Here is a 57671-nt window from a genome sequence, read left to right on the forward strand (position 1 = left end):
TCAGTTTAAATCAAGAACACCGGAATAAGGTGTTCTGTAAATCTAGCTCAAAGCATTAAACAACTTTAAATAAAAACATATAAATGAATTCACATATGGTCGCTGCTTTGATAAAGCTTTTGTGCTTCATCTCAACAAGCGCCCACACGAATTATCTGATCAATCTGTTAAAGAGCGTTGCTTAAGTGACTCAAACCGTTGCCGGCGTGTCTCTCAAGCGAGGTGCGTATTCTACTCAACACCCTGATGAAGTCAACCGTTTTATTTAAGAATTTGTAATAAATTTTCAAACAAACTGTTGTGCTTCGTGATTCGTTTAGCCTATCTAAAAAGCGTTGCTTTTCAAGTAGTTAAAAGAACCACCTCAACCTGTGTCAGTGACCGTTTCCGGTGGCTGTCTCAAGCGAGGAAGCGCATTCTACACTGGGGGCGCTGGGAGTCAACAGGGAGGCACGAAAATAGTGGAATTTTTATGAAAAAGTCCGAATTTCGAGGTGGCTCGCCGCCAAACGCGACTTATCGCTTGCAGAGCCTTCTATATAGCTATGTGAAAGCGCACTTCGTATGCGCATTAACTACGAGCACTTTCTCTTTAAACAATAAAACCGCCTGACGGCGGTTTTATTGTGTATGCTTTCTTTTACTGTAAATAAGTAACCTGATTACGCTAACAGGTAAGCATAACTTAACATCCCAATAAGCTCGATTGCAGGGGGCTAATCTATTAACCCTGCTTCTTTAAAGTATTTGGTTGCACCCGGATGCATTGGTACATCCAGATTAACATTCGCCATATTCTGTTTATTCAGGTCAGCAAACGCCGGGTGAAGTTTTCTAAAGATATCAAAGTTATCAAACACCGATTTAACTACGGTATAAGCCGTCTCTTCAGAGACATCGGTAGAAGATACAATAATGGCTCCAACACCAAAGGTATTAGTCGCGCTATCGTTACCACGATAAATGCCTCCAGGTATTAACGCCTTCTGATAGTAGCTATTCTCTGACACTAACTTATCAACAGCTTTGCCAGCCACATTAACCAATACGCTATCACAAGATGTTGTTACTTCTTTAATTGCACCACTTGGATGACCGATGGTATAGATCATCACATCAATCTTATCTGCACAGAGTGCACTGGCCTGCTCTGACGCTTTAAGCTCTGAAGCCATAGCAAAATCTGATTTTTTCCAGCCTTTAGCGCGCATTAGTACTTCCATCGTACCGCGCTGACCTGAGCCTTCATCACCTATATTGACCCGCAGACCTTTCAGATCGTCAAAATCTTTAATCGCTTTGTCTGCCCGGGCAACTACAGTGAAGGGCTCCGGATGCATTGCAAACAATACTCTCAGTTTTTTATCCGCTCCTTCCGTACTGAACTCACTAGTACCTTTGTAAGCATGATGGACCCAATCAGACTGCGCAACACCAAACTGCAGATCACCCGAGTTTACATTCTCAAGATTGTACATCGCCCCAGAAGTGCTTTCAGTGGAACAACGGATACCATGATCTGAACGGCTTTTATTAACCAATCGGCAAATAGCCCCACCAGTAGGATAATAAACACCTGTTACCCCTCCGGTGCCGATATTTACTGTTTCCTTAACCGGCTCTGCCGCTATAGCCCCAACATTAAACAGACCCAGCGTCAGTGACACTAACATTGAGGTAACGTTAATTCGCAAAGCCATTCTTAACTCCTTCCCACTATTAAAAGGGATACGCACAGATATACTATGTTGCATATTTGCGACTTATTTAATCCATTGTTTTGACTAAGAAAGCTTACAATACTACACCAATAGCAGTTACTAGGAACTCTTTTAGTCACGCAGATATTGATCTGTATTTCTGTTTCTTATTCTTGTTTTACGGGGCACGAGGAAAACGCACTATTCTGCGGTAGGGATACAGATCTAACAGTGCGCCTGAAGCCACTTTCTGCTGGATATTTATCCACCAGCTAAGCGTTAACAGATCACCATGCAATTCATTAAAGATGATACGAATACGACTATCGCAAGCGGTTAGAATCTTAAACTCTTCAGGAAACACATCTTGCTCAGCAACTGAGTACCAGGGCTCACTCGCCAATTCTTGTTCTGGATACATAGGCTCTGGAATATCCCTGAAGTTACAGTCAGTCAAATAGAGTATTTCGTCATAATCATAAAACACCACTCTATTATGTCGGGTCACGCCAAAGTTCTTAAACAACATATCACCGGCAAAGATATTAGCAGCAGCTAACTCTTTAATACATTTACCAAATTCATTGATAGCCAGATACACCGATTCTTCATCACTCTTGCTTAACATTTCATTCAGGTAAATATTGAGCGGAATCATGCGCCGCTCGGTCCACAAGTGACTAATAGTCAAATCATCTTCAGACAAAGTAATAGATGAACAAGCCACGCTCATTAGTTCGCACAATAACTCTGCCGAAAGTCGCTTTCGTGGCAGAACCAGATTAACGAATTCCTGTGTATCCGCCATCCGTCCAGCCCGGTCATGCCTTTTCACTAGCTGATACTTATTAATCACTCCACTTCGGGTGATATTTTTTGATGATGAGAATCGGTCTTTAATCACTTTAAACACGACCGGATAGGAGGGTAATGTAAATACTGTCATTACCATTCCCTTGGTTCCTTCCGCTACTTCAAACTGATCAGTCGAAGCATCTAGATGATCCATGAAGTCCCTATAGAACTCAGCCTTACCCTGTTTATAAAAACCTAAAGAGTTATAGAGTTCGGCGATTGATTTCATTGGAATCAAAGAGTGCAGAAAGCGGATAAATTCTGCGGGGATATCCACATCGACCAAAAAATATGCCCGGGTAAAACTAAAGACTACCGATACATCATTTTCATCACTCAGAGCCGTATCAATATAAACACCCGCTCCTTCTGTGTTCAGTACCGGCAACACAAACGGAACTGATTGATGATCAAATTGCACCCGGCCGACGATATAAGCCGCTTTATTACGATAGAAAACACTTCGTATTACCTCGATGACAGTACCCTCCCCCGCCACCACATCATCCGGTATTGTATTGCGTATATAACGCATAAGGTTTCTAGAATCCCTACGCTTATTCTCCCAGGGAATAGAAAAGCCGTAGTCTTCAAACAACTTCTTCAAAAACGACGGCACCCCCTCATTCAGCGCATAACGGCGAAAGATCTGTTCACCTCTATATGCTTCAACCTTTGGCTTTTTTGATTGGATAAACATATGCCGGTCAGAAATATTAGAGTGCTGCATCAACTTACAATATATTGAGTTGTAAAAGGTTTCGCCTAACTCCGCATCACTTCGCTGATTCAGCACTTCTGTGTAGCACTCTTTTATTAACAACCAAAGCTCAGGTTTTGGAATACCATCATTCGACAGGCTAACTATTTTTTCGCTGATTCCATCGATCATTTCTTCGTAACGATCAATTCTTTCAACTGATAAGCACTGCAGTGCATGCCAGTCAGCGGCTGCAAAATAGCCGGGCGCCTGTCGGGTAATAGCCTTAAATTGCTGACGATAGTCTATAAAACCTTCCAGTATTAACCGGGCGATTAAATTTGCATCACGTGCCCTCATTGCTTGCCCCTGCAAATACATACGATGTAATAGGGTGTAGCAGTTAACTTATCAGGATACCAACATCTGAATTTAATAAAGCCTTAAAAAAGATTGTCTAATATTGTTAAGCGCTTAATATTAAAGAATATATCTTTCATTGGGGTTTAGTTATGTATCGTCTGCCAGAGCTTGAAAAAACCGCCAACATCCGCGCTATCGCCTTATTAACCAGCGGTGGTGACTCACCGGGTATGAACCCAGCGGTACGTAGTATCACCCGTGCCGCATTGAATCAGGGCATTAAAGTATTTGGTATCAACCGGGGATACAGCGGACTCATTATCGGCGACATTACCGAACTTCATTCGTCTGATGTAACGAATATTGTGCAACGTGGCGGCACTATTTTAAAAAGTGATCGCTGCGAAGCGTTTAAAGATCCTGTGGTCAGAAATCAGGCCGCTGAGATTTTACGAGAGCATGGTATTGATGGTTTGATCGTGATTGGTGGTGACGGATCGCTGAGCGGAGCGCATTTGCTAACCCAGGAAACGGGTATACCTGTTATTGGTCTGCCTGGCACTATAGATAATGATGTCTATGGCACCGATGACACTATCGGTTTTGATACGGCGGTCAATACCGCTTTGGAAGCGATTGATAAAATACGTGACACCGCTATATCTCACGAAAGAATATTCTTAGTTGAAGTCATGGGCCGAAACTCAGGCCACATCGCGTCACAGGTAGGTATAGCTTGCGGTGCTGAAATGATTGTGGTGCCCGAATACGAGTTCAACCTTGAATCCCTCTGTTTTTCTCTGGCAACCCAACGTGCACGAGGTGAAGGCAGTAGCGGTATTATCATCGTTGCTGAAGGCCCCAGACCCGGCTTAACCAGTCGGCTGGCAACTCAGTTAGAAGAGCACGGTGAAAAACCCGGCGTCTGTATTCTTGGTCATATTCAACGGGGCGGCCGGCCAACCGGTCATGACCGGGTACTGGCTTCCTGCCTCGGTGCCGCCGCTGTTAACTACATGTTAGCAGGCTTCAGCGATATGATGATCGGTATGGTTAACAATGAAATAGTTGCCACTAACTTGCAGGACATCATAGAGAAGAAGAAAGTGCTAAATCCTCAACTGGTTGAACTGGCTCAGCTCTTACATAAATAACTTTATGACAAAACCCGGAAGTCATCCGGTAGCTGTTCATGGAATGCCTGAATTATTTCAGGTAGTAATACATCTTCAGCTCTACCGGATAAGCTTTGTGCATCAGAATTAAGTGCTTCTAGCTGCACACCCTGTTCTGGGTTATCGACGACGATAGAACTCAGCTGCTGCCAGTCACAAGGATACAAATGTAGCCCGCTGACCAAAACCACCCCTTTCTTCTTTCTAATTTGCGCTAAACCAACCAGTTTCCGGCCATCTTCACTGACTACTTCACCATGGGACAGTGACGCATAACAGGCCCATTTCAGATTCTGAGACTCACTTACCTCTTTAGAATGGTCAATAAGCGCTTTATCTACCCCCTTACAGGGAACATTGCACTTCTCTAATGCAGCAATCCAGATTTGTTCCAGCCAGCCAAAGATCTGAATAATATTCTGTTGAGCGATTAAATGCTCCGTCGGTATAAACACACTGATACTCAGCATCCAGGGGCCGGCTAAAACAGCACCGCCACCAGAGTTACGACGCATAATTGGCAACCCAGCAGCCATAGAACGTGCAGACTGTTGTTCGTCGGGCCTTTGTGAACATCCCATGATGATTGCAGCCTGATCATACTGCCAGAACAGCACCCCCGGGTACTCAACCCCGGCATCTAGCCGTTCAGTAATTTGGTTCTGCTCAGCGGGCATAGAACCTGTCACCAGATAATTGATACGATCACTCATGTTGGTTTCCAAAATTGCGAGCCGGAAAGATTACCCTATCCCTGAACAAGGTAAAACTATTATCATGCAGGGATAATTAAACAGGCTCCTTTTTGGATGATTAACCGGGTCTGACTATTAAACTCTCTACAGAAGACTAAACCGATGCCTGACAGCTTTGTTGAAATCTATCACAGAACAATAAAAGCAAATCATTATCAGGATGACCCTTGTCAGGCTGAACTGGCACAGCAACTTGATCCTGTTTTTCGTCACAGCGCCCCCCTGACTACTTCTCTACAGGCGCCTTCCCCAAAAGCTATCACTCAAGGCATCTATATCTGGGGTCCGGTAGGCCGGGGGAAGACATTTATTATGGATCTGCTATTTAAGCATATGCCAGAGAAAACAACTCTCAGACTCCATTTTCACCGATTCATGGCCAATATCCATGAACAGATGAGAGAGTTACAAGGCCGGAAAGATCCCCTAAAACTCATAGCAACAAAACTTTCAAAGCAATACCAGCTCATCTGTTTTGACGAGTTTTATCTTAACGACGTGGCTGATGCTATGATACTTAGTCGTCTTCTGAGTGAACTGTTTAAAAACGGTACTCTGCTTATAACAACGTCCAATCGCCCTCCGGAACAACTGTGTAAAGATCCTCTATTTGAAGACCGGGTCAAGCCAATCATCGCAACCATTCATCAGCAGATGTCAGTCTTTAACCTTGCCGGAGGCACCGATCACCGCTTACGACAGCTTACTCAAGCGCCCTCTGTTTTTCACACTGGGGAAACGAAACAGCTACAACGTATATTCAATTCCTGCAGCCCCCATAATAAAGAGCCTGCCAATGCCGAGATGATATCCATACTTGGTAGGGATATTCCTGTCAGAGGGTTTAATACCCACTGCGCCTGGTTTGACTTTGAACATATCTGTATGGGGCCCCGTAGCCAGCTCGATTACATCGATCTGGCCAACCGTTTTAACAACATCATTGTTAGTAATGTTCCACAATTAGGTGGCCACACCCAGGAGCAGATTAAAGCGAGAGGAACAGAAGACGGTAGTCGTGCAGTTAAGGCCGGTGAAAGGCAAGTTTTGCTTGGTAAGATGGACGACCCTGCCCGCCGTTTTATCAGCCTGGTTGACGAACTTTATGATCGTGGGGTTAATCTGTTTCTTAGTGTAGAAGTGCCACTGGAGCAGATCTATACGGAAGGTAGTCTGACATTTGAATTCGCCAGGACTTATAGCCGCTTAACAGAGATGCAATCGGAACAATATCAATTTGCGAACTGAACAAGGTAAATGCGAGCTATTTAAGAACAACTTCCCGGGCAAATTTAAGCAAATATCCGACTAATAAATAACCGACTAATCAAAGGCCAGTGCAATCGTCCGATTTTTTTAACGCAGCAATCAAAAAGAAGCGAAAGGCGAATAACCATTCCACCTTAATGAAGATCAGCATCAATCACCAATTTACCTAATTCAAAACACTGCTTGATCGCTTCCTCTTCGGTATTGGCCATCACCTGATTCTCAGGTACCTGCTCCAGCTCTCCTGCATTATGGAAAATCGTATCTTTAAGGTCCTTATGATAGATTTTAGGCACAAGCAGCCAACGATTACGACCTACGGGCCTGACCATGGCAGTGATTCGATAGTCACCATAACTAATCTGATGCATTGATCTACTCCCACTTATTATCGCATGGGGTAATTATAGCTAAAACACCCGTCGTTACTGGGTTTCAACAGGAATTATATTCATGAAGACTGTTTTACGTTTTTTCTTTCAGGGACTTTTGATCCTGTTGCCATTCGTTCTGACTATCTATCTGGTCTTTCTGATTTTTACCGCTCTGGATGAAACCCTGTTTTCCGCAGTAGGCTCAGCACTAACCTACTTCATACCCGGACTGAAACCCGGCCTTACGGAAACGTTACTGGGCATTCTGATTACTATCGGTGTCATTATATTAACGGGGATTGCTGGCTCTCTTTATCTGACCCGCATCCTAATGCAGGCGATTGGTAGTCTGATGGAACGAATCCCTCTGGTTAAACTACTATATAACTCGTTACGGGATCTGTTTAATGCACTTTTGGGAGAGAAGAAAAGCTTTGATCAGCCGGTGCTTGTCTGCCTGAATAGTGACAGAACAATTAAAGCGATGGGATTTATGACCTGTAGCGACCTGCAGAGTTTCGGTCTGACCGATGAAGTTGCAGTATACCTGCCTCAGTCTTATAACTTTGCCGGCAACCTGATTATCGTCGCCAGTGATCTCATTGAACCGATGAACGCTGAAGCGGGACAGGTTACTACCTTTGTTGTCAGCGGTGGCGTATCAACCACCGCAGAGTCATCAACTAATAAGAAGTCGTCAACTAATTAGAAGCCCTCAACTAATTAGAAGCCATCAACTACTTAGAAGTCATCAACCACAAAAAAGACGGACAGCATTAACCCCGAGAGTCACTGACAAAAGGGTTAGTTCTGCGTTCCTGCCCAAAGGTGGACATAGGACCATGCCCGGGAATAAAGGCGATCTCATCACCCAACGGAAATAGCTTTTCGCGGATTGAGCTGATCAGTGTTGCATGATCTCCCTGGGGGAAATCTGTCCGACCAATAGAGCCCTGGAATAATACATCACCCACCTGCGCTAACTGACTCTCAGGACTGTAAAATACAACGTGACCAGGCGTATGGCCGGGGCAATGCAATACCTGCAAAATTTCCTTACCCAGCGAGACAGTGTCGCCATCTTCCAGCCAACGATCCGGATCGAACATCTCGACATTAGGAAAGCCAAACATCTGACTCTGCTGTGCCAGCCCATCGATCCAGAATTTATCGCCAATATGTGGCCCTTCAATTGGAATACCTGCCTTTTGAGCCAGCTCTGCAGTGCCCCCGGCATGGTCGATATGCGCATGGGTCAGGAGTATTTTCTCCAGCTCAAGACCTAACTCTTCGGCCTTGGCTATCACCTGTGCAATGTCACCGCCCGGATCAATAACGGCTGCTTTCTTGGTTTCTTCACACCAAAATAAGGTGCAATTTTGCTGAAACGGGGTAACTGGAATAATACTGTATTTCATATTGATGCCGCGGTGATTGAAAACTGGTCCCGAAGTATACCCTATTTGTGAACTATCCTTCGATATGTGAAGGTATTTTCGACTGATAACAGTAACGAAAATACAGACTCCAAGACAGGCAGTGCACACTGTCAGGAGGATTGAAAAATGTCTGTTTCACCTACATTGCAAAACTTCCTTAATCGGGGAGATATCCCTTATCGCCTGATTCGCCACCCCTACGCGGAAACATCACTGAGTTCAGCAATTGCTGCCCATGTTCCTGCTCGTCGCATGGCTAAAGGCGTTGTTCTCAGGGATGACGAAGGCTTCATGATGGCAGTAGTACCTTCAGACCGACGGGTCGATCTACATGCAATCAATCGCCAAATGGGTCGGGTATTTTCACCTGCCGCACAACGGGACGTAAAAATTCTGTTTAACGACTGCGCTAAAGGTGCGGTCCCACCCTTAGCACAAGCCTACAATATGAAGATGATCTGGGATGATCACCTGGCGGAAGAACCCGACTGCTATATGGAAGCGGGAGATCATCAGGATCTTCTGTGCCTTTCCCAGTCAACATTTAAAAAAGTTATGACAGACTCCCCCCACGGTCTGATTAGCCACTAAATCCGCTGTTTCAGACAGAAGCGATCCGGGACAGACACTCTGTCCTGGTCTCTTTTGTATTTTCGTTATTCCCCTGATCCACTTCCCTGTATTTAAGCCCTTTACCCGACTCTATGCCCTATGCCATAGTTGGCACAATTATCACTATCTTAGAATGCTGATGGAGTACCCCTTGAAGAAACTGAAACACGAAACAGAACTGGTGAAAGAAGCGATCCGAGTGGGTGCTGTATATATGCAGAAACGGGGCGCAGGTCAGATAGAAGCAACAGACAGTGCCGGCAATAAAATCACCGCAATTTATCGTTTATTAGTATTGGACAAACTAATTCAGCCTCTGGCAAAAGGTGAAGATAACGAACCGAATATGAGACACAAACTGGCACTATGGATAAGTCGTCAGCTACCTGCAGGTCATCCCTTGTTAGAAGATTAGTTAGGTGAGTAATCAGCAAAACCGTTCGATCTACCTGGCCGGGCCTGATGTATTCTGGCCCAACGCGGTCGAACTGGGAGCGGCAAAAAAAGCGCTATGCCTGCGCTACGGTTTTAGCGGCCATTTCCCTCTGGATACTGAGCTGGATATTGAAGGTCTGCAGCCATTCCCGGCTGGTATAGCTATCTACCAGGCTAATATCAATATAATGGATTGCTGCGATATCATCATCGCAAATATGACGCCGTTTCGCGGCCCTAGTATGGATGTCGGCACTGCATTTGAAATGGGCTATATGGCGGCACAGCAGAAAATCATCTGGGGCTACAGCCTCGATGGTCAGCTTTATAGCAACCGTATTGAAGGTACGGCAACAGATCAGGATGGCTATACGATCGAATCATTCGATATGGCCGATAATCTGATGATGATCGGTGCCACCGAAAACAGTGGTGGCGTTTTGACAGAATCACTCCCCCAAACGTTGGAAAATCATCTCCGCGTATTTGAAAAAGTACTGCAACAACTTTAAGAATCGATCGCAAGCCCTAATGCTAGAATTCCGATCGCTTTAAAACATCGAAGTCCGATCGTTTCACTTGTCCGAACACTACGTTTGTCCGATGCGGCTTCGCCGCGTCCGAAAAACCCCAAAAGATAAGAGCGGAAAAACAAAAATGATTTACCACGGAGGGCACAGAGGACACTGAGAAAAGATTAAACATAAAGTTTTTTCGCTCTTCGTCTGTGTCCTTCGTGTTCTCTGTGGTGAAAACGCCTTTGAACTTAATCAATTCCGGACAAGTTGCGCAGCAACGTTCGGACAAACGTAGTGCTCGGACGCGGCGGAGCCGCATCGAACAAGCAACGCGTTCGGTTTTTTAGATCTTATGATAGATCTCAGCGCCGGTTTCTTTAAACTCTTCAGATTTCTCCTGCATGCCTTTCTCCGCCGCCGCTTGCATCGCTGCCACTTCGGTCGAATCCAGATTACGTACTTCCTGTGAAATCTTCATCGAGCAGAATTTAGGGCCGCACATAGAGCAGAAGTGCGCCACTTTAGCGGATTCTTTCGGCAGGGTTTCATCGTGGTACGCACGGGCAGTATCCGGGTCCAGACCGATATTGAACTGATCTTCCCAGCGGAATTCAAAACGTGCTTTAGACATCGCATTGTCACGGATCTGAGCACCCGGATGACCTTTCGCCAGATCGGCTGCGTGTGCTGCGATCTTGTAAGTGATAATACCGGTCTTCACGTCATCTTTGTTCGGCAGACCCAGGTGTTCTTTCGGGGTTACGTAACACAACATGGCGCAACCGTACCAGCCGATCATCGCCGCGCCGATACCGGAGGTGATGTGGTCATAGCCTGGTGCGATATCGGTGGTCAGTGGCCCAAGGGTATAGAACGGTGCTTCATGACACTCGGTCAGCTGCTTATCCATATTCTCTTTGATCATGTGCATCGGTACATGGCCTGGGCCTTCGATCATGACCTGAACATCGTGCTTCCAGGCGATCTTAGTCAGCTCGCCTAAAGTTTCCAGTTCGGCGAATTGAGCTTCGTCGTTAGCATCGTAAACAGAGCCCGGACGCAAACCGTCACCCAGAGAGAAGGAAACATCGTAGGCTTTACAGATCTCACAGATCTCTTCAAAGTGGGTATAAAGGAAATTCTCTTCGTGGTGCGCCAGACACCATTTCGCCATGATCGAACCACCACGGGATACGATACCGGTCATCCGTTTCGCCGTCATCGGCACATAGCGCAGCAGTACGCCGGCATGAATCGTGAAGTAATCCACCCCCTGTTCAGCCTGTTCGATCAGGGTGTCACGGAACACTTCCCAGGTCAGGTCTTCAGCCACACCACTGACTTTTTCCAGCGCCTGATAAATTGGTACTGTACCGATAGGCACCGGCGAGTTACGCATGATCCATTCACGGGTTTCATGAATGTTCTTACCGGTGGACAGATCCATGATGGTGTCTGAACCCCAGCGGATACCCCAGGTCATCTTCTCCACTTCTTCTTCGATGGAGGAGCTCAGCGCAGAGTTACCGATATTACCGTTGATCTTGACCAAAAAGTTACGACCGATAATCATCGGCTCTACTTCCGGGTGGTTGATGTTGGCAGGGATAATCGCGCGACCTTCGGCAATCTCCTGACGTACAAATTCCGGTGTAATCTCTTCGGGTAGCTGAGCACCAAAACTATGGCCCGGATGCTGTTCCGCTACCACATTGCCTTCAGCCTTGGCTTTAGCCAGTTTCATATTCTCACGGATGGCGATGTATTCCATCTCAGGCGTGATAATGCCTTTACGGGCATAGTGCAGCTGAGTAACGTTAGCACCTTCTTTGGCGCGCAGTGGCTTGCGCGTCAGTTCAAAACGCAGGTGATCCAGGCGCAGGTCCTGTTCACGACCACGGCCGTATTCAGAACTCAGACCATCTAACTGTTCGGTATCGTTACGCTCTTCGATCCAGCCAGCCCGCAGTGGTGCCAGACCTTTGCGCACATCGATTGATACTTCAGGATCAGTGTACGGACCAGAAGTATCGTATACGTAGAGAGGATCGTTCTTCTCGCCACCCATATCAGTCGGCGTATCATCCAGACTAATTTCACGCATAGGTACGCGGATATCCGGGCGGGTGCCTTCGATATATACCTTACGGGAACTTGGAAATGGTTGAACTGAAGCTTCATCAACCTGAGCACTGCGGCTCAGAACTGTAGCGCCGTGGCCTTGATCTGTATTGTTATCTGCCATCTGTTTTACCTGCTTTTTGAGTATTTCTTATCTTGGAAATATCCGGTCACTACTTCGGTGACCAGAGCTTATAAAAATGATGTACCGGGCCATGCCCGAGCCCTACATCAAGGGTGTCCGCTGCCTGAATAGCAGCGTGAATATAATCTTTTGCCTGCTTTACCGCTGCCACTACATCCAGTCCGGATGCCAGTCCGGCAGTGATAGCCGAAGCCAGGGTACAGCCAGTACCATGGGTATTGGCCGTCGGAATACGTTGAGCTGAAAAACGAGTTATCTGTTGCCCATCAAATAACAGATCTATTGACTCATCACTCGATTCCAAATGCCCACCTTTTAACAAAACCGCAGCGGCACCCAGTTGATACAATTGCTGCACCACCGTTTCCATTTCAGCAACAGAGGTTGGTTCCGGGCAACCCAAAAGCACGGCCGCCTCAGGTAAATTTGGCGTAATCAACGTCGCCTGAGGAATCAGCTTACTTTTCAACATAGCGACCGCATTTTCCAGCAACAGTGCATCACCACTTTTAGCCACCATAACCGGATCAACCACCAGCTGCTCAGGCTTATACTGCAATAACCTGTCGGCCACCCGCGCTACTGTATCTACGTCGCCCAGCATGCCAATTTTTACAGCATCGACCCTCAGGTCATCAAATACTGCATCAATCTGTGCGGCAATAACTTCTGGTGGAACTGGATGGATAGCACGGACTTCGCAAGTATTCTGAGCGGTCACCGCAGTAATGACTGATGCGCCATAAACGCCAAGGGCAGAAAACGCTTTCAGATCGGCCTGAATACCTGCACCGCCACCGCTATCGGAGCCCGCTATGGTTAACGCTATAGGTATGTTCATTTCTGACATCGATACAAATCCAGCTTTTATGAGCTAAACCGGACATTGCATAAGGAGGGCATTTCGGTTTATCTCGGTTTCCTACGCCGGTATTAGCCGGATCAGGTTCGCGGGTTGTTTATATACTCTCAGCCTAAGGAATCTACGAACAAGCCCCGAACGCCACAGAGAAAATGCGGGACTTAATCGTAGGTTCCCTAAGGCACCCCGACAAGATTCAGCTAGTTTAGGTGCTACGGGTTTCGCTGTCTATCATCATTAACTGATTAAGGAACTTAACAACCCGTCCAAAGGCCTGATCTTAATAAAAACCTGAAATTAGGAATTTTTCCTATATGCGGGAAACTCCTGATAGACGACAATGTGCCACAGGGATTGAGAGAGTTCAGGACTGAACAACGGACGGCCTAGACAAGCGGTAAAGGAAGCATGGAGAGCTGGCAGGAAGCCTTGGATTAACCGCACGGAAGATGGATGCCATACCGAAGAGAGTGCTTAAGGGGAACTAAGCACTCTCTTTTTTTTGCCTGAATTATATCCCCCTTCACTTAATCTTTTTTAAACTTCTAGTTAGGTTCAGACTTTAGTTCACGCCATAAATGCTGGGCCAGCTCTTCTGGAGATAATCGTCGACCACCACTTATCCACCTTGCCAGTTCAACAGCGACATCAGGGTAAACAACTTTCTCAGGATCCGGCTGAGTAATCCAGCGATAGAATTGCTCTTCTTTAAATTCAGTAAACACTTCAGCCAAGCCAAGCTCGTTAAGTACTGCCGCATTCGAGAGCTGCTCGGGCTGACCTGCAAGCGGCTTAGTCAGCAACTTTTTTCCCAATTGCAACACTTCACTGGCCAGGCCAAAACCACAATTAGCAATCACCCCTTCACAACAAGCCTGAGCCTCTTGAAACTTTTGTCTTGAGAGCGGCATCCAGAGTATGTGACCATCATATTGCGGCCTGTCTACATCAGAGTAGACATGAAACTCAAACTCCTGAAATGGCATTAACCAGTCACGAATTTGATTTTTACTTTCAAAGGGCAGGTACACCAGAATCATTCCCGACCGTTTAGACACCGGATAGATATTAGGCTCAGTCAAAGGGGGTAGAATCGATTGATTGAAATGATGCCAGTGCAAGCCAATTTTCTGCTGCACCGGCGCTAAAAACCGCATTATCATCTTCGTCAGCAACCCCATTCCAGACCCGGGTAGCGGATAATGCAGTGCATATTGATGCGCTATACCAATACAGCTTTTTTGTTGAAGCTTTGCCGCCCAGGCACTAATTGGCTCAAAATCACTGATAATCAGATCATACTCATTGAGTTCCAACGCCCGGATATCCCTCATTAACTCAATAAGGTTATTACCAGTTACACTTCGCCAGCGATTTATCTTTCCGTTTTCGGTATGAAATGTCAGTCCCCGATGCACCCGATAGTTACCGAATATCTCCATATTGAAAAGTTTTTCGGGGTCACGCCCGCTAAATAAAAAATCAACTTCAACACCTTCTGCTGCAAGAGCCGTAGCCATGACTCTTGCGCGGGTAATATGCCCATTACCAGTTGCCTGCACACCATAAAGAAGTTTCATATACAGCGCTCTATATCAGAAAGCTATTCAGAACTAATCCCAATAGCCCAGCCCCAACTCCCAACACAGATCCAGCGATAATATCGGTCGGGTAATGGACACCAAGAAAGACACGAGACAGACCAATAAGCCCGGCAACAGCATAGGCCAGTAGCATCAGGTCCGGATAATAAAATCCGATCAATGTGGCAAACACAAAGGCAGCAGCAGAGTGACCGGAAGGCAAACTAAATTTATCAGCAGGGATAATCTGAGGGGTTATATCGTTGAAACGATCACAGGGCCGATCACGCTTAATAGTCTGCTTTAAAAACAGATATACCGGCAACTCTATGGCAAAAGCGAGTAATCCGGTGAGCAAAAAATTGATTCCATGTACCGGCTCTAACCATGCCAACAACAAACCAATTATGAGATAAAGACTGCCATCACCCAGCTTTGACAATGAACGACTGACAGTAGATGCAAGAGGCCAGTGCCTGGCACCAAAACACCAATAATAAAGACTTACATCGAAGGCAATAAAACGCTGCTGTAATACACTCATCAGACTGAAATCCAAAGCATGTTGTTTTACAACATTGTCGCTCCGAATCTATTACAGAAGAATGAAAATACCTTTACTGTTAAGTTACAGGCGTCATGTGCTCAGCAATGGCTTCCATCAGATCAGCGTTAACTTTATCTCCCGCGACAGGACGACTAAACAGATACCCCTGAGCTTCACCGCAATTAAGCTGCACTAATAAGCGCTGCTCCTCGAGAGTTTCAACGCCTTCAGCAATGACCGCCATATTGAGCGCTTGCCCCATCTGCAATGATGCCTTAACTATCTGCAAACTTGAGTGATCCGTTGTTATTCCCCGAATAAATCCCTGATCAAGTTTCAGTTTAGCGACAGGTAATTCTTTAAGATAAAGCAGGGAAGAAAAACCCGTACCAAAATCATCGATTGAGAAGCGTACACCCTGAGATGTCAGCTTATCCATTGTTTCCAGTGCCACTTTCTTATCACCCAAGAACAATGATTCTGTAATTTCCAACTCAAGCTTATTCGCAGGCAGACCAGAAAGACTCAGTGCATTCATCACCTTACTGACAAAGTCTGTTTCAACAAACTGCTTAACTGATACATTGACTGCTATACGGTCAAACTCGATACCTTCACTCAGCCACTTCACCGCCTGATCACAAGCTAACTGCAACACCCGATCACCCAGGGTTACAATAATCCCTTCCCGCTCTGCCAGAGCAATAAACTGATCTGGCGGAATGTTACCTTTGACCGGATGATTCCAGCGTGCCAGTGCTTCAAATCCGATGACCTTACGACTGCTTAGTGAAACCTGCGGTTGGTAATTCAGGTAGAACTGATCAGAGTTGAGTGCTGCGATAAGCGCTTCTGCTAACTGCTTGTTTTCCAACAACGTCTCGCTCATTTCATGAGCATAAAATAGATAACCACCAATATTCTTACGCTTTGCCTCATGTAGCGCTATATCCGCCTGCTCCATCAGCCTCATAGGATCATCCAGGACTTCAGTTTGCACTGATATTCCAGCGGTTGCTGTTATAGCGACGCTCTGATTACCGTAAACTATTGGCCTTTTAATCTCGGTAATCAGTAAGTCAGCCAGATGCCCCAGCTCAATCCGGTTACTACTATGGCGCAATAAAATCGCAAACTCATCCCCTCCGGTCCGAGCCAGCACTGCTCCATTTGATAATCGTGAGGGCAGCCTCAGACTAACTCTCTGTAGAATCTGATCTCCCATCTTATGACCATGAAAATCATTAATAAGACTGAAGTTATCAAGACCCAGTAAAATTATTGAGGAGGTCTTAGCCTCATTACTAGGGAGACGGGTAAACTCCGCCAGTGACTCAACAAAAAACAGGCGGTTATACACCGATGTCAATTCGTCATGGTAAGCCAGGAAGCGCACTTCTTTTTGAGCTTCAAGCCGTATCGCCATTTCTCGCTTGAGGGAGCGGTTCCACAATAAAACCACCAGAAATCCTGCTAATAGCAGAGCAAAACCTATGTATATTGATAACTGAACAACCGTCTTCAGATCAACTCTCTGGCTATCTTCAGGCTGAACCCAGCGCTCTTCAATCTGTTTTCTCTGTTCGGAAGTAATCTTCGCCAACGCTTTGTTTAACACCTGCCCCAGTAGAGGCCAGTCATTTCTCGAACCAAAGCTAATGTGGTAGTCATACCCCACACTACCCACAATACTGACATTCTCTATCCCTTCTAAGCGGGTATAAAAATAACCTGCAGAAGCATAAGAGCCAACACCATCAACATCGCCCGCCGCCAGTAAACTAAATGCATCCCTTAAACTCTTTACCTGAACCAGTTCAATGCCAGGATAATGCCCTGATATATAACTCACCAGGGCCGTCCCCCGAGGCACAGCAAAGCGCTTCCCGACAAAGTCGGTCATTTCCGCCTTGTCGAAGTGACCTTTCCGGGTAAATATTTTATTCGCCAGATGTGAATATACCGGAGTGAAATCCAGATACTCAGAGCGCTCAAAATTCTTTGAAATGGCAAACACGAGATCTATTTCACGTTGTTTAGCCGCTCGAATCATCGCTCCATAGTTATCAAAAATCTTATACTGAAATGTTGTATCCAGGTTATCTTCAATAAGCTTCAGGTAATCCAGGGAAAGTCCCTCAGCACCCGATTTTTTATCCGGATTGGAAAGGTAAGGGGGAATAATAGCGACACCAACGACAACAGACCGCTTGTTTTGACTTAACCAGCTTTGCTCTTGCTCAGTCAGGTTTAACTGAGCATCGGCAAAAGCACTGTTTATCAGCGTAAATAGAACAAGAAATAATGTTAAAGCGTTGGAGATATATCGCATCAGATAAAGTAAATCGTTAAGGATTTACTTAAATATAGCCGTCAAGTATGTAACCAGTCAGCTATGATGCCTGCCAGTTTGAGAGGTGCGGTAAGTGGCATCATATGCCCCTCACCAGGCACCGTAATTAGCTCAATCGGTTGTTTCGCTTGCTCAGCAACCCGACGGCTATAACCGACCGATAAAACTTCATCCGCATCACCCTGAACAATAGCCAGTTGAAACGGATACTCACGCTGCATGATACCTGATTTATGACTAAACAGGCTGGAGAGTGTTTTGAAGGGATAGTCCAGAACCAGCATCGGATCCTGATTAATCAGCTTACCTGCCGGATGCCCCGCCAGTAACTGATCGTAATCCACCAGCAATGAAAGCGGTACTTTGAGGTGGGGAAACAGCATGGCGCTACCCCAGGTCCATTGCCACCCCAGATAATGAAAAAAATCAGGAGGAACTTCTGTTGTTAGCAATGTGCCACAGACCACTTTAGTAATACGACTATCCTGTTCTGCAACCGCAACGGCCAGTAGCGCCCCTATTGAGTAACCATAGAGATATACAGGACCGTCGTAACGCTGTTCAAGCGCATCAATAACCAGCTCGACTGTGTCCCGGACCAAATCGACAGTGTAACAACCACGCTCCCCACCCGAGTAACCATGTCCAGGAGGATCAATCGCGACCACATTAAAGCCTTTATCCGATAAGTGTGACAGCATCGCTGCATACAACTCACCATAGGTTCCGATACCTGGCAGGAAGATTAATACAGGGGCATTCGCACTATGTTCATAGATCTCACAATGAACAGGCAGATCACCCACGTGAAACGTCTCTCTCTTTTGCAGAAACAGGCCACTCCCCAACGCCCGCTGTAGATCCTCACGGGTTGGACAGGTTTCACCACCAGTCGGCGTTGGTTTTAATAAAGGGTCTAAAATTCCCATCAGCGCTGACACTCCGGACAATATACCGTACTGCGTTGTCCCAGCCGGATCTCTTTTAAAGTTGTTTCACATACAGTACAAGGTTGATCACCCCGCCCGTAGACCTGCAGTTCCTGTTTAAAATAACCCGGTTTTCCATCACCACCGACGAAATCTTTCAATGTCGTGCCGCCCTGCTCAATCGCCCGGGACAATACCTTTTTTATCTCTTCTACCAATATCGACAGCCTGGCTACAGATATTTTCCCAGCCTGACGCTTAGGGTGAATACCGGCACTGAACAGCACTTCGTTGGCATAAATATTCCCCACACCCACTACCACATGACTATCCATAATAAACTGCTTAATCGCTTGTTTACGGGCCTTACAGCACTGTGTCAGATAAATAGCATTAAAACTATCTGATAAAGGCTCAGGACCCAGCTTAGCTAATAGTGCATGGCTCGTGCCTTTATCCTGCCAAAGCACAGAGCCAAAACGACGGGGATCGGTTAAGCGTAGCGCTCTGCCACTGCTTAGCACCAGATCAACATGATCATGGTAAGCCGCAGGCTGCTCTGCCGCGACCAGGTACAAACTACCCGACATCCCCAGATGGATCATTACCGCCCCGGCTGGGAAGTGAAGCAACAGGTACTTACCCCTACGCTCAACCGATGCTATACGCTGATCTTTAACTTTTAATAAAAGGTCATCAGGTATTGGCCAGCGTAACTTAGGTTGACGAACGACAAGATCGACAACGGTTTCGCCGGTCAGATAAGGTTCGATCCCTCTTCGGGTTGTTTCAACTTCGGGTAATTCTGGCATAGACGGATTCTGTGTAGAGGAGACGGGCACAAAAAAACCCGGACCAGCCGGGTTTTTTTTCGATGCCAGATTATTACTTAATCTTAGCTTCTTTGTACATAACGTGCTGACGAACAACAGGATCGTACTTTTTCATTTCCAGCTTGTCTGGAGTAGTACGCTTGTTCTTAGTAGTGGTGTAGAAGTGACCAGTACCAGCAGAAGAAACCATCTTAATCTTATCGCGCATTGTACTGCTCCTTAAACCTTAACGCCGTTCTTACGAACGTCAGCCAGCACAACATCGATACCTTTCTTATCGATGATACGCATACCTTTAGAAGAAACACGCAGACGAACAAACTTCTGCTCGCTCTCAACCCAGAAACGATGCCAATGCAGGTTTGGCAGGAAACGACGGCGAGTACGGTTCAGTGCGTGGGAAACGTTGTTCCCTGTTACAGGACGCTTACCTGTAACCATGCAAACTCGAGACATTATAAATACCTTTTAACTAAGTTCATTAACCTTCTATCAGATACTTATTGAATGAAAAGTGGTTATCCCGAAAAACTGGGTAACTTATTCATCCTCAGGCGGAGCGTCCGAACTCAGACGAAATCCCGTACCGGTGGATAGAAGAGCGCGCATTGTACAGAAATTAAACCCTGCCCGCTACCGTAAATAGTAATTAATTCTTAATCCTCAGATCACATCCTGTTCTGTCAGATAAAGTAACCTGGGTATCACCTACAACCATATGATCCAGCAAGCGGATATCCAATAATTGCAACGCATCCCTGAAAACCAAGACAGCATTACAATCAGATCACGCCCTGTTCCGCTAGTGAAATAACCTGGGTATCGCCCACAACCATATGATCCAGCAAGCGAATATCCAGTATTTGTAGTGCATCCCTGATGACCAAAGTAATATTGCGATCTGCCTGACTGGGTTCGGCCACCCCCGAAGGGTGATTATGCGCCAGTATCACTGCGGCTGCATTATGACTCAGGGCCACTTTAACTATTTCTCGAGGATGCACTGTCGCACTATCGATAGTTCCTTGAAACAGTTCTTCAAAACAGATCACTCTATGTTGATTATCAAGAAACAAACAGGCAAATACTTCTCGCTGCCGGTCAGCCAGCTGTAACCGTAGATAATCCCGCACTGCATCCGGTGACTCTAATACCGAATCCCGCTGCAGTTTTTCAGATTGGCAGCGACGACTTATTTCTAATACCGCTTGTAACTGAGCATATTTGGCCGGTCCCAGCCCAACTTCCTGACAAAAGCTTTTCTGATCTGCTGAAATCAATGCACGCAAACCACCAAACCTCTGTAATAACTGACGTGCAAGATCTACCGCACTACTTCCTTTAACACCGGTACGCAGAAATATAGCCAGTAATTCACCGTCGGATAGCGACCCGGCTCCCTGTTGTAATAGTTTTTCCCGCGGTCGTTCTGCTGAGGGCCAATCCCTGATTGTCATATCGCATCTCCTGACGTCCTGTCATTCGCTAATAATAGTCCTTCTTAAAAGCTTTCGTTAAAACAGCAGGCCTGATGAATCATGCAAAACAACCCGATACTACCTGGCAGAATCACCTATAAATCTATATAGGTGTAATAAAAGCTGTATCGCTGATATGTGACCCACCTTTGATTGTGGTATCTTATGGCTCCCGATTTAGCCCAGATATAGTAGTTACCCGGTATGCAGAGACTAACTAACAGACAGATTATTTTAGGTATCACCGGCGGCATCGCCGCTTATAAGAGCGCTGAACTGACCCGTATTCTTAAGACGGCAGGTGCGGATGTCAGGGTTGTTATGACTCCTGCCGCCACCGAATTTATTACCCCGCTGACCATGCAGGCGCTTTCAGGACATCCGGTTAATCTGCATCTGCTGGACCCTGAAGCAGAAGCTGGCATGGGTCATATCGAGCTGGCTAAGTGGGCTGATATGATTCTGATAGCACCTACGAGTGCAGACTTTATGGCCCGTATGGATGCCGGGCAAGGTAATGACCTGTTAACCACAGTCTGCCTTGCAACTGATGCGCCCATTGTCCTGGCGCCTGCAATGAACCAGGCCATGTGGCGTGACCAGCAAACCCAGAACAACGCCGCCAGCTTACAACAGAAAGGGGTTCGATTGCTTGGCCCGGCATCAGGTGAACAAGCCTGTGGGGATACCGGCCCTGGTAGAATGCTTGAGCCACTACAGATTGCCGAACAAGCCGCTGAGATGTTTGATCGCGGTCTGCTGGCAGGCCAGCATGTTGTCATTACTGCAGGTCCGACCCGTGAAGCTATCGATCCCGTTCGTTATATCAGCAATCACAGTTCCGGCAAGATGGGCTACTCCCTGGCTGAAGCCGCTATTGATGCCGGCGCCCAGGTAACCCTTATCAGTGGTCCTGTTAACTTGCCTGCGCCAGCGCGTTGTCAGCGCGTTATGGTTGAAAGCGCTGAGCAGATGCTGGAAGCCAGCCTGAATCATGTTAGCCAGTGCGATATTTTTATCGCATCCGCGGCGGTTGCAGACTACCGGCCAGCAGCGATTGCCGAGCATAAAATGAAGAAAGGCAAAGAGGAGATAATGGAGTTACATCTGGTTAAAAACCCGGATATTGTCGCCACTGTTGCCGCGCTTGAGAATAAACCTTTCACCGTTGGTTTTGCAGCAGAGACAAAAGACGTCATCGGTTATGCCCAGGGCAAACTGGTACGCAAAAACCTTGACCTGATCATTGCCAATGATGTGTCCCGCAGTGATATTGGGTTTAACAGTGACGATAATGCAGTCTCTGTTATCTCAATAGACTCGATAAAGGAATTACCTTTATGCAGCAAACGTCAGTTGGCAGCGAAGCTGGTTGAAATAATCGCACAGGCTCAGACAGGATCAGCCAAACCGGGCAGTTGATCTAAAATAAGTCATTGCGAAAAGTGCTACGACAAACAGTTACAAGAAAGAGTAACGAAAAAGAGTTACAAGGATATACTGCCGTTGACTAAGACGCTTAACCGAAGCATTTTTCGCGCATATGATATTCGTGGTATTTACCCTGAAACTCTCAGCCTTGCCGACGCCGAACTGATCGGCCGTGCGATAGGTTCCGAAGCGACAGACCGGGACCTTAGCCTGATCTGTACCGGTTACGATGGTCGCCTTTCCAGCCCGGAACTTAACCAGGCACTCACTCGCGGCATATTAGCTACGGGCATCAACGTTATTGAGCTCGGGTTGTTACCTACTCCTGCGCTTTACTATGGCGCTATAGAGCTGGGAAATGGCTCAGGCGTCATGATTACTGGCAGCCATAACCCGAAAGATTATAACGGTTTCAAGATCATGCTCGACGGCCATACTTTGTCTGGTCAGGAGATTGATCAGCTATATCAGCGTATTAGCAACAACAACCTTTACCAGGGCTCAGGCGAACGACACAGCGAAACTATTCAGTCAGCTTATCTAAAGCGGCTACAGCAAGACCAGCAACTAACCCGACCGTTAAAAGTGATTGTTGATTGTGGTAACGGCGTACCCGGCCCCTGGATTGAAGCTCTTCTCGAACTGTTAGGATGCGATACTACAGCCCTGTTTTGCGATGTTGACGGTAACTTCCCTAACCATCACCCGGATCCCGAGAAACCCGAAAATCTGCAGGACCTTATTGGCGCTGTTAAAGCGCAACAGGCTGATATAGGGCTGGCCCTGGATGGTGATGGCGACCGCCTGGCTCTGGTAACTGAAACCGGACAGATCATCACCCCGGATCAGTTACTCTGCTTGTTTAGTGAGCAGATACTAAAAGATCATCCCGGCAGTGAAATAATTTATGATGTAAAAAGCTCACTGCAGTTACGCCACCTTATTGAACGAGCAGGTGGCATTGCAACGATGTGGAAATGTGGTCATTCGATGATTAAAAACCACATGAAGCAAAAAAACGCACTGTTTGGTGGTGAGTTCAGCGGTCACATCTTCTTTGCCGATCACTGGTACGGCTTTGATGACGCGCTCTATGCCGCCGTACGCTTTCTGGCGCTATTAAGCAGCTCGGGGGTTGCTGCAACCGAACTCTTTAACCCGTTCCAGCCACTCCCTTCAACACCGATGATTAACATTCCAATCGCTGATGAAGATAAATTTGAACTGATAAATCAACTCAGCCAGCAGCCATTTGCCGATGCCGATATATTTACCATCGATGGTCTGCGGGTAGAGTTTAACGATGGCTGGTTCGGCATCCGTGCATCGAATACCACACCAATGCTGACTCTACGAATAGAAGCGGGCAATCAACAGGCCTTGCTAAGAATCAGCAATATTTTACTCGAAAAACTTAAACTGGTTAATCCCGGCTTGCAAATACCGGAGTTAGCAGTTACAAACGACACAAACACTGCAAACAGAGACATATAGAATGCCACTGACGCGTAAAGAAGCGATTAATACCGCTAACGTACTTAGCGAAGCACTGCCTTATATCCAACGATTCGCCGGTAAAACCGCTGTTATTAAATACGGCGGCAACGCCATGATTGATGAGAAGCTTAAAAACAGCTTCGCCCGCGACATCGTTATGATGAAACTGATCGGTATTAATCCGATCGTTGTCCACGGTGGCGGTCCACAGATCGGAGACCTGTTGGAAAAACTATCCATCGAATCTCACTTTGTAAATGGTATGCGGGTCACCGACACCAAGACCATGGACGTCGTCGAGATGGTTCTGGGCGGTATGGTAAACAAAGATATCGTTGGTCTGATCAACAATAACGGTGGCAAAGCGATAGGCATGACCGGTAAAGACGGTCAGTTACTGGGTGCCCGCAAATTAAAAGTGAAGCACAAAACACCGGAAATGGAAGCCGCTGAAATTATCGATATCGGTCACGTTGGCGAAGTAGAGCATGTCAACGTTGATGTTCTGGATATGCTTGTTAACTCTGATTTCATCCCGGTCATTGCCCCTATTGGTGTAGGCAAAGACGGCGCATCATATAACATCAATGCTGATCTGGTCGCAGGTAAAGTGGCTGAAGTCCTGAAAGCGGAAAAGTTGATTCTGCTGACCAACATTGCCGGACTGATGGATAAAGAGGATAACGTCCTGACCGGATTATCCACCGAACAAGTCGATGAACTGATTGCTGATGGCACCATCTATGGTGGCATGCTGCCTAAGATCGACTGTGCACTGAGCGCAGTTAAGAGCGGCGTAACTAGTGCTCATATTATCGATGGCCGGGTTGAACACTCCTGCCTGCTAGAAATATTTACCGATGAAGGTGTCGGTACCCTGATTACTAATCAACTGCCTGAGGTTTAATACATGGACGCTCAAGAGAAACTTTCCCGCCGGGAACAGATTCTTCAATCTCTGGCAATGATGCTGGAAAATGATCCGGGTGCCCGGATTACTACTGCGGCACTGGCTAAGCATGTCGGCGTTTCTGAAGCGGCACTGTATCGCCACTTCCCCAGTAAGGCTCGGATGTTTGAAGGCCTGATCGCCTTCATCGAAGATACGGTGTTCAGCCGTATTAATATCATCACCGGCTCTGATGCCAATGCGATGAAACAGTGTGAACAGATTCTTACTTTGCTACTGGCATTCGTTGAGAAGAATCCGGGCATGGCCCGGATTTTGACCGGCGATGCTCTGTCCGGTGAAACTGATCGACTGCGCCTGCGTATCAATCAGTTTTTTGAACGGCTGGAAACTCAGCTTAAACAGATTATGCGTACCGCTGAACAGAGCGAAGGCCTGCGTACCGAGCTTCCCGGTGGCGCCACAGCTAATTTAATGTTGGCTTGCGCTGAAGGTCGGATTCGTCAGTTTGTTCGTAGTGAATTTAAGATTCGCCCGACGATAAACTGGACAGATCAGTGGAGCGTTATTGCCGTAGCTGCGGCCCGTTAGTATCTCTTACTGACGCCCTGGCAACCAGTTGTTACGTATACTCTCTCGTAACAACTGGTCTTGCTGAACATCCCATTCTCAGCCCTTTTCAATAAGGATAAGCTGATAAAAACAAGCCTACGAACACTATCCAATGATTGAACAACTGGGTTTACTGTTGATCTCTTTACTGGCCAATGGTCTGTCAGCAATGGCAGGGGGCGGAGCAGGCCTGTTACAACTGCCGGTTCTTCTGTTTTTGGGGTTAAGCTTCAGCACCGCACTATCTACACACAAAATCGCCAGCGTCGCCCTGGGCATTGGCGCAACCCTTCGCCATATGCGCGAAAAAACCCTTAACTTAAAGTTCTGCCTGTTTATTCTGGCTGCAGGCCTTCCTGGCGTTGTTCTGGGGGGGATTATTATTCTGCAGTTACCGGAGAGACTAACCATTTTAAGTCTGGGTATTCTAACAACAGGCTTAGGTCTGTATTCGGTGTTTAAGCCTCAGTTAGGACTGCAGCATCAGCCTCGTAATCGCCACCTTAGCGGTATGCTAACAGGCGGCGCGGTACTCTGTTTTATTGGTATTCTGAACGGTTCACTGACATCAGGCACAGGCTTATTCGTCACATTGTGGCTAATTCGCTGGTTTGGGCTCGATTACAAAACCTCAGTTGCCTATGTATTAGTATTAGTTGGATTGTTCTGGAATGGTTCTGGAGCAATTACCGTGGCAGTACAGCAGCCACCTCAATGGGACTGGCTACCTGCCCTGCTTATTGGCGCTGTCATAGGTGCTTACACAGGCAGTCACATCGCCCTGAGTAAAGGTAACAAAGTTATAAAGCGGTTATTTGAAACCTTGACTATTCTGATCGGCTTAAAGCTAATCTGGGATGCACTGCTACTGTTCTAAAGTTTCCGCTCTAGTCTGTGCCAGAACATCATCGCAACTGCCTTGCCCTTGTTTACAACGCTGCCTAAAACGTCGCTCAGCTCGTCGGGCATCCACCAATCGTCGCGCTTCAGATTGCTGTAGCAAAAAACCACTTGGGGCCACCAGCTGAATCCCTTGCACCCCTAACCGGGGTAAGGCTTCACGCAGGTATTCCACAGTGACAGGATAAGTATGGCCAATAAGTACAGCAAAGCCCTGCTGCCGGGCTAATTTCAAACCATATTGAAACTGTTGATCAACAAACTCGGTGGTCTGTTTATGGTCCAGAAACACATCCCGCATCAACCAGGGGATGCCCTTAGAATAAGCTGACTTCCAGGCCATAGTTTTAGTGGTCGTCACACTATCAAGAAAGAACAACCCCTCTTCTGCCAGCACATCCATTACCCAGTCCATCTTATGGCGCTGCTGGGTCAGCAGACTTCCCATATGGTTGTTCACACCAGATACATGGGGTATTGCAGCTATATCACTCTGCAGCACCTTCTGCAGCTGAGCACGATTCAACTGATTAGTCAGCGCTCCCGGACCCAACCTTAAACTTGCGGTATTGGCCATGGGTGCATGCAGCATCACCTCTTTACCCTGGCTATGCGCCATTTCAGCCAAAGTAACGCTATGCGGGGTATGTGGCAGGAAAGCATAGGCAACAGGGCCTGGCAGATTAATAGCGGCCATGCCCTTACTCAGATTATCCCCAAGATCATCGATGACAACGATAAGCCTGGGCTGACGCGTTTCTGCGGCTACCGGAGCAATGAATGCGGCATACAAAACCAGCACCGGTATAACAGAGGCAATCGCCCTTCGGATATGAAAACCAACGCCACTGAATAACAACATAGTTACTCAGCAGTCACCGGCTGGGCTTCAACTTCAGCTTTAACTTCTGCTTCAGCAACTTTATTCGTTTTTACTATAGCCAGGGCTTTTAACAAATTCAGCGCTTCATATAACTGGAAATCAGTTTCTGCTAATGAGGCTTTAGTATCAGCCTGTTTTGCCCCGTTATTTTCGCCATTTTCCAGATGACCACTCAGGTCACGTTCTTTAATGAAGTCGCCACTCTCTTTTAAACTGATATCAGCTTGCCCAACATAGATATCAGGCACTATTCCCTGCGCCTGTATGGAGCGGCCATCAGGAGTATAGTAGCGGGCGGTAGTCAGCTTAACTGCCCGATCTTTGTTCAGCGGCAATATGGTTTGCACTGAACCTTTACCAAAACTGTCTACACCCATAATAACCGCGCGCCCCTGATCCTGAAGCGCTCCGGCTACAATTTCAGAAGCCGATGCCGAACCTTGGTTAATCAACACAACCAGAGGTATTTCAGCCCCGATCAAGGTTGCAGAGGTTGCGTTATATCGGAGCTCTGAATTAGGCAAACGACCCTGAGTATAGACAATTAACCCCTGCTCAAGAAAAGCATCACTTACCTCGACAGCCGCTCTCAATACACCACCTGGATTATTACGCAGGTCCAGAACTATGCCTTGCAGCTCGTTCTGTTTTGTTAGTTTTTCAACAGCGCGTGTAAGATCTTTAGCGGTATTAACCTGGAACTGGGTAATACGCAGATAACCGACATTACTGTCTAACATCCGCTTCTTAACGCTGGCAACCCGGATAACATCTCTGACAACGGTAATTTCCAGCGGTTTATCTTCACCATCCCGTACCACGGTGAGAATTAACTCTGAACCCGGCTTACCGCGCATCAGCTTAACAGCGTCATTAAGATCCATCCCCTGAACCGGCTGATCACCCAGCTTAATAATCAGGTCTCCGGCTTTTACACCGGCCCGCTCAGCAGGCGTATCATCGATGGGAGTGATAACCCGGACAAAACCATCCTCCATTCCCACTTCAATACCCAGTCCACCGAATTCGCCACTGGTATGACTTTGTAAGTCAGTAAAAGCTTCAGGCTCAAGATAAACTGAATGAGGGTCGAGACCCGCTAGCATGCCACGTACAGCGTCTTCCAGAAGCTTTGCATCATCAACCGGTTCTACATAAGCATTTTTAATACGCTCAAACACTTCAGTGAACAGGCGAATCTCTTCCAACGGAATTCCCTGAGCTTTATCCTGATTAGCCGCTGGATCAGACTCTGCGGCATTCAAGGCGGTCACTGAACCGGCCAGCAGGCAGGTAAATAACAGCGGCTGACACAGACTGGATAACTGTTGCTTCAGCGTCATGGTTAATCCTTTTTTGTAACGTGTTGTAAATATTAGACTGTTATCAGACAGCATAACCGTACTAACTACCTTCTCGCCAGCCATTTAACCGGATCGCTGGCCTTTCCTTTATACCGGATTGCAAAATAGAGCCCCGGTTTTGTACTACCACCACTACTACCTATCGTTGCTACCTGATCACCGGCAGAAACCCATTCGCCAACATCGGTTAGCAGGGTTTCGTTGTGGCCATAAAGGCTCATATAGCCGCCCCCATGATCAACAATTGTTAACAAGCCATAACCCCGTAGCCAGTCTGAAAAAACCACCCGCCCATGGTGAACCGCTTTAACTGAACGGCCAGACCGACCAGCCACCAGAATACCTTCGTAGCCAATGCCATCACGAATATTGCCAAAGCCCCGGGTAATCTTGCCTTTTACTGGCCAGACCAAACGTCCCTTAAGCTCTCGGAAGGATCGTTCATCACCACCTATCGCAATTTTTTCAATAGAGGTTCGGATCTGGGTCAATAACGATTCAAGCCGTTTCTGATTCGCCTGCATCGTCTTCAACTGCTGACTACCACTCTTCAGCTGCCCCTCAATCGCCACCAGCACTTTTTTACGCTCCTGACGAACGCCTTCTAAGTCCTGCGATCGGGCACGCATAAGGTCACGCCGATCAAAAATATCCTGTTGTGAAGAACGGATATCCTGCTCGGTCTGGTCCAGTTTAGCCAGGTCATTACGAAACGACTTTAAACTAAGCGATAAGGTTTGATTAATACGGTCGTAGTAACTCAGCATACGTGACACCTGCTCAGGGTCTCGCTGAGTAAGCAGTAACTGCAACCGGGGCTGACTCCCGGTTTTGTATTGCTGGCGCAGCTGCGTCTCTAACTTTACCGCCTGCTTCTGCAATGAGGTCAGTAGGGGTTTGCGCTGTTTTTCTAAGCCTGACAAGCGCTTTTCAGCACCTTTTAATTGTGAATTTAAGCGCAGCAACTCACCGGCCAGTTCACCGATCATTTTATCGGTGCGACGCAGTTCTTTCTGAACAGACTTTCGCTCACCTTTAATCTCGCCCAAGGTCTGAGCCAGTTCACGAATATTCTTTTTCAGCTCATTAATCTGCCCTGTTGTCGCCTTCTCTTGCGCAGCGATTACAGTTGCCGTAGGGCTTATCAGGCCGATAGTCAGTAAAACCAGTAACAGTTTTCTCAGCATATATAAAACGGCCGCTCAATGAGCGGCCCTGTTCCTTTCCCTATCAGACCAGCGATTGGCCGGTCATCTCTTCAGGCTGTTGCAGTCCCATCAACGCCAGCAGCGTTGGTGCCAAATCACACAAGGCACCATCTTTAAGCTGCAGTTCTGCGCGCCGCGGACCATCATATACCAAGGCAACCGGCCAGATAGTATGCGCTGTATGTGCCTGCCCTGTTTTAGGGTTAACCATTAACTCCACATTACCATGATCGGCAGTAATCAGTGTTTCTCCAGCTACTTTTTCCATCGCTGCCAAAACCTCGGTAATACACTGATCGATGACCTCTACCGCTTTCACTGCAGCATCAAAATTACCGGTGTGACCTACCATATCCGGATTAGCAAAATTACAGACAATCAGATCATATTTTCCACTACCAATAGCAGCAACTAACTTTTCGGTCACCTCAGGGGCACTCATTTCTGGCTTGAGGTCATATGTCGCTACATCAGGAGATGGCACCAGAATACGATCCTCTCCGTTATATGGCTGTTCCTCACCACCATTAAAGAAGAAGGTAACATGGGCATACTTTTCAGTTTCGGCTATCCGTAGCTGTGTCTTGCCCTGCTGGGCCAGGAAATCCCCCAGACTATTGATCAGTTTTGTCGGCGGATACGCGCAGCTTGCAACAATGCTAGACGCGTATTCAGTCATCATCACGTAATCTGACAGCTTTGGCGATACACTGCGGTTAAAACCATCAAAATCTGTATCTACAAAGGCACGGGTAATCTCACGCGCCCGATCAGGCCGGAAATTAGCACAGATAACCGTATCGCCGTCTCGTACCAAACCTTTGGGCTGACCATCTTCACCCAGAATACTGGTTGCCTGAACAAACTCATCATTCTCATCCCGCTCATACGCATTATTTAACGCATTCAGAGCAGATGTTTCATAGCAAGGCGCCTGACCTTTCGTCATTGCATCGTAGGCCAGTTGAACACGATCCCAGCGGTTATCCCGATCCATGGCAAAGTAACGTCCAACGATCGTAGCGATGGCACCTACACCCAGCTCAGCAAACTTAGCTTCAGCGGCTTTAATTGAAGGTTCTGCACTGCGTGGCGGCATATCCCGGCCATCAAGAATACCGTGCAGGAAAACCTGCTTAGCGCCGCGTTTTACTGCCATTTCCAGCAATGCGAACATGTGCTCTTCGTGGCTGTGTACGCCACCGGGCGATAACAAACCCGTTACATGTACAGCACCACCGGCAGCAACCGCTTTATCAATAGCAGTGGCCAATGCCTCATTTTCAAACAATGTTCCTTCATCGACGGCTTTGCTGATACGGGTAAAGTTCTGATATACCACCCGACCAGCACCGATATTCATGTGCCCCACTTCGGAGTTACCCATCTGACCATCAGGCAGACCTACCGCCAACCCAGACGTTGCTATACGGCTATGAGGCGCATTGGCCATCAAACGATCCCAGGTGGGTGTATTGGCAGTTGCTATGGCGCTGGATTCGGTCTGTTCCACACCAAAACCATCGAGGATAATTAACGCTTTCGGAGCACGCTGATCAGTCATAGGAGTCTTTGTCATTCAGAGTAATTTCAGAGGCTGTGCATTTTACTGGGAAATGATAATGATAGCGAATTCTCGCCCTATTACGCATCAGATAAAGACAGTAGGTCAATTAACCCTTGAATTGTTAATTTTTAATCCGGATTTCAGCCTCAGGTTGTTACCTGTTTTGCCTTTGCAGGGTATACTTACCCGCTTTCAAACTATCATGCACTCCCAACTGATAGCTGACGCTATCAAAACAAGGTTGTGCGACTGGCCGGATATAAAGAACGATGGAACAAGTGCTCGATTTTGCAACTAACAACTTTATGCTGGTAGCCGCCTGGGCTCTTACCCTGGCAATGCTGCTCTGGACTGAACAGATGAAAGCTGGAAAATCTGTCGGCACTCACGAAGCAACCCGCATGATCAACAAAGAAAACGCGGTCATTTTAGATATCCGTCCTAAGAAAGAGTTTGTTACCGGTCATATCACTAACGCTGTCCATATCCCGGTTACCGAACTGGATAATCGTATGACTGAACTGGAAAAGCATAAGCAGAAGCCGGTTATTGTTGTATGCAACCTGGGACAGACTGCAGGTTCTGCCAGCAAGAAACTTAAAGCCGCAGGCTTTGAAAATGTTATCCGCCTGTCTGGCGGTATGACCGAATGGCGAGCTCAGAGCCTGCCGGTTATTAAATAAGATGAAAGCGATCACTATTTATAGCAACAGTTGGTGCCCTTTTTGTCGCAGAGCGAAAATGCTGCTTGATCACAAGGGCCTGACCTATAGTGAAATTAACATCGAAGCTGAACCTGCTAAACGTCAGGAGATGATCGAGTTAAGTGGTCGCACTTCTGTCCCTCAAATTTTTATTGAAGATCTGCATATCGGCGGATGTGATGACCTTTTTGCTCTGGAACATCAAAGCAAGCTGGACCCACTGCTGAGCAGCTAATAAATTACTAACAGGAAAATAAGATAATGGCCGAGAACGAAGCAAACCAACAACAAGAGCCACAGGCGCCACAATTCGCAATTCAGCGTGTTTACCTGAAAGATGCATCTTTTGAAGCGCCTAACTCACCACAGATGTTCACTAAACAGTGGCAACCTGATGTCAACCTGGACATGAACACTGCTACATCTTCTTTGGATGAAGGTGTTTTTGAAGTGGTACTGACTCTGACCGTAACAGCTAAAAATGACAACGACACTGCATTCCTGGTCGAAGTTCAACAGGCTGGTATCTTTACTATCGCCGGTCTGGGTGAAGCTGAACTACACCATACACTCGGTGCATTCTGCCCAAGCATTCTGTTCCCGTACGCTCGTGAAGCCGTAGACAACATGGTCAACAAAGGCAGCTTCCCTGCCCTGATGCTAGCTCCGGTTAACTTCGACGCACTATACGCACAGCAGATGCAGCAGCGCGCCCAGGAAGAAGCTGGCAACGAAGCTCAGCACTAATCTTCAGTATTTCTGATACTTAAAAACCGGGCAATGTCCGGTTTTTTTTATATACATCTGAGGGATTCTTTTTACTTCTCTCCACCAAACTCCAACTGCCGCCAGGCTTCATACACCATAACTGCAACCGTGTTTGAAAGGTTAAGGCTGCGGCTATCGGCTTTCATCGGCAATCGTAATCGCTGATCAGCGGGCAGCGACTCAATAACATCATTGGGCAAGCCCCGGGTTTCCGGTCCGAATAACAACACATCACCGGCACTGAATTCGACAGTCGAGTAGTTCTGACTACCTTTAGTTGTCAACGCCCAGACTTTTCCTGGATTAATCTGCTCCAGACAGCTATTCAGATCAGGATAACGACCCACCTGCGCAAACTCATGATAATCCAGTCCTGCACGACGCAGCTTCTTATTATCAAAATCAAAACCCAACGGTTCGATCAGGTGCAGTTTAAAACCGGTATTCGCGCAGAGACGGATGATATTTCCTGTATTGGGTGGAATTTCAGGCTGATACAGCACCACATGTAGCGCCCCATCAACTGGCGCAGGATCAGATTGGATTTCGTCGCTCATACAAATCTCTGTTTATTTTCACTGTCAGCGATTGTACCGGCTTACGCCAGACTGACAAGCTAACAAGACGTCTCCGATGCAGAAAGTACTGACTGAGCTACACTCAGAATACGCACCAGAGTGGAGAGATTAATGAATTACTCGCTACGCAGCACTCTTCTAATTAGTTTACTTATAGGCTGGCACAGCTCTCTTACTGCAGCACAATGGTATAACGAACAATTTGTTAGCTACTTTATCGCTGAAGTTAAAATCGATGACCAGGGACCTATCAACCGACTGGCAGTAACCTGCGATCAGAATAACCGGGATAGTCTATACCTGAGGCTCGCACTTAACCGGCCGCCCCACAACAGACGAGAGAGCTATACAATTGAATCCCGAATAGATATCGGCCAGCAAAAATTCATGGTTGATTTTGTCTACGACAATCAGCAGCACCCCTACCTCAGATCAGCCAGCCAACTGAATTCACAGCTAATAGCAGCATTAAAGCGGGGATACCGGTTAACGTTGCAATGGCAGGAATCCAACGCAACAACTACCTTAAAAACCAATCTGAATCGCAGCTACCGAGCTATCCGCGCAATTGAGCGAAAATGCAGCACTGAACAAACTACCAATAACTAGTCGTCAGCCGCCTCAGCATCCAGCTCCCCATCCATTCCCAGTTCTTTGATTTTACGGGTAAGGGTATTACGCCCCCAGCCCAGTAATAATGATGCATCACGGCGACGCCCTGCAGTCTGCTTCAGAGCTGCCTCTATCATTATTCTTTCAAACGCTGGCACCGCCGTATCAAGAATAGCCGAACTGCCTTGTTGTAACTGCTGCTCAGCCCAGTTACGTAACGCTTTTTCCCAGTTTGAGGTGACGACTAGCTCTTCAGATGTTTGCTCTAGCAACTCAGGTGGCAGATCGCTGACCAACACCTCCCGTCCAGACGCCATTACCGTTAACCAGCGACAACTATTCTCTAACTGTCGTACATTTCCCTGCCAGGGCAGATTACTCAAAAAAGCCTCGGTATCAGGGTGCAGCAACTTAGCTTCTACATTCAGCTCTTCCGCTGAAACCTGGAGAAAATGCCGGGCTAGTCGAGGAATATCTTCTCTACGCTCTGCCAGTTTAGGAATATGAATACGAATAACATTGAGACGGTGAAACAGATCCTCTCTGAACCGCCCTTGCGTAACCAGTGACTCTAAGTCCTGATGGGTCGCGGCAATAATTCGCACATCAACTTTAACCGACGTGTGCCCACCTACCCGGTAAAACTCACCTTCTGCCAATACACGCAACAGCCGGGTCTGGGTATCCGCCGGCATATCACCTATCTCATCAAGAAACAGCGTACCGCCATTAGCTTGCTCAAACCGCCCCGGACGCGCAGCAGCAGCGCCGGTAAAGGCGCCTTTTTCGTGACCAAAAAGTTCAGATTCTATCAGATCCTTCGGAATAGCGGCCATATTCAGCGGGATAAAGGGAGCAGCCGCACGAGGGCTATGTTGATGTAAAGCATTAGCAACCAGCTCTTTACCCGTACCGGAGTCACCATTAATCAGAACGGTAATATTTGACTGAGACAATCGACCTATCGCCCGAAAGACCTCCTGCATTGCCGGTGCTTCACCAATAATCTCCGTCTCAGCTTCCGTGGTTTCATTGCGCTGCAACTGCTGCTCTCTGGCATGCTCGATAGCACGCATGACCAGAGAGGACGCTTCATCAATATCAAATGGTTTCGGCAGGTACTCAAATGCCCCACCTTTATATGAGGCAACAGCACTATCAAGATCAGAATGCGCGGTCATTATGATAATAGGCAATTCTGGATGCTCTGCATTAACCCGCTCTAACATATCAAGACCACCAATACCGGGCATCCTGATATCACTGACAACCACATCCGGCACTTCGCGCTTTAACTGCAGCAACATACTGTCGGCACTTTCGAACGGAGTAACACTAACCCCCTCGCCGGACAACGCTTTATCCAGAACCCAGCGTATCGAGCGATCGTCATCAACAACCCAAACATTTGCAGGTTTACTCATTTTTGTTGCTCCAGAGGAATCAGTAATTGAAAGCAGGTATCGCCGGGCTCACTCCGACATTCGATCAGCCCCTGATGCTGAGCCAACACCGACTGAGCGATAGAAAGACCCAACCCGGTGCCTGCGGCCCGACCGGAAACCATTGGATAAAAAATCTTCTGCCGCAACTCTTCCGGAATGCCGGGTCCGTTATCAATAATCTCAACACTGCAAACCAGACGGTGCATCTCAGCGCCTAGTGTCAAATTACGCAGCACCCGGGTACGCAACTTAATCGAAGGCGACTCCACTGCCGCTTCCTGAATCGCCTGCATTCCGTTACGTACGATATTTAAAACCGCCTGTATCAGCTGCTCCCGGTCTCCGGAAAATTCAGGCAAGCTGGGATCGTAGTCTCGTTGAAGATTGATAGCGCCCTGGGTTTCTGCACCAATAAGGCTGCACACATGCTCCAGAATTGAATGAATATTCACCTCTTCAAGCAAAGGCATCTTATGAGGACCTAACAGGCGATCAACTAAGTTTCTCAGTCTGTCAGCCTCTTCAATAATGACCCCTGTATAGTCATGTAACGACTCATCAGGCAGTTCACGTTCCAACAACTGCGCCGCACCTCGCAATCCCCCTAAAGGGTTTTTAATTTCATGGGCCAACCCTCGCACCAGAGAGATTACCGTTTCATGGTTACTTAACAATTCTTCTTCACGGGAGATACGTATTAGTCGGTCCCTGGGGGTCAGCTCTATCAACACCAACCTGCCATGCTTCTGTGGCAATGGGTTAACACTGTAATCAATCGTTATTTCGTGGCCGCCCAAAGTCACCAGTTTAGCTTCACGCTTAGTGAAGGGGTGACCATTCTCTAACGCCCCCACCAAAGCATTCTGATCATCATCAACCATAAACCAGTCATGAAACGGGATCTGCTGCAAGCGTCGCGCACTGGCCTCTAAAAGCATTTCAGCCGAAGGATTCATGTACACCAACTGCAACTGACCATCGACCAGTACCGTGGCAGTGGTCAGGTTATCAATAATATTCTTATGCAGGTCGGGTGTATTCATCTGTCACTATTCACCTTATGAGACGGTCCGCTAATAATTAGCGTTAACGCTTTAACGTAATTTTGCAATAACCGAACCAACTCAGCAGTTTTTAACAGAAACCTGTAAAACCCCAAGTTCCGTACAACCTGGAGCCTTGAATTCGATCGATACTACTTACACTTATATATTTTATGCACCATTAAGGTGCATTGCCATTTTTTAGGGCAAAAAAAAACCTCCCAACAGGGAGGTTTTCTTAATGTTTATCGCGAACGATTAAACAGAGTAGTACAGATCGAATTCAACCGGGTGAGTCGTCATGCTCACACGCTCGCACTCTTCACGCTTCAGACCCAGGTACGCGTCGATCATGTCGTTGGTGAATACACCACCGGCAGTCAGGAAGTCACGATCGTTGTCCAGCGCATTCAGAGCTTCTTCGAAAGACGCTGCTACTGTAGGAATCTCCGCCGCTTCTTCAGCTGGCAGGTCATACAGATCTTTGTCTGCAGCATCGCCAGGGTGAATCTTGTTCTGGATACCGTCAAGACCAGCCATCATCAGTGCTGCAAAGCACAAGTAAGGGTTAGCAGATGGATCAGGGAAGCGAGTCTCTACACGGTATGCCTTAGGGTTAGTTACATAAGGGATACGGATAGAAGCTGAACGGTTACGAGCAGAGTATGCCAGCATTACCGGTGCTTCGAAGCCAGGTACCAGACGCTTGTAAGCGTTAGTAGAAGCGTTAGTCAGTGCGTTCAGTGCTTTAGCGTGCTTGATGATACCGCCGATGTAGAACAGGGCAGTTTCACTCAGGCCTGCATATGCATCGCCGTGGAAGATGTTAACGCCATCTTTAGACAGAGACATGTGAACGTGCATACCTGAACCGTTGTCACCAACGATTGGCTTAGGCATGAAGGTAGCTGTCTTGCCGTAAGCGTGAGCAACGTTATGTACACAGTACTTCAGGATCTGAACTTCGTCTGCCTTAGCAGTCAGAGTGTTTGGACCCACACCGATTTCACACTGACCAGCAGTTGCTACTTCGTGATGGTGTACTTCGATAACCAGACCCATCGCTTCCATTGCGTCACACATAGCGCCACGCAGATCATGCAGAGAGTCAACCGGTGGTACTGGGAAGTAACCGCCTTTAACACGTGGACGGTGACCAGTGTTACCGCCGTCAATGCTGTGGCTAGAAGCCCATGAAGCTTCCTGAGAACCGATAGAGTAGCCGCAACCACTGATATCAGCGTGCCATTTAACTTCGTCAAATACGAAGAACTCTGGCTCAGGACCAAAAATAGCGGTATCAGCAATACCAGTGGACTTCAGGTACGCTTCAGCACGGTTAGCAACAGAACGTGGATCACGCTCATAACCCTGACCAGTTGCAGGCTCAACGATGTCACAACGAACGATGATCGTTGAATCTTCAGAGAACGGATCCATAACAGACGCGCTGTCATCAGGCATCAGAATCATGTCAGACTCGTTAATACCTTTCCAGCCACCGATGGAAGAACCATCGAACATCTTACCTTCTTCGAAGAAATCTTCATTTACTTCGGTTGCAGGAATAGTTACGTGATGCTCTTTACCATGAGTATCGGTAAAACGCATATCTACCCAACGAACTTCATTCTCTTTGATCAGATTCATAGTCTCTGACATTAGGCTTTCTCCACTAGATTATATTGCCAGACGCTTATCTATAGTTTGCTACGACTCAATAGAGCCTAACCATAGATAAGGTTGTTTCGCTTTACAGAGCAAAGGGTGTGCCAACTTCTCACAAACGCCTAAACACTGAATTTAAAGCGGCCTCAAAGGTCTTTCAAGCCCAAATGACGACCCAACATAGTGCACAAACAAAGCGTTGCGCACCAATATGGTGCAAGCAGTGTCGTTATTGTTATACCTTATTATCCACCGCCTCAAAAAGGTGCCGATATCATACTCCAACAGATCCGACTTATCCTCTAAATCAGCCCCGCAAACCGGAAAAAAAACTATTTTCATCTTTATAGACACAAGAAAGCCACCGCTGCGACTGAACTCATGTATAATGCCCGCCTTATTAAATTTGTCTGCACAGGTTCCCAGACGTGATTGAAAAACTAAGAAACATCGCCATCATTGCCCACGTTGACCATGGTAAAACTACTCTGGTTGATAAACTTCTTGCACAGTCCGGAACCCTGGGCCGTCGTGACGAAGGCACCGAACGAATCATGGATTCGAACGACCAGGAAAAAGAACGTGGTATTACCATCCTGGCTAAGAACACTGCCATTGAGTGGAATGATTACCACATCAACATCGTTGATACTCCTGGACACGCCGACTTCGGTGGTGAAGTAGAGCGGGTTCTGTCGATGGTTGACTGTGTTTGCCTGCTGGTTGACGCTGTTGACGGTCCGATGCCTCAGACTCGTTTCGTAACTCAGAAAGCCTTCGATCAGGGCCTGCGTCCAATCGTTGTAGTTAACAAAGTTGACCGCCCTGGTGCACGTCCTGATTATGTTATCGACCAGGTATTCGAGCTATTTGACAGCCTGGGTGCAACCGATGAGCAGCTCGACTTCCCGGTAATCTACGCTTCAGCACTGAACGGCATTGCCGGTCCTGAAGCTGACGAGCTGGCCGACGACATGACACCGCTTTTCGAAGCAATTGTTGAACACGTTGAGCCACCTAAAGTTGATACTGAAGGTCCTTTCCAGATGCAGATCTCCGCTCTGGACTACAACAGCTACGTTGGCGTTATCGGTGTTGGCCGTATTACCCGCGGTACAGCTAAAGTAAACCAGCAAGTTAAAGTGATCGATGCCGAAGGCAAAATCCGCAGCGGTAAGCTACAGAAAGTGATGGGCTATCTGGGTCTTGAGCGTGTTGAAGTTGACTCAGCCCGTGCTGGCGATATCGTCTGCGTAACAGGTATCGATGTTCTTAACATCTCCGATACTCTGTGTGATCCAGCTCAGGTTGAAGCACTGCCGGCACTGTCTGTAGATGAGCCTACAGTATCCATGACCTTCCAGGTTAACGACTCTCCTTTTGCTGGTAAAGAAGGCAAGTTTGTAACCAGCCGTAACATTAAGGATCGTCTGGAACGTGAACTTATTCACAACGTAGCACTGCGCGTTGAACAGGGTGACTCACCTGAGAAATTCCAGGTTGCTGGTCGTGGCGAACTACACTTGTCAGTTCTGATCGAATCTATGCGTCGTGAAGGTTACGAGCTGGGTGTATCACGTCCGGAAGTAATCCAGAAAGAAGTTGACGGCGAAATTCATGAGCCTTACGAAGTTGTACTGATCGATGTTGAAGACCAGCATCAGGGCAGCATCATTGAAGAGCTGGGTAACCGTAAAGCTGATATGACCAATATGGAAGTAGATGGTAAAGGCCGTGTACGCCTGACCTTCCTGATGCCTTCCCGCGGTTTGATCGGTTTCCGCTCTCTGTTCATGACAATGACTTCCGGTAGCGGCATCATGACCTCTGTATTTGACCACTACGGTCCAGTAAAACAGGGTGAAGTTGTCAGCCGTAGTAATGGCGTTCTGGTTTCTATGGTATCCGGTAAAGCACTGGCGTATTCTTTGTGGAATCTACAAAGCCGTGGCCGTCTGTGCGTTGTACCTAACATCGATGTCTATGAAGGCATGCTGCTGGGTATTCACAGCCGTAATAACGATCTGGCAGTTAACCCTATTAAAGGTAAGCAGCTGACCAACGTTCGGGCTTCCGGTACTGATGAAAACATTCAGCTAACTCCGCCAATCAACTTCACACTTGAGCAGGCACTGGACTTCATCGAAGACGATGAGCTGGTAGAAGTAACGCCTGAAAGCATTCGTCTGCGTAAGAAGCTACTGACTGAAAACGAACGTAAGCGTCAATCACGTGCGGCCAAATAAGTCTTTTTAGACTAACAGCTAACGCGTAAAAAGCCCGGACAGCGACCACTGTTCCGGGCTATACTCCCGGTGTCTTCTTAGTTTGCCTGATAAGGACGCCACAACATGAATACCCTTTACCCCGATATCCATCCTTATAAGCAGCACCAGCTGGCTGTTGATGATATCCACACCCTGTATATCGAAGAAAGTGGCAATGCCCAGGGCATTCCCGTGCTATTTATCCATGGTGGTCCCGGCGGCGGCACCAGCAGTTTCAATCGCTGTTTTTTCGATCCAGAAAAATATCGCATTATTCTGTTTGATCAGCGCGGCTGCGGCCAATCTACACCTCACGCCGAACTGCAAAACAACAACAGCACACACCTGATTGATGATATTGAAAAAATCCGTACCCATCTGCACATAGATAAGTGGTTACTGTTTGGCGGGTCATGGGGATCAACCCTGAGCCTGCTTTATGCACAGGCCTATCCCGATCGCGTTCAGGGGCTTATTCTTCGCGGCATCTTCCTTTGTCGGGATCAGGATATAAGCTGGTTCTATCAGAAAGGGGCCAGCGCAATATTCCCAGACTACTGGAAAGACTATCAGCAGGTCATACCTGAAGCCGAACGCGGCGATATGCTAACCGCCTTCTATCAGCGCCTGACTTCAGACAATGAAATTGCCCGCATGTCAGCAGCAAAAGCCTGGTCAGTATGGGAAGGACGCTGCTCGACACTGGATCCGAACAGCGATGTCGTCGAACACTTTGGTGATCCATATGTAGCTTTAGCAATGGCTCGAATTGAAGCCCACTATTTTATTAATCAAGCCTTCATCGAGCCGGACCAGATCATCCGCGATGCCAATAAAATCGCGCACATTCCCACCGTTATAGTGCATGGCCGTTATGATGTCGTCTGTCCGATTGAACAAGCTTTTACGCTTTACGAAGCACTTCCGCAAGCAGAACTACACATAATACGGGACGCGGGCCATAGCGCGCTGGAACCAGGTATAACCGACAACCTGATTAAAGCGACAAAGCAATTTGCACTATCTTTGGCATAAGCCTTTTACATGAACCTCTTGCTCTCATCTTTTACATGATCCGCTGATACAGAGCATCAGAACATTGACCGTAAACTAGGGAATCACATTGAAAGCGTTAATTCAGCGGGTCAAATCCGCAGCGGTAGATATAGCAGGACAGCGCCATGGTGAAATAGGAGCTGGTACCCTGGTCCTGCTAGGTATCGAAAAAAGCGATACCGAAGCCTGCGCAGATAAGCTGCTACAAAAAGTCCTTAACTACCGAATCTTTCCTGATTCAGAAGGCAAGATGAATCTCAACCTGCAACAACATAATGGCGGATTATTAGTGGTTTCACAGTTTACCCTGGTAGCAGATACCGCGAAGGGACTACGCCCTGGCTTCTCTAAAGGCGCAACACCAGCACAGGGTGAGGCTCTGTATAATTACTTTGTTAGTCAGGCTACACAGTTGCACTCAAATGTCGCTACCGGTAGCTTTGGTGCCGATATGCAGGTATCCCTTGTTAATGATGGCCCTGTAACTTTCATGCTTGAAGTCTGAGGCCCATTAATGGACGCCACCGCTTTGGCGCTCACAGAGCGCATTTTCCTGACCGTATTCCCGCTGTTTGCTATCGTATTGTGCGGCTATCTCTATGGCCGATACAAAAAGCCTGATATGGCCCTGGCCAACCAGCTAAACATGGATATTTTTGTCCCAGCTCTGATCTTTTTTGTTCTGTCAGACAAATCATTTGATCTGGTCAAATATCAATCTCTGGCAATGGGCGCAGCAATTGTAATTCTGGGCTCAGGACTATTGTTATGGCCCGCATGCCGACTACTTAAGATACAAGCCAAAACCTTCCTCCCCCCAATGATGTTCAGTAACAGCGGCAACCTGGGACTACCACTTATCATACTGGCATTCGGTGAACACGCTCTTCCTGCGGCGATCATGCTGTTTATTGTTGAGATGACTCTGCATTTTACGGTGGGTATCTACATGATGGATCATAAAACCAACCCATTCCGGCTATTAAGAATGCCGATTATCATTGCCACTATCGCCGGCTTAAGCTGGAGTAGCTTCAGTCTGACAGTTCCCCCGTTTATAGCAACTTCGCTGGATATGCTGGGCCAGATATCAATTCCTCTTTTACTATTTACTCTGGGTGTTCGACTCATTACGGTAGATTTCAGCTCATGGCGCATTGGTGTAACAGGAGCGATTCTATGCCCGGCCGCCGGTATATTAATCGCACTTGCAGCTCAGCAACTATTACAACTACAGGCCGAACAGTACGCCTACCTGATCATTTTTGGTGCGCTCCCCCCAGCTGTTCTCAACTATATCGTGGCTGAACAATATAATCAGGAACCCAGACAGGTCGCCTCCATCGTTCTACTGGGTAATATGGGGGCTCTGTTCTTTATACCCGCTACCCTTGTTTTTGTGCTTTAGTCTTTAACAAAAAAAGCTGCCCTCAGGCAGCTCTGTATTTCTGTGAACTCATTATTTCAGGGAGCTCTTTCATCGAGCTTTGTACTTCATTGAGCCTTCTTATCACCAACCGTTATGACTTTACGATTTTTCTCTACGGTCGCCGCCCCGATCCCTTTTACCAGCACCAGATCATCTGAGCTTTTAAATGGACCATTCTTATTACGATAAGCAATAATATCCTTGGCTTTCTTATCACCTATCCCGACTAACATCTGTGAAAGCTCGGACGCAGAAGCTTTGTTAATATTCACCTTCCCATCTGCATGTAATGGAAATGAGACAAGCATTGCCGACAACAGCAACACCTTAAAAAGCGATAATAGTTTCATGCCAAACTCCTTTTCAGCAATTATAAAAAAGCCGGTCTAAACAGACCGGCTAATTATTAATAGCAGAAACTTCAGATGTGACAACTAGCGTGCTGCAAGTACTTCTTGTTGAATCCGCTCTAGCGCCTCAACCGGAACAGACGCTTTAGTAATTGGACGACCTATTACCAGATGGGTACTTCCCGCTATGATAGCCTTACCCGGCGTCATAATTCGCTTCTGATCACCAACGTCCGCATCCGCAGGTCGAATACCCGGCGTCACCAACTGAAAATCCGGCTCTACCAGCTCACGTAAAGGCGTGACTTCTTGTGCCGAGCAAACAACCCCATCCAGACCACTGTTCTGAGTTAACAGAGCCAACCGCTTAACATGCTCGAGCGGCTCAATATCCAGCCCTATATCGGCAAGATCCTGGCGCTCCATGCTGGTTAATACAGTGACGGCAATAAGCAAAGTACGGGAGCCATTGACCTGATCAAGCTCATTCCTGGCCGCTTCCATCATTCGACGACCACCGGAAGCATGAACATTGACCATCCACACACCCAATTCAGCCGCAGCCCTAACAGCCTTAGCTGTAGTATTCGGAATATCATGAAACTTCAGATCAAGAAAAACCTCAAACCCCCGCCTATGCAGCGCATCGACAACAGCAGGACCGGCACGGGTAAATAGCTCCTTACCAACCTTCACACGGCATTTTTCTGGGTCCAACTGATCCGCCATGCTCAAGGCTGCCGCCTGCTCAGGATAATCTAACGCTACAATAACCGGCTTTTCTTCTCTCATGAATCTTTACTCTTACCTTTATTCTTACTCGTGAAATCAGTCCAGGCTATTCGCCCTCTAGACCCTGGATGGGCTTAGTCGTTCCCCAACTCTGACAGGTTGGACATTGCCAGTTAAGTGATTTTGCTGAAAAGCCACAACGATTACATTGATACACAGGCTTACTTAGTTCCAACTGTCCGGTCAGCCCACGCAATACCACCAGACTCTCGTTAGCACCATTTGAGGCATGTTCTATATATAGATCAATTAACTGATTAAAACCTTTAACAGAAGGACGCTTCTTAAGTTCATCCGTAATAAATGCACCGGCGACATAAGCACCTTGCCGCTCTAAAATTCGCCCTGCCAATGCCAGCATAATACTGGTTGAAGGTGTCTTTACCAACCATTGCCTCATTAGCTGTTCAAATTCATTATCTTGCTTGAGTTGACGATAACAGGTTTCTAATCGCCCGACCGCTTCTGGTAAAAACAAAGGATCCTGAACAGAGATACGCTTCAACGCTTTAATGGCGGCTTTCCAACCTGATGACGCCATCTCTATATCAGCAAGCAACAAGCTGGCCCGCACAGAGTTCTTGTCATATGCCAATGCTGAATTCAGTTTATCGCGGGCTTTGCGATAGCTATGCTGGGTGATATAAGCCTCGGCTAACTCACAACAATAGTGCCCAAGCTCTACCTCCATTCCCAGAGTATCGGAGCCTGGCAATTGTCCAGCCACTTGAAGCGCTTGCTCCCACTCCCGCTCTTTTTCATAGAGTTTAGTCAGTAATGTCAGCACTTTCTTGCGTGTCTGAGCATCTGGTCGTTGAGCAATAATCTCTAACAACAAGTTCTCAGCACGATCAAACAGGCCTACAGCAAAATAATCTTTTGCCAGCGCCATCTGGATACGCAAGAAATCATTTCGTGAAAGATCGCTACGAGCGAGAAGGTTTTGATGAATCTGGATAGCACGCTCAACATCACCCTTCTTACGAAACAATTTAGCCAGGGCAATATGAGCAGGGATCGTATCTGAATTAATTTCCAGCGCACGGATAAAGCTATCAATAGCCTGATCCGTTTTCTCACTTAACAGATAATCCAACCCGGTAAAGTATTCTTTATGCAGAACCTGTTGAGCCGTCGGTTTGTTATTCTTCTGAATTCGCCCCAGCAGCCAGCCGGCCCCCACCGCGATCGTCAGAGGAATAACAAACAGGTATTCATTCATTTATGCTGAGTGCTTCAGTGACGCAGTACGTAACTGATCAAGCTCCTTATTTGCAGCAGCAATCTTTCTGCGCGCAGCCTGCAGTCGAACTTTCAACAACATAACTACCAGGCTACTAACAACCACCCCAACAATACCACCCATGACAAAGCTCGCCATCAACCATAGCGATAAGCTGGCTTGCGGCAGGGTAATGAAAAACAAATCAATTGAAACCTGCTCTGTATTAAGTGTGGCAAAAGTCCAGCCACAAAACAGAAACACAATCGCAAGAATCAGTACTAGCAGCGTTTTCAACCAACGCATGATTAACCCCTAAATTTATAAACAATCCCTTTACGACAGTCTAATTATTAAGACTGTCATTCACCTGCTCACGCAGTTCCTTGCCCGGCTTAAAGTGGGGCACATATTTAGCATCCAGTGATACCGAATCACCTGTCTTTGGATTTCGGCCAACTCTGGGTGAACGAAAATGCAGACTAAAGCTACCAAATCCCCTGATCTCTATCCGATCGCCCTGGGATAATGACTCAGTCATATGGTCCAGCATAGTTTTAACCGCGAGCTCAACATCCTTAATCGACAGCTGTTCATTCTGGTCTATCAAACGCTCGATCAGTTCAGACTTGGTCATGGCCACCCCCTGATAATTTAAGGCCAGATAATTCATTAATATCTGACCATTGCACTAGCAGACACTCTGCTACTTATTTCTTATCTAACTGAGCCTTAATCAGATCACCAATAGTGGTAGGTCCACTCGACTCAACTTGTTGCTCTTTAATGGCATCCATCGCCTGCTTTTCTTGCTTCTTCTCTACCTGCTTAACCGACAAAACAATATTTCTACTGCGACGATCAATATTCACAATCAGTACTTCTAACTCAGATCCCTTGGAAAACAGAGAATTCAGATCATCAAGCCGCTCAAAACTTGCTTCCTGGGCCTTAACTGTCCCTTCAACCCCCTCTGCTAACTCAACGGTTAACTGCCTTGGGGTAACTTCGCCGATAGTACCTTTGACGATAGAGCCTTTACCATGAGCTGCAACAAATTCTGAAAAAGAATCCGTTCCTAACTGCTTAATACCCAACGAGATACGCTCACGCTCAGCATCGACAGCCAACACGATTGCCTCAACGGTATCACCTTTCTTATATTCTTTTACTGCCTCTTCACCGGGCTTGTCCCAAGACAGATCAGACAGATGCACCAGCCCGTCAATACCACCTTCCAGACCGACAAACACACCAAAATCGGTAATTGATTTAATAACGCCCGATATTTTCAGATCTTTTTCATAGGTTTCAGAGAAGGCATCCCATGGATTTGATTTGCATTGTTTCATACCTAATGAGATGCGACGCCGCTGATCATCAACATCAAGGATCATAACCTCAATCTGATCACCCAGCTGAACCACCTTAGAAGGATGAACATTCTTATTAGTCCAGTCCATCTCTGAGACATGCACCAACCCTTCGATACCGGTCTGTATCTCTGCAAAACAACCATAATCAGTCAGGTTAGTTACTTTTGCAGTGGTCTTAGTACCTTTAGGGTGAGCTGCTTTGAACTCATCCCAAGGATCTGCAGTTAACTGCTTCATCCCCAAAGAAACCCGGCTCTTCTCACGATCATAGCGGAGAATCTTAACATCGATCTCATCGCCGATACTCAGCACTTCGCTCGGATGCTTAACCCGTTTCCAGGCTATATCCGTGATATGCAGTAATCCATCTACACCACCCAGATCGATAAAAGCACCATAGTCAGTAAGGTTTTTAACTATACCTTTTACGGTCTGACCTTCATCCAGGGTCGCGAGTAATTTTTCACGTTCTTCGTTATAGGCTGTTTCAAGCACTGCACGACGAGATACGACTATGTTGTTTCTTTTCTCATCGAGCTTAACCAGCTTGAACTCAAGTTCCTGGTTTTCAATATGCGAGGTATCTCTTACCGGTCGAATATCTACCAGTGAACCCGGTAGAAACGCACTAATCGAATTAACGCTGACCGTAAAGCCACCACGGACTTTACCGGTAATCCTACCGGTAACAATCTCATCATTCTCATGTGCTTTTTCAAGAACCTGCCAGGCTTCGGCACGTTTAGCTTTTTCACGGGATAACTGAGTTTCACCGGAGCCATCTTCCAGAGCAACCAAAGCCACCTGAACAGCATCACCAACAGCCAGCGTTAGCTCACCGTTTTCATCAAGAAACTGACTTCGGGGAATGACACCTTCAGATTTAAGGCCAGCATTAACGGTAACAAAATCACCATCCAGAGCGACAACAATACCGGTTATAATTGAGCCCGGCTGCATATTCAGCTCTTTCAGACTCTCTTCAAACAGCTCAGCAAAACTCTCACTCATACCGGCTCCCGCACTCTTTTTTGCCGTTAACGCAGACCCTTATGCCTTGCCTGATCCAGCACTGACGCCAATACTTCCTCAATACTCAACTCTGTAGTATCTAGGGAAATGGCATCCTTTGCCGGCTTGAGAGGCGCTACTGCACGGTTCATATCCCGCGCATCCCGGGCCTGTATATCATCCAATATTGCCTGAAGACTAGCACCCAGCCCCTTATTTATCAACTGGTTATACCGGCGGTTAGCGCGCTCTTCTGCGCTGGCTGTCAGATAGACTTTCAACTCAGCCTGCGGAAACACTACAGTTCCCATATCACGACCATCGGCAATCAGGCCCAGCTCTGTTACAAATGCCCGCTGTCGCTCTAACAACGCATCTCTTACCGGCCCTAAAGAAGCAACAACAGATGCATCAGCACCACAGTCTTCAGTTCTGAGGCTATTACTAACCTCCTCACCTTCCAGAATAATAGTCACTTCATTCTGGTCTTCCACTGTAGAAAACTGAACATCCAGATGCGCCGCCAATATGACCAGCGCATCAACATCATCCAGTGCAACACCATGATGCCTGGCAGCCAATGCCACCAGACGATAGAGAGCACCGCTATCTAACAAATTCCATCCCAACTCTCTGGCAAGCAGACTACAAATAGTGCCCTTACCTGAACCGCTGGGTCCATCCACCGTAATAACCGGGAAGCGCCCCATGTTATTGTTCCTCCTTGCGTACCCTTATACCTACCTGCTGCGCTAGCTCCACGAAATTAGGGAATGAGGTCGCCACATTGGCACATTCACGAACCTCAATTTCACCTTTTGCTCTCAGTGAAGCGATAGTAAATGACATCGCGATCCGGTGATCGTCATGACTTTCGATCACACCACCACCCATTTCACTACCACGAATAATCGCACCATCAGGTGTACCTTCTATATCAGCGCCTAAAATCTTCAGGCCATCGACCATTGCCTGAATTCGATCACTCTCTTTTACACGCAGCTCTTCTGCGCCGGTCAGTACTGTTTCGCCTTCAGCGCATACCGCCGCGATAAACAGCGCCGGAAATTCATCAATAGCCAGAGGCACCTGATCTTCAGGAATCTTAATTCCCTTAAGGGGAGCATAACGAATACGGATATCAGCAACAGGCTCACCGCCTACTTCCCGCTCATTAAGTAGCTCTAAATTACTACCCATTGCTTTAAGAATATTAATAACGCCGACACGGGTCGGATTAATACCAACATGCTCCAACGTAATATCTGAATCAGGCGTAATAGCCGCCGCAACCATAAAGAAGGTTGCAGAAGAGATATCTGCAGGCACATCAATCTTGGTAGCCTTCAGGCTTCCCCCACCGCTCAGCCGAACCTTATTGGCATCGACATCGACCTGATAACCAAAGCCTCGCAACATACGCTCGGTATGATCACGGGTGGGTGCAGGCTCAGTGACCTGAGTTTCACCTTCGGAGTAGAGACCAGCCAACATGACACAGGACTTCACCTGAGCACTGGCAATCGGCATGTCATAGCTAATCGCTTTAAGCTGTTGACCCCCTTTAATCTTAACCGGAGGACAACCGTTTTCATCGGTTTCGACATTCGCTCCCATCAACCGCAAAGGCTTGGCAACCCGCTCCATCGGACGCTTACTCAGAGATGCATCACCACTGAGTTCAGAATCAAATGCCTGCCCAGCTAACAGACCCGACATCAACCGGATAGTCGTACCTGAGTTACCAACATAGATAGGTCCTGGTGGCTGTTGCAGGCCATTAATACCTACACCATAAATCTTAACCTCACCCTGATGGGGGCCCTCAATCACGACCCCCATATCACGGAATGCCTGCAGTGTTGCCAGACTATCCTCCCCTTCCAGGAAACCGGTTACTTCAGTCACACCATCTGACAGAGAACCCAGCATAATAGAGCGGTGTGAGATAGATTTGTCACCAGGTACTCTGATAGTACCTTGCACCTGTCCGCCAGGCTGAGCGTGGAATGTTGTTTCTGTATTAGTCATAGTCTGCGAGTAGGCTGAGCCTGATAATATTTTAGAAAAATGTTCACGGGCGGCTTTAGCCCGGGTAAAAATCCCCAGCATTGCCCGACTATCTTCAGTTTCAATAGCCTGTTTAAGCTGTGCCAGCCCGGTCGTGAATTCGTCAATCTTTTGTAGAATAGCCGTCTTATTAGCTAAACCTACGTCGTGCCACATAGTAGGGTCACTGGCAGCGATTCGGGTAAAATCCCGAAAACCACCCGCCGCGTAACGAAATATGTCATTGCGATCCTGCTCTTGCGCCAGCGTATCGACCAGCGAGAATGCAAGCAGATGGGGCAGATGGCTGGTAGCCGCCAACACCTCATCATGTCGCTCTACATCCATCTGTAGAACTTCAGCACCCACCGACTGCCACATTCGGGCAATCAGTGTAACCGCATCAGAATCACTCTGCGGCAGTGGCGTAATAATAACTTTGTGATGTTCAAATAATGTTGCATCGGCAGCAGCAACGCCACTTTTCTCAGACCCTGCAATAGGATGGCCCGGGATGAAGCGATTGGGTACCGAACCAAACAACTCCTGAGCGGCTCTGATCACATTACCTTTGACACTGCCAACATCTGTGATGATCGTTTCTGGGCGTAATGCAGGTAGCATTTCAGCCAACACCGTTTCCATCGCTTTAACGGGTACTGCCAGCACAACCACATCAGCGACTTCTACCGCACCCAACAGGTCGGTAGCCGCTTCATCGATAATACCCAGTCGCAGCCCTGCGGCTAATTCATCTTCATCCCGGTCATATCCAATAACGGTTTTACAGATACCCCGGGTACGCAGCGCTTTCGCCAGCGAACCACCAATCAAGCCTAAACCGATTACAACAACTTTGCCGGTCAGATAACTCACGAATTCAGCACCTTAGCAAACGCCTCTAAACAACGGCTATTCTCGTCTGGTAAACCGATAGTTACACGCAGGTGATTAGGCATCTGGTAATTCGCAACAGGTCTGACAATAACCCCTTCAAGCAGTAAAGCCTGATACACCGGCATTGCATCCTTACCGCAATCAACACTGATAAAGTTTCCAACCGAAGGCACCCATTCAAGACCTAAAGCTTTAAAGCCCTGCTCAAGCTGCGCCATACCCTCGTTATTAACCGTAACACTGCGCTGAAGATATTCTGTATCACTCAGTACCGCTTGCGCTGCTACTAAAGCCAGCGAATTAACATTAAAAGGCTGACGAACCCGATTAAGCAGGTCAGTTATGGCTTCACTGGCCACAGCATAACCAACCCGAAGCGCGGCAAGACCAAAGGCTTTAGAAAAGGTACGGGTTACAACTAAATTGTCATATTCTGACTGTAATTTCAGTCCGTCTGGAAATTCGCTCTGATCAACATACTCGGTATAGGCTTCATCTAATACGACCACAACACTATCAGGCACCTTGGTCATGAAACTACGCAACGCCTGCTCACTAAACCAGGTACCGGTTGGGTTATTAGGATTTGCCAGAAAGATTATCCGGGTTTTATCGGTAATCGCTGCCGCCATAGCATCAAGATCATGGCCCCAATTTTGGGCCGGGGTTACTATCGCTTTAGCACCGGTACTCTGAGCCACCAGCATATAAACCACAAAGGCATGCTGTGAATAAATCACTTCATCACCCGGCTGAATAAATGCCTTACCGATCAATTCCAATACATCATTGGAGCCGTTACCTAAGGTAATGCGACTGGTTTCGATACTGTAACGCTCAGACAATGCCTGCTTTAATTTAAAGCCATTGGCATCAGGGTAACGACAGCTGTCCTTTACTTCAGCACTAATCGCATCCAGCGCCTTGGCACTCGGCCCCAGTGGATTTTCATTACTGGCAAGCTTGATACTATTGCTGATACCCAGCTCACGCTCTAATTCGTCGACCGGCTTGCCGGGAAGGTAAGGATGTAATCCCTGAACACCGGGAGTTGCCAGCTGATAAAAATCACATGCCATACAAATATCTCCAATAATAGCCTGTCAGAGAACCGCAACAGGATAAGACCCTAACAACTTAAGTTCAGTGGACTCCGCCTCAAGCTCTGCCAATAGTCTGGTGATTTTAGGTGCCACAGAGTGTCCTTCAAAATCGATATAAAACATTGAGTTGGTCGCATCCTGTTGTCCTGGGCGAGTCTCAATTCGGGTCAGACTGATCTTATGGCGCTGAAAATGCTCTAACAGTTTATATAGTGCACCCGCTTTATCTCTGACAGAGATCAGTACAGAGGTTTTATCCTGACCACTTTCACCTACTTCCTGATCTCCAATAATCAGGAAACGGGTACTGTTATCTGACTGATCATCAATATTCTTTGCCACTATATTCAGCTGATACAGATCAGCAGCCAGATCACTGGCGATAGCCGCCGCTGAAGATCCTTGCTCAAGCGCAAGGCGTGCAGCCTCGGCATTACTACTGACAGGGATACGTTCCACTGATGGGAAGTGGCTATCTAGCCAGCTACGGCACTGAGCCAGTGTTTGTTGTGGTGAATAAATTCGGGTAATACCGGCCAGATCTTCAGCTTCGGCCCGTAACAAATGATGGTGAATTAGCAGTTCCACCTCACCACAGATTTTCAGATTAAAGCGCTTAAACAGATCCAGCGTATGATGCACCATACCTTCAGTAGAATTTTCGATCGGAACTACACCATAGTGTGCACCACCTGACTCTACCTCACGGAACACTTCATCACTGCTGTTAAATGGAATGCAATGAGCTGAATGGCCAAAATGCTTACTGGCCGCTTGCTGGGTAAAGGTTCCTTCAGGACCAAGAAAAGCAATATACATCGGCTTTTCAAGTGCCAGACATACCGACATCACCTCACGAAACAGACGTGCGACCTCTTTATCTGCCAGCGGGCCTTCATTACGGGTCATGACACGACGCAATACCTGTGCTTCCCGTTCAGGACGATAAAAAACGGCATCCTGATTTCCCTGATACTTCTCCTTCACATCAGCAACCTGTTGCGCACAACGGGCACGATTATTTAGCAAAGAATGTATCTGCTTATCAATAGAATCAATCTGATCCCGTAAAACTTTAAGCTCTTTTTCCTGTTCACTCATCGTCATACCCCTTCTGGCTCAGGCGTGGCGCTGCTCGAAATCATGCATGAAGGCAATCAATGTATCCACACCGGCTTCAGGCACTGCGTTGTAGATACTCGCTCGCATTCCACCGACAGAGCGATGACCCGGAAGGTTTAGCAGGCCTTTGTCATCCGCCTCAGCAAGAAACTGCTTATCCAGCTCAGCGTTAGCCAGTATGAAAGGTACATTCATCCATGAGCGATTATTCAAAGCCACCGGATTAGAATAAAAAGGACTGTTATCAATCGCCGAATACAGTTTTTCAGCCTTACGACGGTTAATCTCTTCTATCGCAGCAACACCACCCTGGGCTTTTAACCATTGGAACACCAACCCGGCGAGATACCAGCCAAAAGTTGGCGGGGTGTTATGCATAGACCCCGCATCAGCAGTGACTTTATAGTCATACAATGCAGGCGTTTGTGGTAGCGCCTTACCCAACAGGTCTTCACGGATGATCACTACCGTCAGGCCTGCCGGTCCAATATTCTTCTGAGCACCGGCATAAATCATGGCGAAGCGACTCACATCGATCTGACGCGACAGTATATTTGATGACATATCTGCAACCAGCGGCACATCACCAGTGTCAGGAATATAATCAAACTCTACACCGCGAATCGTCTCATTCGGCGTGTAATGCACATAAGCAGCATCCGGATTCAGCTTCAACTCGCTTTGTGACGGCGCACTGGTGAAGTTATTTGCCTCACTACTGGCAATCACATTCACATCACAGTAGCGCGACGCTTCCTTGATCGCTTTTTTCGACCAGTCACCGGTATTGATATAGTCAGCGCTGGTCTTATCACCTAACAGGTTCATCGGAATCATGGTGAACTGACTAGTCGCACCACCCTGCATAAACAGGACCTTATAATTATCAGGAATCTGCATCAGTTCGCGCAGGTCCTGCTCGGCCTGCTCAGCTACCCCTACAAACTCTTTGCTACGGTGACTCATCTCCATAATCGACAAGCCATTGCCATGCCAATCCAGTAGTTCCTGCTGAGCTTGCTGTAACACCGCTTCTGGTAATGCAGAAGGACCGGCGCTGAAATTATAATTACGTGTCATATCAATAATCTTTCTATTCAGTCTGAGACAAAATATGCGGCCGAAGCCGCACATTTTTGTTAGTACTAAGAGTTACTCGTCGCCGTCACCGGCAGGCAGATCCGGCTCGGTGGCATCAGCATTATCAACAGCCTCTGTGTCAGAGTCTGTTTCAGCGTCAAGCACCTCGGCATCCAGATCATCCTCGGACTCTTCCGGCTCTTCTATTCGCGCCACACCCACAAGATTTTCATCTTCAGCAACCCGAATAACCCGAACCCCCTGAGTATTTCGACCCAGCACAGAGATCTCTTCACTGCGGGTACGTACCAACGTGCCCTGATCACTGATCAGCATCACATCGTCGCCTTCGAACATCTGCACAGCGCCGATCAGCTCACCATTACGATCGGTACACTGCATAGCGATAACGCCTTGTCCACCACGACCATAGGTCGGGAAGTCATCAACCGCAGTCTGCTTACCATAACCGTTAATACTGGTGGTAAGAATACGGCCCTGCTCCTGCGGAATAATCAGCGAGATAACATGGGCTTCATTCTGCAGTTTAATACCCCGAACACCACGTGCTGTACGGCCCATAGGACGAACATCATCTTCTGGGAAGCGAATCGATTTACCCTGATTAGAGACCAGCATTACTTCTGCAGTACCATCAGTAATCGCAGCACCGATCAGCGTATCGCCTTCATCAAGCGCCAGTGCGATCAAACCAGTTGATCGCGGACGTGAGAAGTTAGGCAATGGTGTTTTCTTAACTGTACCGGCAGACGTCGCCATAAACACATAATGCTCTTCGGCATATTCGTTAACCGGCAGAATAGTCGTGATCCGCTCGCCTTCCTGCAGCGGCAGGATATTAACGATAGGACGACCACGGGCAGCACGACTGGCCTGCGGAATTTCATACACTTTCAGCCAGTACACTTTACCAAAGTTGGTAAAGCACAAAATAGTATCGTGGGTGCTGGCAATCAGCAGTTTCTCGATGAAGTCTTCATCTTTTACTGCGGTAGCAGATTTACCCTTACCACCCCGGCGTTGTGCCTGATACATCGTCAGCGGCTGAGTCTTGGCATAACCACCGTGAGAGATGGTTACTACCATATCTTCTTCAGCGATCAGGTCGGCAACAGTAAAGTCCTGCTGGGATGCGATAATATCAGTACGACGCTCATCACCGTACTCTTCAACAATAGCTTCCAGCTCTTCACGGATGACTTCCATCAGACGCTCAGCACTGTTCAGAATTTCTAGCAGCTCAGCTATACGTTCCAGTAGTTCGCGGTATTCCGCGATTAGCTTATCGTGCTCCAGACCGGTCAATCGATGCAGACGCAACTCAAGAATTGCCTGAGCCTGAACAGGAGAAAGGTGATAAACACCTTCATGCATTCCGTACTGCGCTTCAAGATCTTCCGGACGGCAAGCATTTTCACCTGCGCGGGACAGCATCTCAGTTACATCACCCGGCTGCCAAGGTGTAGCGATCAAACGCTCTTTCGCTTCAGCAGGCGTCGGCGAACTCTTGATCATTTCAATAACAGGATCAATATTCGCCAGGGCAATCGCCAAGCCTTCAAGAATATGGCCCCGCTCACGTGCTTTGCGCAGCAGATATACCGTACGACGGGTAACCACTTCACGACGGTGACGAACAAAGCATTCCAGAATCGATTTAAGATCCAGAGTCCGCGGCTGACCATCAACCAGCGCAACCATGTTAATACCAAACACGTTTTGCAGCTGAGTCTGAATAAACAGATTATTGACGATAACTTCAGATACTTCGCCACGACGCAGTTCGATCACGATCCGCATGCCATCCTTATCGGATTCATCACGCAGCTCAGTAATGCCTTCGAGTTTTTTCTCTTTAACCAGCTCGGCAATTTTTTCAATCAGCCGCGCCTTGTTAACCTGATAAGGAATCTCAGTAAAGACTATCGATTCTTTACCGTTCTTATCGTTGGTTTCAATGTGGTGTTTTGCCCGGATATAGATCCGGCCACGGCCGGTCTGGTAGGCTTGCAGGATACCTGCGCGACCATTAATAATGGCTCCGGTCGGAAAGTCCGGACCCGGGATGTAATGCATTAACTCATCGATACTCAGCTCAGGATTATCAATCAGCGCAATACAACCCCGAACAATTTCGCTCAGACTGTGTGGCGGAATATTGGTTGCCATACCTACAGCAATACCCGCTGAACCATTAACCAGCAACGCTGGTATCCGGGTCGGCATTACTTCAGGAATATGCTCTGTGCCATCATAGTTCGGCACAAAATCCACAGTCTCTTTATCCAGATCAGCCAGAATCTCATGAGATATCTTGGCCATCCGGATCTCGGTATATCGCATCGCAGCAGCAGAATCGCCATCAACTGAACCGAAATTACCCTGACCATCCACCAACATATAACGCATAGAGAATGGCTGCGCCATACGTACGATAGTGTCATAAACAGCGCTATCACCATGTGGGTGATATTTACCGATTACGTCACCAACCACACGGGCAGATTTCTTGTACGCTTTATTCCAGTCGTTACCCAACTCGCTCATAGCGAAAAGAACACGACGATGTACCGGTTTAAGACCATCCCGCACGTCTGGTAACGCACGACCCACGATTACGCTCATTGCGTAATCCAGATATGACTGCTTCAGCTCATCTTCGATGTTTACTGGCAGAATCTCTCTGGCTAAATCACCCATAATAGCTTTGGCTATCCTTGAATCTGATTGCTGAGAATTGACTGGCTTTGCTGACAACGGATACAGCTCACCTTAAGCGCCCGAGTATACCATAAACAAATCAGAACATTCCCGTAAAATTAAGACCTTGGACAGCATTCTGCGAGTCTGGAAAGCAACCATGACCCACGCCCTGTATTCAGCCCGGCTGCAGTGCTAGAATGTCGCCAATTTTGACTATCAACGAGCCAGCGGCAGTAAATTATGACCGACCAGCAAAATCAAAACAGTGCCAATATTGATCCTCAGGAAATTGCCAAGTTTGAAGAGCTTGCCAGCCGTTGGTGGGACCGCGAAAGCGAATTCAAGCCACTGCATGACATCAATCCTCTGCGGGTCGATTTCATCGATCGCATCGGCTCCCTGAATGGCAAAAAAGTACTAGATGTTGGCTGCGGCGGCGGCATACTGTCCGAAGCAATGGCTCATCGCGGCGCCGAAGTTACCGGCATCGACATGGGCGAAGCTCCTCTCAAAGTGGCCAAGCTACACGGTCTTGAAACCGGTGTTTCCATCTCTTATCGACAGATCACTGTCGAAGAGCTTGCGACAGAACAACCTGGCAGTTATGACATAGTGACCTGTATGGAGATGATGGAACACGTACCAGACCCTTCATCGATCGTAGACGCCTGCAGCCGACTGGTAAAACCTGGTGGCAAGGTATTCTTCTCCACCCTGAACCGTAATCCGAAAAGCTACCTGATGGCTATCGTCGGGGCTGAACAGGTTCTGAATCTGGTACCCAAAGGCACCCACGATTTTAAGAAATTTATTCGCCCATCTGAGCTGGCAAACTGGATTCGCCTGAGCGGACTCCAGAGCCTTGAAATAACAGGCCTGACTTATAATCCGCTAACAAAAGTCTACAAGCTCAACCCTAAAGACGTTGATGTAAACTACATGATCGCAACTCAGAAA

Annotated in this window: 55 protein-coding genes and 1 riboswitch (1 of these 56 running past the window's edge); of the genes, 20 read left to right on the forward strand and 35 right to left on the reverse strand. The window is 47.4% G+C overall.

Features of this window, described 5'->3' with window-relative positions; translation table 11 throughout:
* Window positions 1-716: 716 nt before the first annotated feature.
* Window positions 717-1700 carry a TAXI family TRAP transporter solute-binding subunit gene (locus EHS89_RS16815; protein WP_124927337.1) on the reverse strand — a complete coding sequence of 328 codons (984 nt, stop codon included), beginning with the start codon at window positions 1698-1700 and terminating at the stop codon, window positions 717-719.
* 178 nt (window positions 1701-1878) lie between these two features.
* Window positions 1879-3615 (reverse strand): bifunctional isocitrate dehydrogenase kinase/phosphatase, encoded by a 1737-nt coding sequence (aceK, locus tag EHS89_RS16820; protein WP_124927338.1) that lies wholly within the window; start codon window positions 3613-3615, stop codon window positions 1879-1881.
* Between the two features lie 152 nt (window positions 3616-3767).
* Between aceK and pfkA the strand changes: the two genes are divergently transcribed.
* Window positions 3768-4772 (forward strand): 6-phosphofructokinase, encoded by a 1005-nt coding sequence (gene pfkA, locus EHS89_RS16825; RefSeq protein WP_188885270.1) that lies wholly within the window; start codon window positions 3768-3770, stop codon window positions 4770-4772.
* A 2-nt stretch (window positions 4773-4774) separates the two neighbouring features.
* Here the strand turns inward: pfkA and EHS89_RS16830 are convergent, their stop codons facing one another.
* The gene (locus tag EHS89_RS16830) at window positions 4775-5506 is read right to left on the reverse strand and encodes a lipoate--protein ligase family protein (protein ID WP_124927339.1); all 732 of its coding nucleotides are present in this window, start codon (window positions 5504-5506) and stop codon (window positions 4775-4777) included.
* 144 nt (window positions 5507-5650) lie between these two features.
* Here EHS89_RS16830 and zapE point away from each other — a divergent pair, with 144 nt between their 5' ends.
* Window positions 5651-6796 carry a cell division protein ZapE gene (gene zapE / locus EHS89_RS16835; RefSeq protein WP_124927340.1) on the forward strand — a complete coding sequence of 382 codons (1146 nt, stop codon included), beginning with the start codon at window positions 5651-5653 and terminating at the stop codon, window positions 6794-6796.
* 155 nt (window positions 6797-6951) lie between these two features.
* Here zapE and EHS89_RS16840 read toward each other — a convergent pair whose 3' ends face one another.
* Window positions 6952-7188, reverse strand: coding sequence for a hypothetical protein (locus EHS89_RS16840; protein WP_124927341.1), 237 nt, complete (start codon window positions 7186-7188; stop codon window positions 6952-6954).
* An 82-nt stretch (window positions 7189-7270) separates the two neighbouring features.
* On the opposite strand from EHS89_RS16840, the gene EHS89_RS16845 reads away from it, so the two are divergent.
* Window positions 7271-7900 (forward strand): DUF502 domain-containing protein, encoded by a 630-nt coding sequence (locus EHS89_RS16845; RefSeq protein ID WP_124927342.1) that lies wholly within the window; start codon window positions 7271-7273, stop codon window positions 7898-7900.
* Window positions 7901-7967: 67 nt separating this feature from the next.
* Here EHS89_RS16845 and EHS89_RS16850 read toward each other — a convergent pair whose 3' ends face one another.
* The gene (locus EHS89_RS16850; RefSeq protein ID WP_188885269.1) at window positions 7968-8609 is read right to left on the reverse strand and encodes an MBL fold metallo-hydrolase; all 642 of its coding nucleotides are present in this window, start codon (window positions 8607-8609) and stop codon (window positions 7968-7970) included.
* 147 nt (window positions 8610-8756) lie between these two features.
* Here EHS89_RS16850 and EHS89_RS16855 point away from each other — a divergent pair, with 147 nt between their 5' ends.
* The 3 genes from EHS89_RS16855 to EHS89_RS16865 all read left to right on the forward strand — a co-directional run bounded on the left by EHS89_RS16855 (window position 8757) and on the right by EHS89_RS16865 (window position 10189).
* Entirely contained in the window at window positions 8757-9221 is a 465-nt protein-coding gene (locus tag EHS89_RS16855) for an aminoacyl-tRNA deacylase (protein ID WP_124927343.1), read from the forward strand.
* Between the two features lie 172 nt (window positions 9222-9393).
* Window positions 9394-9657, forward strand: coding sequence for a DUF5062 family protein (locus EHS89_RS16860; protein ID WP_124927344.1), 264 nt, complete (start codon window positions 9394-9396; stop codon window positions 9655-9657).
* Window positions 9658-9661: 4 nt separating this feature from the next.
* Entirely contained in the window at window positions 9662-10189 is a 528-nt protein-coding gene (locus EHS89_RS16865; RefSeq protein WP_124927345.1) for a nucleoside 2-deoxyribosyltransferase, read from the forward strand.
* Window positions 10190-10538: 349 nt separating this feature from the next.
* Here EHS89_RS16865 and thiC read toward each other — a convergent pair whose 3' ends face one another.
* From thiC to radC, 10 genes are all read right to left on the reverse strand, one after another.
* On the reverse strand, window positions 10539-12440 hold the full coding sequence (thiC, locus tag EHS89_RS16870; RefSeq protein ID WP_229753689.1) for a phosphomethylpyrimidine synthase ThiC: 1902 nt from the start codon (window positions 12438-12440) through the stop codon (window positions 10539-10541).
* 49 nt (window positions 12441-12489) lie between these two features.
* Window positions 12490-13311 carry a bifunctional hydroxymethylpyrimidine kinase/phosphomethylpyrimidine kinase gene (gene thiD / locus EHS89_RS16875; protein WP_124927346.1) on the reverse strand — a complete coding sequence of 274 codons (822 nt, stop codon included), beginning with the start codon at window positions 13309-13311 and terminating at the stop codon, window positions 12490-12492.
* Window positions 13312-13362: 51 nt separating this feature from the next.
* Window positions 13363-13522, reverse strand: a riboswitch (TPP riboswitch).
* A gap of 346 nt (window positions 13523-13868) precedes the next feature.
* On the reverse strand, window positions 13869-14903 hold the full coding sequence (locus EHS89_RS16880; RefSeq protein ID WP_124927347.1) for an MJ1255/VC2487 family glycosyltransferase: 1035 nt from the start codon (window positions 14901-14903) through the stop codon (window positions 13869-13871).
* A gap of 10 nt (window positions 14904-14913) precedes the next feature.
* Window positions 14914-15450: a phosphatase PAP2 family protein gene (locus EHS89_RS16885; RefSeq protein WP_124927348.1), complete on the reverse strand. Its 537-nt coding sequence runs from the start codon at window positions 15448-15450 to the stop codon at window positions 14914-14916.
* Between the two features lie 79 nt (window positions 15451-15529).
* Complete coding sequence (locus EHS89_RS16890; protein WP_124927349.1) at window positions 15530-17785, reverse strand: EAL domain-containing protein; 2256 nt, start codon at window positions 17783-17785, stop codon at window positions 15530-15532.
* 41 nt (window positions 17786-17826) lie between these two features.
* Window positions 17827-18735 carry an alpha/beta hydrolase gene (locus tag EHS89_RS16895; protein WP_124927350.1) on the reverse strand — a complete coding sequence of 303 codons (909 nt, stop codon included), beginning with the start codon at window positions 18733-18735 and terminating at the stop codon, window positions 17827-17829.
* Window positions 18735-19547 carry a bifunctional DNA-formamidopyrimidine glycosylase/DNA-(apurinic or apyrimidinic site) lyase gene (gene mutM / locus EHS89_RS16900; RefSeq protein ID WP_124927351.1) on the reverse strand — a complete coding sequence of 271 codons (813 nt, stop codon included), beginning with the start codon at window positions 19545-19547 and terminating at the stop codon, window positions 18735-18737. Before mutM ends, EHS89_RS16895 begins: the two co-directional genes overlap by 1 nt.
* A 73-nt stretch (window positions 19548-19620) precedes the next feature.
* Window positions 19621-19776, reverse strand: a complete 156-nt coding sequence (gene rpmG, locus EHS89_RS16905) for a 50S ribosomal protein L33 (protein WP_124927352.1) — start codon at window positions 19774-19776, stop codon at window positions 19621-19623.
* An 11-nt stretch (window positions 19777-19787) separates the two neighbouring features.
* Window positions 19788-20024 carry a 50S ribosomal protein L28 gene (gene rpmB, locus EHS89_RS16910; protein ID WP_124927353.1) on the reverse strand — a complete coding sequence of 79 codons (237 nt, stop codon included), beginning with the start codon at window positions 20022-20024 and terminating at the stop codon, window positions 19788-19790.
* 326 nt (window positions 20025-20350) lie between these two features.
* Complete coding sequence (gene radC / locus EHS89_RS16920; RefSeq protein WP_124927355.1) at window positions 20351-21025, reverse strand: RadC family protein; 675 nt, start codon at window positions 21023-21025, stop codon at window positions 20351-20353.
* 225 nt (window positions 21026-21250) lie between these two features.
* Here radC and coaBC point away from each other — a divergent pair, with 225 nt between their 5' ends.
* The 5 genes from coaBC (at window position 21251) to EHS89_RS16945 (ending at window position 26373) form a co-directional block, all read left to right on the forward strand.
* Window positions 21251-22468, forward strand: a complete 1218-nt coding sequence (gene coaBC, locus EHS89_RS16925; RefSeq protein WP_124927356.1) for a bifunctional phosphopantothenoylcysteine decarboxylase/phosphopantothenate--cysteine ligase CoaBC — start codon at window positions 21251-21253, stop codon at window positions 22466-22468.
* Between the two features lie 84 nt (window positions 22469-22552).
* Window positions 22553-23971, forward strand: coding sequence for a phosphomannomutase/phosphoglucomutase (locus EHS89_RS16930; protein WP_124927357.1), 1419 nt, complete (start codon window positions 22553-22555; stop codon window positions 23969-23971).
* A gap of 1 nt (window position 23972) precedes the next feature.
* Complete coding sequence (gene argB / locus EHS89_RS16935) at window positions 23973-24881, forward strand: acetylglutamate kinase (protein ID WP_124927358.1); 909 nt, start codon at window positions 23973-23975, stop codon at window positions 24879-24881.
* A 3-nt stretch (window positions 24882-24884) separates the two neighbouring features.
* A complete protein-coding gene (slmA, locus tag EHS89_RS16940; RefSeq protein ID WP_124927359.1) occupies window positions 24885-25475 on the forward strand; it encodes a nucleoid occlusion factor SlmA in 591 nt (196 codons plus the stop codon).
* A 133-nt stretch (window positions 25476-25608) separates the two neighbouring features.
* A complete protein-coding gene (locus EHS89_RS16945; RefSeq protein WP_124927360.1) occupies window positions 25609-26373 on the forward strand; it encodes a sulfite exporter TauE/SafE family protein in 765 nt (254 codons plus the stop codon).
* On the opposite strand, the gene EHS89_RS16950 is transcribed toward EHS89_RS16945, so the two are convergent.
* The 4 genes from EHS89_RS16950 to gpmI form a co-directional block, all read right to left on the reverse strand.
* Entirely contained in the window at window positions 26362-27258 is an 897-nt protein-coding gene (locus EHS89_RS16950; protein WP_124927361.1) for a divergent polysaccharide deacetylase family protein, read from the reverse strand. The genes EHS89_RS16945 and EHS89_RS16950 overlap by 12 nt on opposite strands.
* Window positions 27259-27260: 2 nt before the next feature.
* Window positions 27261-28622, reverse strand: a complete 1362-nt coding sequence (locus EHS89_RS16955; RefSeq protein WP_124927362.1) for a S41 family peptidase — start codon at window positions 28620-28622, stop codon at window positions 27261-27263.
* Window positions 28623-28687: 65 nt separating this feature from the next.
* Window positions 28688-29830: a murein hydrolase activator EnvC family protein gene (locus tag EHS89_RS16960; protein WP_124927363.1), complete on the reverse strand. Its 1143-nt coding sequence runs from the start codon at window positions 29828-29830 to the stop codon at window positions 28688-28690.
* Window positions 29831-29873: 43 nt separating this feature from the next.
* A complete protein-coding gene (gpmI, locus tag EHS89_RS16965; RefSeq protein WP_124927473.1) occupies window positions 29874-31415 on the reverse strand; it encodes a 2,3-bisphosphoglycerate-independent phosphoglycerate mutase in 1542 nt (513 codons plus the stop codon).
* A gap of 272 nt (window positions 31416-31687) precedes the next feature.
* Between gpmI and EHS89_RS16970 the strand changes: the two genes are divergently transcribed.
* The 3 genes from EHS89_RS16970 to secB are packed head-to-tail and all read left to right on the forward strand — an operon-like array spanning window position 31688 to window position 32869.
* On the forward strand, window positions 31688-32101 hold the full coding sequence (locus tag EHS89_RS16970; RefSeq protein WP_124927364.1) for a rhodanese-like domain-containing protein: 414 nt from the start codon (window positions 31688-31690) through the stop codon (window positions 32099-32101).
* A gap of 1 nt (window position 32102) precedes the next feature.
* Complete coding sequence (grxC, locus tag EHS89_RS16975; RefSeq protein ID WP_124927365.1) at window positions 32103-32357, forward strand: glutaredoxin 3; 255 nt, start codon at window positions 32103-32105, stop codon at window positions 32355-32357.
* A gap of 26 nt (window positions 32358-32383) precedes the next feature.
* Window positions 32384-32869: a protein-export chaperone SecB gene (secB, locus tag EHS89_RS16980; protein ID WP_124927366.1), complete on the forward strand. Its 486-nt coding sequence runs from the start codon at window positions 32384-32386 to the stop codon at window positions 32867-32869.
* A 71-nt stretch (window positions 32870-32940) separates the two neighbouring features.
* Here secB and trmL read toward each other — a convergent pair whose 3' ends face one another.
* On the reverse strand, window positions 32941-33447 hold the full coding sequence (gene trmL / locus EHS89_RS16985) for a tRNA (uridine(34)/cytosine(34)/5-carboxymethylaminomethyluridine(34)-2'-O)-methyltransferase TrmL (protein ID WP_124927367.1): 507 nt from the start codon (window positions 33445-33447) through the stop codon (window positions 32941-32943).
* Window positions 33448-33579: 132 nt separating this feature from the next.
* Between trmL and EHS89_RS16990 the strand changes: the two genes are divergently transcribed.
* Complete coding sequence (locus tag EHS89_RS16990; protein ID WP_124927368.1) at window positions 33580-34077, forward strand: hypothetical protein; 498 nt, start codon at window positions 33580-33582, stop codon at window positions 34075-34077.
* Here EHS89_RS16990 and glnG read toward each other — a convergent pair.
* The 3 genes from glnG to glnA form a co-directional block, all read right to left on the reverse strand.
* Window positions 34074-35504: a nitrogen regulation protein NR(I) gene (glnG, locus tag EHS89_RS16995; RefSeq protein ID WP_124927369.1), complete on the reverse strand. Its 1431-nt coding sequence runs from the start codon at window positions 35502-35504 to the stop codon at window positions 34074-34076. The genes EHS89_RS16990 and glnG overlap by 4 nt on opposite strands.
* Window positions 35501-36568 (reverse strand): nitrogen regulation protein NR(II), encoded by a 1068-nt coding sequence (gene glnL / locus EHS89_RS17000; RefSeq protein WP_124927370.1) that lies wholly within the window; start codon window positions 36566-36568, stop codon window positions 35501-35503. Before glnL ends, glnG begins: the two co-directional genes overlap by 4 nt.
* A 258-nt stretch (window positions 36569-36826) precedes the next feature.
* Window positions 36827-38230, reverse strand: a complete 1404-nt coding sequence (glnA, locus tag EHS89_RS17005; protein ID WP_124927371.1) for a glutamate--ammonia ligase — start codon at window positions 38228-38230, stop codon at window positions 36827-36829.
* 434 nt (window positions 38231-38664) lie between these two features.
* Between glnA and typA the strand changes: the two genes are divergently transcribed.
* The 4 genes from typA to EHS89_RS17025 all read left to right on the forward strand — a co-directional run bounded on the left by typA (window position 38665) and on the right by EHS89_RS17025 (window position 42967).
* Window positions 38665-40482 carry a translational GTPase TypA gene (gene typA, locus EHS89_RS17010; protein ID WP_124927372.1) on the forward strand — a complete coding sequence of 606 codons (1818 nt, stop codon included), beginning with the start codon at window positions 38665-38667 and terminating at the stop codon, window positions 40480-40482.
* A gap of 105 nt (window positions 40483-40587) precedes the next feature.
* The gene (gene pip / locus EHS89_RS17015; RefSeq protein WP_124927373.1) at window positions 40588-41538 is read left to right on the forward strand and encodes a prolyl aminopeptidase; all 951 of its coding nucleotides are present in this window, start codon (window positions 40588-40590) and stop codon (window positions 41536-41538) included.
* Window positions 41539-41626: 88 nt separating this feature from the next.
* Window positions 41627-42064, forward strand: coding sequence for a D-aminoacyl-tRNA deacylase (gene dtd, locus EHS89_RS17020; protein ID WP_124927374.1), 438 nt, complete (start codon window positions 41627-41629; stop codon window positions 42062-42064).
* 9 nt (window positions 42065-42073) lie between these two features.
* The gene (locus EHS89_RS17025) at window positions 42074-42967 is read left to right on the forward strand and encodes an AEC family transporter (protein WP_124927375.1); all 894 of its coding nucleotides are present in this window, start codon (window positions 42074-42076) and stop codon (window positions 42965-42967) included.
* An 86-nt stretch (window positions 42968-43053) separates the two neighbouring features.
* On the opposite strand, the gene EHS89_RS17030 is transcribed toward EHS89_RS17025, so the two are convergent.
* The 12 genes from EHS89_RS17030 to gyrA form a co-directional block, all read right to left on the reverse strand.
* The gene (locus tag EHS89_RS17030) at window positions 43054-43338 is read right to left on the reverse strand and encodes a ComEA family DNA-binding protein (RefSeq protein ID WP_124927376.1); all 285 of its coding nucleotides are present in this window, start codon (window positions 43336-43338) and stop codon (window positions 43054-43056) included.
* Window positions 43339-43422: 84 nt separating this feature from the next.
* Window positions 43423-44130, reverse strand: coding sequence for an orotidine-5'-phosphate decarboxylase (pyrF, locus tag EHS89_RS17035; RefSeq protein ID WP_124927377.1), 708 nt, complete (start codon window positions 44128-44130; stop codon window positions 43423-43425).
* Window positions 44131-44176: 46 nt separating this feature from the next.
* Window positions 44177-45352, reverse strand: a complete 1176-nt coding sequence (lapB, locus tag EHS89_RS17040) for a lipopolysaccharide assembly protein LapB (protein ID WP_124927378.1) — start codon at window positions 45350-45352, stop codon at window positions 44177-44179.
* Entirely contained in the window at window positions 45353-45658 is a 306-nt protein-coding gene (locus EHS89_RS17045) for a lipopolysaccharide assembly protein LapA domain-containing protein (RefSeq protein ID WP_124927379.1), read from the reverse strand.
* Window positions 45659-45698: 40 nt separating this feature from the next.
* Window positions 45699-45989, reverse strand: coding sequence for an integration host factor subunit beta (ihfB, locus tag EHS89_RS17050; protein WP_124927380.1), 291 nt, complete (start codon window positions 45987-45989; stop codon window positions 45699-45701).
* A gap of 73 nt (window positions 45990-46062) precedes the next feature.
* A complete protein-coding gene (gene rpsA / locus EHS89_RS17055; RefSeq protein ID WP_124927381.1) occupies window positions 46063-47739 on the reverse strand; it encodes a 30S ribosomal protein S1 in 1677 nt (558 codons plus the stop codon).
* A 26-nt stretch (window positions 47740-47765) separates the two neighbouring features.
* Complete coding sequence (cmk, locus tag EHS89_RS17060) at window positions 47766-48449, reverse strand: (d)CMP kinase (protein WP_124927382.1); 684 nt, start codon at window positions 48447-48449, stop codon at window positions 47766-47768.
* Window position 48450: 1 nt separating this feature from the next.
* On the reverse strand, window positions 48451-50664 hold the full coding sequence (locus EHS89_RS17065; protein ID WP_124927383.1) for a bifunctional prephenate dehydrogenase/3-phosphoshikimate 1-carboxyvinyltransferase: 2214 nt from the start codon (window positions 50662-50664) through the stop codon (window positions 48451-48453).
* Complete coding sequence (hisC, locus tag EHS89_RS17070; protein WP_124927384.1) at window positions 50661-51764, reverse strand: histidinol-phosphate transaminase; 1104 nt, start codon at window positions 51762-51764, stop codon at window positions 50661-50663. The genes EHS89_RS17065 and hisC overlap by 4 nt, the downstream gene beginning before the upstream one ends.
* Window positions 51765-51788: 24 nt before the next feature.
* A complete protein-coding gene (gene pheA / locus EHS89_RS17075; protein WP_124927385.1) occupies window positions 51789-52889 on the reverse strand; it encodes a prephenate dehydratase in 1101 nt (366 codons plus the stop codon).
* A gap of 18 nt (window positions 52890-52907) precedes the next feature.
* On the reverse strand, window positions 52908-53990 hold the full coding sequence (gene serC, locus EHS89_RS17080; protein ID WP_124927386.1) for a 3-phosphoserine/phosphohydroxythreonine transaminase: 1083 nt from the start codon (window positions 53988-53990) through the stop codon (window positions 52908-52910).
* A 72-nt stretch (window positions 53991-54062) separates the two neighbouring features.
* Window positions 54063-56711 (reverse strand): DNA gyrase subunit A, encoded by a 2649-nt coding sequence (gene gyrA, locus EHS89_RS17085; RefSeq protein ID WP_124927387.1) that lies wholly within the window; start codon window positions 56709-56711, stop codon window positions 54063-54065.
* 243 nt (window positions 56712-56954) lie between these two features.
* Here gyrA and ubiG point away from each other — a divergent pair, with 243 nt between their 5' ends.
* Window positions 56955-57671: the 5' portion of a bifunctional 2-polyprenyl-6-hydroxyphenol methylase/3-demethylubiquinol 3-O-methyltransferase UbiG gene (ubiG, locus tag EHS89_RS17090; protein ID WP_124927388.1), read on the forward strand. It continues 9 nt past the right edge of the window; 717 of the gene's 726 nt are visible here — the first part of the coding sequence; it begins with the start codon at window positions 56955-56957; its stop codon lies beyond the right edge, outside the window.

It is taken from the genome of Amphritea balenae (assembly GCF_003858655.1).
Taxonomy (GTDB): Bacteria; Pseudomonadota; Gammaproteobacteria; order Pseudomonadales; family Balneatricaceae; genus Amphritea; species Amphritea balenae.

Excerpts from the sequence above, each read along its gene's own strand:
- EHS89_RS16815 (WP_124927337.1), bottom strand. The coding sequence starts at position 1,700 with ATGGCTTTGCGAATTAACGTTACCTCAATGTTAGTGTCACTGACGCTG.
- aceK (WP_124927338.1), bottom strand. The coding sequence starts at position 3,615 with ATGAGGGCACGTGATGCAAATTTAATCGCCCGGTTAATACTGGAAGGT.
- pfkA (WP_188885270.1), top strand. The coding sequence starts at position 3,768 with ATGTATCGTCTGCCAGAGCTTGAAAAAACCGCCAACATCCGCGCTATC.
- EHS89_RS16830 (WP_124927339.1), bottom strand. The coding sequence starts at position 5,506 with ATGAGTGATCGTATCAATTATCTGGTGACAGGTTCTATGCCCGCTGAG.
- zapE (WP_124927340.1), top strand. The coding sequence starts at position 5,651 with ATGCCTGACAGCTTTGTTGAAATCTATCACAGAACAATAAAAGCAAAT.
- EHS89_RS16840 (WP_124927341.1), bottom strand. The coding sequence starts at position 7,188 with ATGCATCAGATTAGTTATGGTGACTATCGAATCACTGCCATGGTCAGG.
- EHS89_RS16845 (WP_124927342.1), top strand. The coding sequence starts at position 7,271 with ATGAAGACTGTTTTACGTTTTTTCTTTCAGGGACTTTTGATCCTGTTG.
- EHS89_RS16850 (WP_188885269.1), bottom strand. The coding sequence starts at position 8,609 with ATGAAATACAGTATTATTCCAGTTACCCCGTTTCAGCAAAATTGCACC.
- EHS89_RS16855 (WP_124927343.1), top strand. The coding sequence starts at position 8,757 with ATGTCTGTTTCACCTACATTGCAAAACTTCCTTAATCGGGGAGATATC.
- thiC (WP_229753689.1), bottom strand. The coding sequence starts at position 12,440 with ATGGCAGATAACAATACAGATCAAGGCCACGGCGCTACAGTTCTGAGC.
- thiD (WP_124927346.1), bottom strand. The coding sequence starts at position 13,311 with ATGTCAGAAATGAACATACCTATAGCGTTAACCATAGCGGGCTCCGAT.
- EHS89_RS16880 (WP_124927347.1), bottom strand. The coding sequence starts at position 14,903 with ATGAAACTTCTTTATGGTGTGCAGGCAACTGGTAATGGGCATATTACC.
- EHS89_RS16885 (WP_124927348.1), bottom strand. The coding sequence starts at position 15,450 with ATGAGTGTATTACAGCAGCGTTTTATTGCCTTCGATGTAAGTCTTTAT.
- EHS89_RS16890 (WP_124927349.1), bottom strand. The coding sequence starts at position 17,785 with ATGCGATATATCTCCAACGCTTTAACATTATTTCTTGTTCTATTTACG.
- EHS89_RS16895 (WP_124927350.1), bottom strand. The coding sequence starts at position 18,735 with ATGGGAATTTTAGACCCTTTATTAAAACCAACGCCGACTGGTGGTGAA.
- mutM (WP_124927351.1), bottom strand. The coding sequence starts at position 19,547 with ATGCCAGAATTACCCGAAGTTGAAACAACCCGAAGAGGGATCGAACCT.
- rpmG (WP_124927352.1), bottom strand. The coding sequence starts at position 19,776 with ATGCGCGATAAGATTAAGATGGTTTCTTCTGCTGGTACTGGTCACTTC.
- rpmB (WP_124927353.1), bottom strand. The coding sequence starts at position 20,024 with ATGTCTCGAGTTTGCATGGTTACAGGTAAGCGTCCTGTAACAGGGAAC.
- radC (WP_124927355.1), bottom strand. The coding sequence starts at position 21,025 with ATGACAATCAGGGATTGGCCCTCAGCAGAACGACCGCGGGAAAAACTA.
- coaBC (WP_124927356.1), top strand. The coding sequence starts at position 21,251 with ATGCAGAGACTAACTAACAGACAGATTATTTTAGGTATCACCGGCGGC.
- argB (WP_124927358.1), top strand. The coding sequence starts at position 23,973 with ATGCCACTGACGCGTAAAGAAGCGATTAATACCGCTAACGTACTTAGC.
- slmA (WP_124927359.1), top strand. The coding sequence starts at position 24,885 with ATGGACGCTCAAGAGAAACTTTCCCGCCGGGAACAGATTCTTCAATCT.
- EHS89_RS16945 (WP_124927360.1), top strand. The coding sequence starts at position 25,609 with ATGATTGAACAACTGGGTTTACTGTTGATCTCTTTACTGGCCAATGGT.
- EHS89_RS16950 (WP_124927361.1), bottom strand. The coding sequence starts at position 27,258 with ATGTTGTTATTCAGTGGCGTTGGTTTTCATATCCGAAGGGCGATTGCC.
- EHS89_RS16955 (WP_124927362.1), bottom strand. The coding sequence starts at position 28,622 with ATGACGCTGAAGCAACAGTTATCCAGTCTGTGTCAGCCGCTGTTATTT.
- EHS89_RS16960 (WP_124927363.1), bottom strand. The coding sequence starts at position 29,830 with ATGCTGAGAAAACTGTTACTGGTTTTACTGACTATCGGCCTGATAAGC.
- gpmI (WP_124927473.1), bottom strand. The coding sequence starts at position 31,415 with ATGACTGATCAGCGTGCTCCGAAAGCGTTAATTATCCTCGATGGTTTT.
- EHS89_RS16970 (WP_124927364.1), top strand. The coding sequence starts at position 31,688 with ATGGAACAAGTGCTCGATTTTGCAACTAACAACTTTATGCTGGTAGCC.
- grxC (WP_124927365.1), top strand. The coding sequence starts at position 32,103 with ATGAAAGCGATCACTATTTATAGCAACAGTTGGTGCCCTTTTTGTCGC.
- secB (WP_124927366.1), top strand. The coding sequence starts at position 32,384 with ATGGCCGAGAACGAAGCAAACCAACAACAAGAGCCACAGGCGCCACAA.
- trmL (WP_124927367.1), bottom strand. The coding sequence starts at position 33,447 with ATGAGCGACGAAATCCAATCTGATCCTGCGCCAGTTGATGGGGCGCTA.
- EHS89_RS16990 (WP_124927368.1), top strand. The coding sequence starts at position 33,580 with ATGAATTACTCGCTACGCAGCACTCTTCTAATTAGTTTACTTATAGGC.
- glnG (WP_124927369.1), bottom strand. The coding sequence starts at position 35,504 with ATGAGTAAACCTGCAAATGTTTGGGTTGTTGATGACGATCGCTCGATA.
- glnL (WP_124927370.1), bottom strand. The coding sequence starts at position 36,568 with ATGAATACACCCGACCTGCATAAGAATATTATTGATAACCTGACCACT.
- glnA (WP_124927371.1), bottom strand. The coding sequence starts at position 38,230 with ATGTCAGAGACTATGAATCTGATCAAAGAGAATGAAGTTCGTTGGGTA.
- pip (WP_124927373.1), top strand. The coding sequence starts at position 40,588 with ATGAATACCCTTTACCCCGATATCCATCCTTATAAGCAGCACCAGCTG.
- EHS89_RS17025 (WP_124927375.1), top strand. The coding sequence starts at position 42,074 with ATGGACGCCACCGCTTTGGCGCTCACAGAGCGCATTTTCCTGACCGTA.
- EHS89_RS17030 (WP_124927376.1), bottom strand. The coding sequence starts at position 43,338 with ATGAAACTATTATCGCTTTTTAAGGTGTTGCTGTTGTCGGCAATGCTT.
- pyrF (WP_124927377.1), bottom strand. The coding sequence starts at position 44,130 with ATGAGAGAAGAAAAGCCGGTTATTGTAGCGTTAGATTATCCTGAGCAG.
- lapB (WP_124927378.1), bottom strand. The coding sequence starts at position 45,352 with ATGAATGAATACCTGTTTGTTATTCCTCTGACGATCGCGGTGGGGGCC.
- EHS89_RS17045 (WP_124927379.1), bottom strand. The coding sequence starts at position 45,658 with ATGCGTTGGTTGAAAACGCTGCTAGTACTGATTCTTGCGATTGTGTTT.
- ihfB (WP_124927380.1), bottom strand. The coding sequence starts at position 45,989 with ATGACCAAGTCTGAACTGATCGAGCGTTTGATAGACCAGAATGAACAG.
- rpsA (WP_124927381.1), bottom strand. The coding sequence starts at position 47,739 with ATGAGTGAGAGTTTTGCTGAGCTGTTTGAAGAGAGTCTGAAAGAGCTG.
- cmk (WP_124927382.1), bottom strand. The coding sequence starts at position 48,449 with ATGGGGCGCTTCCCGGTTATTACGGTGGATGGACCCAGCGGTTCAGGT.
- hisC (WP_124927384.1), bottom strand. The coding sequence starts at position 51,764 with ATGGCATGTGATTTTTATCAGCTGGCAACTCCCGGTGTTCAGGGATTA.
- pheA (WP_124927385.1), bottom strand. The coding sequence starts at position 52,889 with ATGAGTGAACAGGAAAAAGAGCTTAAAGTTTTACGGGATCAGATTGAT.
- serC (WP_124927386.1), bottom strand. The coding sequence starts at position 53,990 with ATGACACGTAATTATAATTTCAGCGCCGGTCCTTCTGCATTACCAGAA.
- gyrA (WP_124927387.1), bottom strand. The coding sequence starts at position 56,711 with ATGGGTGATTTAGCCAGAGAGATTCTGCCAGTAAACATCGAAGATGAG.